Raw genomic sequence first — 57,671 nt, 5'->3', positions numbered from 1 at the left:
GATGTCCTCGGCCTCGATCCCGGCGTCCTCCAGGGCCCGTACGACACCGGCCAGGGCGGCCATGCGGTCGGTGACGGGGGCGCTGAGGCGGCGGCGGTCGGCGTCCACCGCGACGTCGCCCCTGGGCACCGGCAGCAGGGCCGCCGCGGCGCCGAGCTGCCGGGCGTCGCGCAGGACGACGTCGACGCGGTCGCCGCCGGTCAGGCGTTTCAGTTCGTCGGGGGTGCCGTCGGCGACGACGCGGCCGCCGTCGACGACCGCGACGCGGTCGGCGAGCCGGTCGGCCTCTTCCAGGTACTGGGTGGTGAGCAGGACCGTCGTGCCGCCGCCGACGAGGGAGCGGACGGACGTCCACACCTCGGCCCGGCCGCGCGGGTCGAGACCGGTGGTCGGTTCGTCGAGGAAGAGCACCTCCGGCCGGGTGATCAGGGACGTGGCGAGGTCGAGGCGGCGCCGCATGCCGCCGCTGTACCGCTGCACGGGCTTGCGCCCGGTGTCGGTGAGGCCGAAGCGCTCCAGGAGTTCGTCGGCGCGCACGCGCGCGTGACGGGCGCCCAGATGGTGGAGGCGGCCGAACATCTCCAGGTTCTGCCGGCCGTCGAGTTCCTCGTCGAGTGCCGCGTGCTGGCCGAGCAGGCCGATGCGCAGCCGCACCTCACGCGCGTGTGCCACCACGTCGTGCCCGGCCACCCGGATACGGCCCGCGTCGGGGCGCAGCAGGGTGGACAGGATCCGGACCAGGGTGGTCTTGCCCGCGCCGTTGGGCCCGAGCACGCCCTGCACCGTGCCGGACGCGACCGTGAGGTCGAGCCCGTCCAGCGCCTTCTTGTCGCCGTACTTCTTCTGCGCGCCCTCGACGGTGATCGCCGTGTCGGCCACTGTCCCCACTCCCTCACTAGTCAAGTTTGACTACACGATCACGGTACGGCAGTGCGATGCATTGGTCAAACTTGATTAGCGGTCGTCCTCGGGATGCCGCCGTCCCGTCGCGTACGGGTTCTCCTGGCCCTCGGTCAGCACACCGACGAACGGTTCACCCTCACCGGCGAAGGTGTAGGCGCCGCCGCGGATCCGCTCGATGAGGCCCTGGGTCCACTCGGCGCCGGTGTCGGCGGAGTGGACCCAGAAGTTCATGATCTCGCCGATGTGGCCGAGCTGCGCGGGACCGTCCTCGGGGGTGTAGTGGTCGGTGACGGCGGCGCGCCACTGCCGGATCGTGCGCACCCGCTGCCGGAGGAGGTCGAGGACCTCCTCGCGGTCGAGGTCGACCATGAAGCCGAGCGCCGCGGAGAGCACGTCCGGCTTCTGGTCGTGGGCGACGAGGGACTCCCGCAGCAGGCTCAGGTACGCGGCGGTGCCCTTCTCCGTGATCTCGTACTCGGTGCGCGGCGGGCCGCCGGCGGTGGAGGGGGCGATCTCGTGCGCGTGCAGCAGTCCCTGTTTCGCCATCTGCTTCAGGGCGTGGTAGATCGAGCCGGGCTTGGCGTTGGACCACTCGTGCGCGCCCCAGTACTCCAGGTCGTTGCGCACCTGGTAGCCGTGGGCCCGCCCGTGCTGGCGCACCGCGCCCAGCACGAGAAGACGGATCGCTGACATGGGGCCCAGCGTAGGACCCCGCCGGATCAGCCCCGGCTGCCGCCCTGTTCCCTCGCCACCAGCTCGAAGGCGGTCGCGCCGTCCAGCGACTCCCGGATGATGTCGGCGTGCCCGGCGTGCCGGGCCGTCTCGCGGATCAGGTGAAGGCACAGCCAGCGCATCGAGAGCGTCTCGTCCTGCGGGTGCCAGGGCGCCGCCGGCAGTTCGAAGGTGTCGTCGAGGCTCGGCACCGCGCGGATGAACGCCTCCGTCGCGGCGGCGACCTCCTCGTAGTACGCGAGCTGCTGCTCCACCGTCTCGTCGCCGACGAGGGTGAAGCACTCGTGCCAGTTCGACTCGTCCCGCCGCACCGCCGCGGGTTCGCCCTTGGCGCGGGCGATCCAGCCCTGCTCGACCTCGGCGACGTGTTTGACCAGCCCGGCCAGGGAGAGTGCGCTGACGCTCGGCCGGCTGGTGGCCTGCTCCTCGGTCAGGCCGAGCAGCGCGCGCCGCAGACCGCCGCGCTGCTCCGCCAGGAAGGCGAGCAGCGCCCCCCGCTCGTCGCCCTTCGCCTCTGCCTGCACGTGCGTGACCATGACCGTCCGCCTTCCGTCGGGTCCGGGCTCCGGTGAGCCCCTCTGACCCCTCCGAAGCTACGGACCCTTGCGGACAGATACGGTCCGCAAGGGCGCGGGGCGGGGGAAACCCGGTGGACGATCAGCCGGACGGCGTCAGAACGGGAAGCGGCTGCGGCCGTGCTGGATCGAGATCCACTTCTGGGTGGTGAACGCCTCCACCGTGGTCTCGCCGCCGAGGCGCCCGAGGCCGGAGTGCTTCTCGCCGCCGAACGGGACGATCGGCTCGTCGTGGACGGTGCCGTCGTTGACGTGGAACATCCCGGTGTCGATCCGCCGGGCGAAGCGCACGCCCCGCTCGACGTCCGCGGTGTGGACGGCGCCGCTGAGGCCGTACGGGGTGTCGTTGACGAGGCGGACGGCCTCCTCCTCCCCGTCGAAGGGGATGAGGAAGGCGATGGGACCGAAGATCTCCTGCTGGAGGAGGGGAGAGCCGGCCGGGAGGCCGGTGAGGACGCTCGGCTCGACCAGGTTGTCGGTGGTGGCGCCGCGCAGCAGCGCCGTGGCGCCCTGGGCGATGGCCTGGTCGACGACGGACCTGAGGGAGTCTGCCTGCGACGAGTTGATGACCGGGCCGATGACCGTCCCCGGGTCGCGCGGGTCGCCGGTCTTCAGCGCCTTCACCTTCGCCACGAACTTCTCGGTGAACTCGGCCTGCACCGAGCGGTCCACCAGGACGCGGTTCGCGGCCATGCAGACCTGACCCTGGTGGACGTACCGCGAGAAGACCGCCGCGTCGACCGCGTAGTCGATGTCCGCGTCGTCCAGCACCACCAGCGCGCTGTTGCCGCCCAGTTCGAGGACCACCCGCTTGAAGTGCGAGGCGGCGACGGTGGCGACGTGGCGGCCGACCTTGTCGGAGCCGGTGAAGGAGATGACCTTGGGGATCGGGTGCTCGATGAAAGCGTCGCCGATCTCGGCGATGTCGGTGACGACGACGTTCAGCAGACCGGCCGGCAGGCCCGCCTCCTCGAAGATCCTCGCGACCAGGGTGCCGCCGGTGACGGGGGTGTCCTGGTGCGGCTTCAGCACGACACCGTTGCCGAGGGCGAGGGCCGGGGCGACCGACTTGAGGGAGAGCAGGAACGGGAAGTTGAAGGGGCTGATCACCCCCACCACACCGACCGGCACGCGGTAGAGGCGGTTCTCCTTGCCCTCGACCGGCGAGGGGATGATCCGCCCCTCCGGGCGCAGCGCGAGCTGGATCGACTCGCGCAGGAACTCCTTGGCGAGGTGCAGTTCGAAGCCGGCCTTGAGGCGCGTACCGCCCAGCTCGGCGGTGATCACCTCGGCGATCTCCTGCTCGCGGTCCTCGACGACCCGCAGCGCCTTCTCGAACACGGCGCGACGGGCGTGGGCGGTGACCTCGGCCCAGGCCCGCTGGGCGTCCCGCGCGGCCCGGAACGCCTCGTCCACCTCGTCGACCGTGGCGATCGTGATCGACGCGAGCTTCTCGCCGTCATAGGGGTTGAAGTCGATGATGTCCCAGGAGCCGGTACCCGGGCGCCATTCACCGCCGATGTACTGCTGCGCCAGATCGGTGAAGTAGGACGACATGTGGACCCTCAATCCCTCGCGGCCGGGGCGGACACCCGTACGCACACGACAGTGCATGACGATGTGATCACGCGTCATCGTACGTCTGCGCCACGCGAGTTGAGAGGCAATGGCGCAGACTCACGGGGTACTCACCGGGGAATCACAGAGGGCCCGCCGGTCTCAGGACAGCTGGAGCAGTCCCCGCAGCAGGTCGCGGCTCTCGGCCGGGGAAGGGCTGTCGTTCTGGAGCTGTTTCATCGCCCGCTCGTACTGGGCGACGTCCTCGCGCTTGTCCAGGTACAGGGCGCTGGTGAGCTGTTCGAGGTAGACGACGTCCGAGAGGTCGGACTCGGGGAAGCTGAGCACCGTGAAGGCGCCGCTCTCGCCGGAGTGCCCGCCGAAGCCGAACGGCATCACCTGGAGGCAGACGTTCGGGCGCTCGGAGATCTCGATGAGGTGCTGGAGCTGACCGCGCATCACCTCGCGGTCTCCGTACGGGCGGCGCAGGGCGGCCTCGTCGAGAACGCAGTGGAACTCGGGGGCCCGCTCGGACACCAGGTACTTCTGGCGCTCCATGCGGACGGCGACCCGCTTGTCGATCTCGGCGTCGCTCGCGTCCTTCATGCCGCGGGCGACGACCGCGTGGGCGTACGCCTCGGTCTGCAACAGGCCGTGGACGAACTGCACTTCGTAGGAGCGGATGAGGTGGGCGGCGGACTCGAGTCCGACGTAGGTGGGGAACCAGCTGGGCAGGACGTCGGAGTAGCTGTGCCACCAGCCGGCGACGTTCGCCTCCTTGGCGAGGGAGAGCAGGGAGGTGCGCTCCGCCTCGTCGGTGACGCCGTAGAGCGTCAACAGGTCCTCCACGTCACGGGTCTTGAAGCTCACCCGGCCGAGCTCCATCCGACTTATCTTCGACTCGGAGGCGCGGATCGAGTACCCGGCCTTCTCCCGGGTGATCCCCTGTGCCTCGCGCAGCCGCCTGAGGTGCGAGCCCAGCAGCATCCGCCTCACCACCGACCCGCTCGATTCACCGGCGCCCACGTTCGTCCAGCCTCCCCAACTTCTTCAAGGGCCGCAGTCTGCCACTAAACCACTCCGATCCGCACTCGTCCGGTTACAGAAATGGAAAGTCTTCAACACCCGGGACGGGTGGGGCGACGAAGGACGAGGGGCACCAGGAACTCGACGGACGGGCGAAGGTGACGTGGAGAGTCGGTGGAGGTCGCCGAGAACCAGCGGTGAGCCGTCGGCCGACACCCCGTTTCCGGTAACAGGGTGACAGAAGAAATGTCCAGGAACCGGTACCGCAGGGCCCATTCCGGGCGCGTGCACGTGCATCTGCCCTTGCATCTGCTGTACGCATCCGAAACCATGGTCCCGCGCCACCGCTGCATCGCCACGACCGCGAACACTCGGGAGTGCCTCGCATGGGGACGAATGGATCGACCATGCTCGAACCCTTACGGCAGGGACTTCCGCCCCTCGATCCCGCGACCGTGTCCAACGCCGCGTCCTGCGCGCTCCCGCCGCGCTACGAAGCGGTGCGCGAGGCACGGCAGTTCACCCGGGTCACACTCGACCAGTGGCACATGGGCGAACGGTTCGACGACATCTGTCTCGTGGTCTCGGAACTCGTCACCAACGCACTGCGGCACGGCCTGCCCTCGCTCAACGGGCACTCCCCCGCCCAGGACCCTCCCGTACGGCTGCATCTGATGCGCTGGACCGAGCGGCTGGTGTGCGCGGTGCGCGACCCCAGCCACGACAGCCCCGTGGCGCGGGACTCGGACGACTTCTCGGCGGAGTCGGGGCGCGGGCTGTTCCTGGTCGACTCCTTCGCGGACAGCTGGGGCTGGCATCCGCTGGCCGGCACGCTCAGCGGCAAGGTGGTGTGGGCGCTGTTCCGCATACCGCCCGCGAGCGGCGGCACCTCGGACCACTGAGCACCGCGGCGCGCTTCCGCGCCGCGGTGCTACGCGTGTCACACCACCGGCCCGCCGCCCCCGAGCAGGCGTCAGTGGATCAGGTGGTCGAACTCCCCGTCCTTCACCCCCAGGAGCATCGCCTCGATCTCGGCGCGGGTGTAGACGAGCGCGGGCCCGTCCGGGAACCGGGAGTTCCGCACCGCCACGTCCCCGCCGGGCAGCCGCGCGAACTCCACGCAGTTCCCCTGCGAGTTGCTGTGCCGGCTCTTCTGCCAGGCCACCGCGTGGAGCTCGGTCAGCTCCGTCGCGGCCATGCCGTTGTACACGTCATCCACGCCGTACACGTCGTGGTCCACAGGTCGCTCCCCGGGGTGGTGCAGTGGTGCGCTCGATGCGCCTTGGCACTGGTGTGGCCAGAGTTGCAATAGTCAACTGCCCCGGATCATAGCTTCGTTCACGTGCCGCTGCATGAGCGGATGCATCTGCTTATGCACGGTCAGATGCACGTGCACGAGGGGTGGTGCCGCGGTTACAGCACCGGGGGCACTTGAGAGACGCGCCCTGGGGCGTTCCTGTTCCCTGGCGCACGTCACGTCTTCACTTCTCCGTACGTGGCGCGCACCCCGGCGGTTCACGGAGCCCGGCCGACGGCGGGATTCCGGATCGCACAGATTGGCGGAAAAGGAGCGGCCCCCGGCGAGGTGGTGGGTCCTCGCCGGGGGCCGGGTGGGGGGGTGGTCGGTCAGCGGGGCGCGCTCACCGTGCGGAGTACGGCAGGAGCGCCATCTCCCGGGCGTTCTTGATCGCGCGGGCCAGCTGCCGCTGCTGCTGGGCGGTGACCCGGGTGACCCGGCGACTGCGGATCTTGCCGCGGTCGGAGATGAACCGGCGCAGCAGGTCGGTGTCCTTGTAGTCGATGTACGTGATCCCGGCCTGGTCCAGAGGATTGGGGCGGGACTTGGCGGGCTTCCGCTCGGGCTTGCGGGCCATGGGTCAGACCTCCAGGAAGGTGTCGAAGGGGCGGGGCAGCCGTTCCCAGGACTCGCGCCCGGCGGCGTACTCGGCGTCGGTGAGCAGGCAGGACTCCAGCAGCCGTTCGAGGCCGTCGCGGTCCAGGCCCGGCGAGGTGAAGACCAGGTGCTGGCAGCGGTCGCCGTGCTCCGGGTGCCAGTCGAGCGCGGCGGCCGCCCGGCGGACCGGGGGGACCATGTCCCAGGCCGCGTCCGGCAGCGAGGCGAGCCAGGGACCGGCCGACTCCACGCACAGGGCGCCGCCGGCGGCGTCCCAGTGCAGCAGGGTGTCCGGGCGTTCGGCCAGCCAGAACCTGCCTCGGCTGCGGGCGGCCGCGCAGCACAGGTCCTCCAGGGCCGCGTACAGGCGCTCCGGGTGGAAGGGGCGGTGGCGGCGCCAGACGAAGGTGGTGACGCCGTGCTCGTCGGCGTCGGTGGGGAGCAGGGCGCAGGCGGGATGCTGGGCCGCGGCGGCGGCCTCGACGTCGAACCCGGCGAGCGCTGCCGCGACCAGGGAACCGGGGGGCGCCACGGGGGTGGTGGCGCGTTGCGGGGTGCGGGTGCGTGGTGACTGGTCGCGCAGTTCCCCGCGCCCCTCAGGAACCGAGGGCGCCCCCTGGCCCCGAAGGGGCACCCGCACCGCCGTCGGGTGGAGTTGGGCCAGCAGGGCCCGGTCCTCGTCGTCCGCCTCCTCGGAGTCGAGCACGGCGAGGACGGGGGCGTACTCCAGCTGGCGGGCGAAGGTGTCGGCGACGGTGCGTTCGTCGGTCGGGGCCGCGGCCAGGCCGGCCTCGGCGAGGTCGTCGCCGTTGCCGAGGCAGGGCAGCAGGAGGGCGGGGTCCACCGCCGTGATCACCGAGGTCAGCGGCAGTCCGCTCGCCGCGACGACCTCCGCCATGGCCTTGGGTTCGACCGAGTCCCAGAGCTCGACCACCGCGAGGCGGGTGAGGCCCGCCGCGGCGAGGCGCTCCAGTTCGGGGACGAGGTCCTCGCGCAGGGCGCAGCAGGCGCAGTCGTTGACGAGGGGGGCCTCGCCGGTGGAGACGACGCCCGCAGCGTCCCGGATCGTCCGCAGGACCGTGCCGTCGACGGCTGTGGACAGGTCGTGGTGCAGCGCGACGCTGCCCGGGACCCCGGCGAGCAGCGCCTCGACGGCGGCCCGCCGGGCATCGGCGTGGAGCCCGCCGACGATCGCGACAGACAGCTGGGTCACGTCGGTCAGCCCCGCTTCTTCCCGTACCGCTTCTCGAACTTCTCCACGCGGCCCGCCGTGTCCAGCACGCGCGCGGTGCCCGTGTAGAAGGGGTGGCTGACGTTCGAGATCTCGACGTCGACCACCGGGTACGTGTGGCCGTCCTCCCACTCGATCGTCTTCTCGCTCGTCATCGTGGAGCGGGTGAGGAAGGTGTGGTTCGCGGCACGGTCCCGGAAGACGACGGGCCCGTACGAGGGGTGGATGTCCTTCTTCATCGCGGTCAGCGCTCCTCTCGGAAGTCGACGTGACGGCCCGCCATCGGGTCGTACTTGCGCAGGGTCAGCCGGTCCGGGTCGTTCCGGCGGTTCTTGCGGGTGACGTACGTGTAGCCCGTGCCGGCCGTGGACCGGAGCTTGACGACCGGGCGGAGTTCGTTGCGTGCCATGCTGGTATCTTACTGAAAATGAATTCCATTTACATCACTGAGCAGAGAGAGGTGCGTCACCCTTGTCCGCCCACTGCATGCTGACCGGCGCCCAGCCCGGCTTCGGCAACCGCATCTCGCACTCCCACCGGCGCACGTCCCGCCGCTTCGACCCGAACATCCAGTCCAAGCGGTACTGGCTGCCGAGCGAGAACCGGTACGTGCGGCTCCGGCTGAGCGCGAAGGGGATCAAGACCGTGGACGTCATCGGCGTCGAGGCGGCCGTCGCACGGATCCGCGCCCGGGGGGTGCGGGTCTGATGGCGAAGAAGAGCAAGATCGCGAAGAACGACAAGCGGCGGGAGACCGTCGCCCGGTGCGCGGCGCGGCGCGCGGAGCTGAAGGAGATCATCCGGCGCCCGTCCTCCACGGACGACGAGCGGCTCGCGGCGCGGCGGGAGCTGGCCCGGCAGCCGCGCGACGCGAGCGCGACGCGCGTCCGCAACCGGGACGCCGTGGACGGCAGGCCGCGCGGCTACTTCCGGGCGTTCGGCCTGTCCCGGGTCGGCCTGCGGGAGCAGGCGCACGCCGGGTATCTGCCGGGGGTGCGCAAGTCGTCCTGGTGAGAGCGGGCGCGGGGCCGGTCGGGCGGGGCGTGTGCCGGGTGGGCTTCATCAACGGTTCGCCGGTTTCTCGCAGTTCCCGGCGAACCGGCGCCGGAGGGCTCCTGGTAGCTTGCCGCTGTCGCCGCGGCGACCGGATCCGGCCCTACCTCGGGGAGACCTCAGTGACTACGGCGATGACGGCAAGGACCGCGGCGAGGGGGACCTCGGCCCGCCGGCGCGTGCGAGCCGGTGCCGCGGCCGCCGGGCTGGCGGCGGCGCTCGTGCTGACCGGGTGCAGCGGCGACGACGGCGACGCGGCGAAGGAGCCGAAGGCCACGCCCTCCGCGACGGACAAGGCCGACGGCGGCACCGACTCCGGCGGCTCCACCGGCGGCGACGCGAAGCTCCAGGGCAACTGGCTCGCCACGACGGACGGCAAGCCGGTCGCCCTGTTCGTGAACGGCGAGGAGGCCGCGCTGTTCGTCGTGGGCGGCACGGTGTGCAGCGGCAAGGTGTCCGACGAGGCGGACATGCGGATGATCGAGCTGAAGTGCACCGACGGCACCAAGGACCGCACCTCGGGCATGGTCGACTCGGTGGACTCCACGTCCCTCACGGTCACCTGGGACGGCAAGGTCGGCGAGGAGACCTTCCAGAAGACCGAGGGCGCGCTCCCCTCGGGCCTCCCGACGGATCTGCCCACGGCGGCGTCGGGTTCCTAGCCCGGCACGGGCGAACCACGGCGGCAGCCCGGTGCGGGGGGGGGCCACCGCGCTGCGGAGCCGGGGCCGGGGCGTCCGATCATGGGGCGGGCCGTGGAACCACCGGGTTCCGCGGCCCGTTCGTACCTTCACACCAGCACCGGCTGCTTCAGCCACGAACTCTCGGGACATCCATGCGTACCGCTCCGACCGCCATCGCCGCCGCGCTCCTCGCGGCTCTCACCCTGACCGCCTGCGGCGGGAACGACGGGGGTGACTCCGGCGACGGGGGCAAGACCGCCGCCTCCCCCTCCGGCGACGGCAAGGGCTCGGGTTCCGCGTGCGCCACCGCAGGGACCGCGTTCGCGGTGGGGCCGAGCAGTGCCGCGCCTGCCGCCGGCGACGAGGGCGCCGTGCCGGTCACCGTCACCAACAAGAGCGGTGCCCCCTGCACCGTGACGGGCCTCGCCCGCGTCGAACTGCTCGCCGGCGGGAAGTCCTGGCCGCTCGCGGCGCAGGAGGGCGCGGCGAAGGACGGCGAACTGACCCTCGCGGAGGGCCAGTCGGTGACCTTCACCATCGCCTACGTGCGCGGGATCGCCGGGGACGCGCAGCAGAGCGCCGACGTGCAGAAGCTGAGCTTCAGCCTGCCGGGCGAGAAGAAGGCCCACACCTACGACTGGCCGGACGCCGAGGTCGCCCTCCAGTCCGGCGACACGCTGGAGGCGACGGTGGGCCCGTTCACGCCGGTGGGCGACTGAGCGGCGCCCCATGGGGTGACCGGCGGCGGCCGTCCGGCACCGGCGGGGCGGCCCGGCGCGCTCAGGACGGCAACCGGGGCCGGGCCCTGACCTGGGCGCGGTCGGCCGCCTCCGCGCCCTGTTGCCACCCGGCGGCGTCGCTGACGCCCCGGACGCGGGTGGTGACGGTGTCCGGGAACATCCGGGCGAACCGGTCGCGGACGGCGACGCCGCGTGCGGCGAGCACGGGCAGCAGGTCCGGTTCCGGGGTGCCACCGCCCTCGGTCCGCTCGGTCCGCTCGACCTCGGCCTCGGCGGCGGCCGCCAGCCGGTCGCCTATCCGGTGGGCGTAGGCGGCCAGGAACGACTGCCGGAAGGTCTTGGTGCGTTTGCGGCCGCCCTTGCGCTGGGCCGCCTCCGCCTTCGTCATCGCGGTGGTGGCCTGGACGAGGAGCGAGGTGTAGAGCAGTTCGACCGACTCCAGGTCCGTCTCGAACCCGACGACCGTGGAGAAGCCGAGGGCCTCGTTCCACACGGCCTCGCAGCGGTTCGCGCGGGCGACGGCGTCGAGCAGCACCGCCTTCGCCGTCTCGTACGGCGCGTCCACACCGATCCGGCAGGCGCCGGGCGCGTCCTTCGCGTGCGTACGGGCCGCCAGCAGCGCCTCGTCGATGCTGTGCCGGGCCATCAGCTGCTGCGCCTTCGCGCTGAGCGCCTCCGCCTCCTCGGGGAAGTCGGTGGCCTCCGCCTTGGCGAGGAGGGCGCGGATCCGGGTGAGCATCCGGGACTCCGGGTGCGAGGACGGGTGCGCGCCGGTGTCCATAAGGCGGTCCAGGGGTTCCAGGGTGGGCAGACGCAGGAGCAGCCGGTACAGCTCCAGCGCGGTGGTGGCCCGGGAGAAGCGGTCGCCGCGGGGCCCGCTCTCGGCCGCGGGCCGGCCTTCGGCTAGGGCCCGCGCCTCGTCCAGCTGGGCGCCCCAGCGGGGGCTCGGTGGCTGCCGTCGTCCACCGCCGGGTGGCCGTCCGCTCCCGAGGTCGCCCTCCCGCCCCTCCTCGTGCTCGTCGACGACGAGGCGCGCGACCAGGCGTACGTGGGCGTCGTCCAGCTCGCGCCGGACCAGGCGTACGACGTCGGCGGGCTGCCAGCCGCGTCGCCAGGCGCCGGCGACGAACTCCCGGCCCCGCCGGGCGACCTCCGCGTCGGTCGTGGGGTCGGCGGCGAGGAGGGAGGCGCCGGTGTCGAGGGCGGCGTCGGTGTCGGCGTAGAGGGCCGCCTCGAAGGCGCGGTCCACCGTGCTGGTCGTACTCACGTGTTCGATCGTGTCATGGCGTGGGCGGGGCGCGGCCGGGCGCGGGCGGGGCGTGTGCCGGGCGGAGGTAGGGCCGGCCCTACCTCGGGACGCCCACCAGTGGTCGTGTGCGGGCGGACCGCGGACGGTTCGCTGGGAGTCATGACCAGGACAGAGGAAACGGGCACGTCGGCAAAGCGGCGGCGGGGACAGCCGGGGTGGACGCGCCCGCCGCGGACGTACGGGCCGTCGTCGGTGACCGGGCGCGGGTGCTGACCGGGGACGACCGGCGGCGGGTCGACCCGTCGTACGAGCGGGACGCGGAGGCGCTGGTCGCCGTCAACGCGCTGCTGCGCGGGGATCGCGCTCGCCGGGACGCTGCTCATGGCCACGTCGGCACGCGGGGCGGAGCTGCGGTCGCTGCGGCTCGCGGGGGCCACGCGGGGGCAGGTCCGGGTGGTGGTCGCGGGCGAGGCGCTGGTCGCGACGGCAGTGGGGGCCGCGCTCGGGGCGGCGGTCTCCGCGGTCTATCTGGCGGGCCTGGCGGGGGCGCTGGGACTGCTGGGGGCACCGGTGGGCATCTGGCCGGGCGCCGTCTAGGCCGACGGGGAGCGGACGCCGGAAGAGAGCGAGGAGCGGGCGGTGGAAAGGAGCGGGGAACGGACGCCGGAAGAGAGCGAGGAACGGGCGGTGGAAGAGAGCGAGGAACGGACGCCGGAAGAGAGCGGGGAACGGGCGGTGGAAGGGAGCGGGGAACGGACGCCGGAAGAGAGCGGGGAACGGGCGGTGGAAGGGAGCGGGGAGCGGGCGGTGGAGAGGGGTGGCCGGGAGCCGACCCCACCAGGTGTCAACTTCGGGTTGACACCCCCTGGCTGTCAACTTACGGTTGACACATGACGACGAACCCGCGAGTCACGGCCTCCGTGCGTCTCGACGACCTCATCGAGGCCATCAAGAAGATCCACCCGGAACCGCTCGACCAGCTCCAGGACGCGGTGATCGCCGCGGACCACCTCGGTGACGTGGCCGACCACCTGATCGGCCACTTCGTGGACCAGGCACGGCGCTCCGGCGCGTCCTGGACGGAGATCGGCAAGAGCATGGGGGTGACCCGGCAGGCGGCGCAGAAGCGGTTCGTGCCGAAGGCCGAGGCCGACCTCGACCCCCAGCAGGGCTTCGCCCGCTACACCCCGCGGGCCCGCAACGCGGTCATGGTCGCGCACGGCGAGGCCAAGTCCGCCGGGAACCCCGAGGGCCTGCCCGCCCACCTCGTCCTCGGCCTCCTCGCCGAGCCGGAGGGGCTCGCGGCCAAGGCGATCGCCGCGCAGGGGGTCTCGCCGGAGGCGGTGCGGGAGGCGGCGACGGCCGTGTTGCCGCCGGCCGTGGACGAGGTGCCCGAGCTGATCCCGTACGGCTCCGACGCCAAGAAGGTCCTCGAACTCACCTTCCGCGAGGCGCTGCGGCTGGGGCACAACTACGTCGGGACCGAGCACATCCTGCTCGCGCTCCTGGAGTTCGAGAACGGGAAGGGCGTCCTCAGCGGACTGGGGATCACCAAGGCGGCGACGGAGGAGGACGTGGCACGGGCCCTGCGGGCGGTGACGGAGGGGCAGGGTTAAGGGGGCCGTTCTCGGGCGCGGACGGGTGGAGAGCTGGTCACGCCCGCGCGGCGGAGCCGCCTGTGTCACCGCCCGGCGCCCCTGCTTCTCCCGGGCCGCGGGGAACTGCGCGAGCAACCACAGCGCGCCCGCACCCGAGCCTGAAGCCGTGCCTGAGCCTGAACCCGCACCCGCACCCGCACCCGCACGGACTGTCGGCGCGTGCCCCGAGCTGCCGGACGGTCACTGTCAGACCCCCCTGCGACACTCACCCTCATGACCGACCGGTGGGCTCTCGCTCCGACCGAGGACGGCGGCGTCGAGATCGCCCCCCTCGGCCCGGACGGGCTGCCCGCCGCACCCGTGACACGGGAGCCGGACCTCGCGGAGGCGGTGCGGCGGCGGGAGCCGGACGTCGGGCGGTGGGTGTGGCGGGCCACCGCCGAGATCTACCCCCGGCTGCTCGCCGACGGCGTCCGCGTCGAGCGGTGCTACGACATCGAGGACGCCGAGAACCTGCTCCTCGGGCACGAGGGCCGTCTCGGCGAGCCCCGCTCCGCGGCAGCCGCCCTCGCCCGCCTCCGCCGCGCCCCGGTCCCCCCGGACCCGCCCCTCCGCTCGGCGCAACCCGGCGTCCAGCCCTCCCTCTTCGAACCGCGCCCCGTCCACGTCCCCCTCACCGACCTCATCGAGGTCTACGCGGACCAGCAGCGACGGCACGACACCACCGCCCACCCGGACCGGATGCGGCTGCTGACCGCCGCGGAGTCGGCCGGGATGCTCGTCGCCGCCGAGCTGAACCGCGCCGGCATGCCCTGGCGGGCGGACGTCCACCGCCAGGTGCTGCACGAGATGCTCGGCGAGCGGTACGCGGGCGGCGGCGAGCCGCGCAGGCTGGCCGAGCTGGCCGACGAGGTGTCGCAGGCGTTCGGCCGCCGCGTGCGGCCCGATCTGCCGGCCGACGTCGTCAGGGCGTTCGGGCAGGCGGGGCTCCGGATCCGCTCCACCCGGCGCTGGGAGATCGAGTCCCTCGACCACCCCGCCGTGAAGCCGCTCCTGGAGTACAAGCGGCTGTACCGCGTCTGGGTCGCGCACGGCTGGTCCTGGCTCCAGGACTGGGTGCGGGACGGCCGCTTCCGGCCCGAGTTCCTCGCCCACGGCACCGTCACCGGCCGGTGGGTCACCAACGGCGGAGGCGCGCTGCAGATCCCGAAGGTGATCCGCCGTGCCTGTGTCGCCGACCCCGGCTGGCGCCTCGTCGTCGCCGACGCCGACCAGATGGAGCCCCGGGTCCTCGCCGCGATCTCCCGCGATCCGGGGCTGATGGAGATCGCCGGACGCGGCACCGACCTCTACCAGGCCGTCTCCGACCGGGCCTTCTCCGGCGACCGCGACCAGGCCAAGCTGGCCGTCCTCGGCGCCGTGTACGGGCAGACGTCCGGAGACGGCCTCAAGAACCTCGCCGCGCTGCGCCGCCGCTTCCCCAGGGCGGTGCGGTACGTCGACGACGCGGCCCGCGCGGGCGAGGAGGGCCGGCTGGTGCGGACCTGGCTGGGGCGGACGTGCCCGCCGCCGGTCGGGGACTCCGACGCGGCGGGCGAGGAGGCGGGCATCCCCCAGGCCGACGCCGTGCCGGACGGCGGCGGTGATCAGGAGCGGACGACCGAGTGGGTGCCCGGGTACGCCTCCGCCGACTCCCGCGCCCGCGGCCGGTTCACCCGTAACTTCGTCGTCCAGGGCAGCGCCGCCGACTGGACCCTGCTCCTCCTCGCCGCACTGCGCCGTTCCCTCGCCGGGATGGCCGCCGAGCTGGTCTTCTTCCAGCACGACGAGGTGATCGTGCACTGTCCGGCCGAGGAGGCGGACGCGGTGGTGGCCGCCATCCGGGAGGCGTCGGAGCTGTCGGGGCGGCTGACGTTCGGGGAGACGCCGGTGCGGTTCCCGTTCACCACGGCGGTGGTGGAGTGCTACGCCGACGCGAAATAGCCGGGGGCGGGGAGATGCCGTCCTCAGGCACCGCCTTCACTCCTCCCCCAGCAGGCGGCGCAGTTCACCCGTCACCGTCGACTCCGTGCCGTCCAGCACGGCCAGGGCGCGCCGCCATTCGTCGCGGGCCTCCTCGCCACGCCCGCCGGCCCGCAGCAGCAGGCCCCGCTGGTGGCGGGCGAGGCCGACGGCGTACTGGTCGGCGCGGCGGACGGCGAAGTCGAGGAGGAGGGCGCACTCCCGGTCCGCCCGGTCGGCCTGCCCCAGTTCGCGCAGGGCCCGGACCAGACCGAGCCGCGTCTTGGACTCGCCCTGCCAGTCCTCGTCGTCGCCGAGGACGCGCAGGCTCTGCTCGAAGCTGCGGACGGCGGCGGCCGGTTCGCCGAGCCGGAGGTGGGCATAGCCGATGTTGCAGTGCGCGGTGTGCCGTACGACGACGCTGTCGGCGATCTCGCCGAGGGCGAGACTCCGCTCGTGGTGGGCGATGGCGGCGCGCGCGTCGGTGTGTTTGACCAGGTTGCCGAGATGGCTGAAGGTGACGGCCTCGCCGTAGGGGTCGCCGAGCTGCCGGGACAGCTCCAGGCTCTCCCGCAGCGCCTCCTCGCTCTCCTCGTACCGGCCGAGGCTCTCCAGCACCAGCCCCCGGTTGTTGAGGCACCGCCGTACGCACGACACGACGCCGAGCTTCCGCCACAGTGTCAGGCCCTGGTCGTTGAGGTCGAGCGCGTCCGAGGCACGGCCGGACATGAAGTGCAGCCCGGCCCGGTCGGTCAGCGCGAACGCCTCCGCCTCGTCGTCGCCCAGCGACCGCGCCACGTCCAGGGCGTACCCGCCGAGCACGTCCAGCTCGGCGAGCCGGCCGCCGCGGTGCAGATACGGGAAGAGGTGCCGGACCAGGACGGGTGTGTACGCCGCCGTCCCGCCGCCGGGCTCGCGCGAGCAGCGCTCCACGAGGGCGACGATGTTGGGGAGTTCGCGGTCGCCCCAGGCGAAGGCCTCCTCGGCGGAGGCGAAGGGTTCCGTGGTGGCCGCCGCCGGTTGCGTCGGGGTCGTACGGAGCCGTTCGTCGCGTTCGTGGCCGGGCGGGAGCAGTACCAGCAGGCTCTCCCGGGCGCGGGCGGCGTACCAGCGGAGGGCTTCGGTGGTCTCGCCCCCGGCGGTGGGGCCGGTCGGGTCGGCCGGGGTGGACCTCCCCTCGACCGCGCCGGTCCGGGTCGCGGCGATACCCGCCGTGCCGGCCCGGACCGTGCCGGTACCCGCCGTATCGGTCCGGGCCGCGCCGGTACCCGCCGGGCCGGTGCGGGCCCCATCGGGGCGGGCCGCGCCTGTCCGGCTGATGCCTGCCCGGACGATGGCCGTCCGAACGGTGGTTGTCCGAGCGGTGGTTGTCCGAGCGGTGGTCGTCCGGGCCGCGGCGGCTGTCCGGGACGTGTCGGCGAGTTCGCGGGCGAAGTGGCGGACGAGGTCGTGCGGGACGTAGCGGCCGTACGTCGTCTCCTCCAGCAGCGCGACGTCGACGAGGCGGTCGAGGGCGGCCTCGGCGCGGCGTTCGTCGGTGCCGGCCAGGCGGGCGAGGAGGGGGGCGCCGTACGCGGGCAGGTCGAGGGCGCCGATGAGGCGGAGGACGTGGGCGGCGTCGCCGTCGGCCTCGCGGTCGGAGGCGCGCAGGGCCTCGTGGGCGACGGCGAGGGAGCGCCGGACGCTCAGGTCGTCGTATTCGAGGTGGTGCAAACGGCTCTCGGTGGCGGCCAGTTGGCCCGCGAGCGCGTCCGGGGTGAGCGCGCGGCGGGCGGCGAGCCGGGCCGCGACGACCCGGAGGGCGAGTGGGAGCCGCCCGGTGAGTTCGACGAGGGGGTGCGCGGCGTCGAGCCCGGCCGCCCGTCCGGACGCGGCGCGCAGCAGCTCGGCGCTCTCGTCGTCCGACAGCGGGGCGAGCGGGAAGCGGTGCGCGCCGTCCAGCGCGGTGAGCGGCGAACGGCTCGTCACGATCACCGCGCACCCGGCGCCGGCCGGCAGCAGCGGGCGTACCTGCGCGGCGTGCGCGGCGTCGTCCAGCACCATCAGCGTGCGGGTCGGCGCGAGGGTCGACCGGAGCAACGCTGCGGCGGCGTCCGGGTGTTCGGGGATGCGGCGCGGGTCGGCGCCCAGGTCGCGGAGGAGGGAGGCGAGGGCCTGGGCCGGCGTGAGAGGGGTCATGCCCGGGGTCGCGCCGTGCAGGTTGACGTACAGCTGGCCGTCCGGGAAGCGGTCGGCCAGCTCGTGGGCGAGGTGGAGGGCGAGGGCGCTCTTGCCGACACCGGCCATGCCGCTGATCACGACGGGTTCCGCGGACGCGGGGCGCCCCGGGGCGCGGGTGGGGGCGTGACCGCTCCGGTCGTGGGCGCCCGGCGGGCCCGCTTCGCGGGCGCTGGGCCGCAGGGCGGCGTCCGGTGCGCCAGGGCCGCGGGACGGGGTGGTCACGGCGAGCGCCGCGCGCAGCTCGGCCAGGACCCGGCGGCGTCCCGTGAAGTAGGCGGGCGGAGGCGGAAGTTGAGCGGGGACCGGCGGCTCGGGGGCGGCCGGCCCGGCGGTCGGCGGCCCGGGGTGCGGGTCCTCGCCCTCCCGGAGGATCTCCAGATGGGCCTCGCGTACGGCGGGGCCGGGGTCCACACCGAGTTCGTCGCGGAGCCGGTCCCGGAGGTCACGGTGCACGGCGAGGGCCTCGGCCTGGCGGCCGGTGCGGTGCAGGACGAGCATGAGGAGACGGTGGAAGGCCTCCCGCAGGGGGTGCTCGGCGACCAGGGCGGCGAGTTCGGGGGCGAGGGCGGTGAGGGCGTGCGCCTCCCCGAGGGCCGCGGGGTGCCCGGGTTCCGTGGGGCCGTCGGTGGCGGCGCGCGCGAGGTGGAGTTCGGCGTCGTAGCGGCGTTCGAGGAGGAGCAGCCGGGCCTCCTCCAGGCGTTGCGCGAAGGCGTGTGCGCCGAAGTCCCCTGCGGGCAGGCCGCCGAGCGGGGTGCCGCGCCAGAGGGCTAGCGCGGCGGTGGCCTCGTGGACGGTGCGCGCCCAGTCGTGGGCGGCGTGCGCGGCACGCGCGGCGGCGGCGCGCGCCTCGAAGACCTGGACGTCCAGCTCGCCCTCGTCGACCCGCAGGAGATAGCCCGGCGGTACGGCGCGCAGCCGGTCGGGGTCGTCGAGGAGCCTGCGCAGCCGGGTCACATGGTTCTGGAGGGACGCCTGCGCGGACGGCGGCGGCGCCCCGTCCCACAGCACGTCCTTCAACGCGTCGACGGACACGACACGACCGGGTTCGAGGAGCAGCGCGACGAGGAGAGCACGCACCTTGCCGCTGCCGACGGGGCGTACGGCGCGAGTGGCCGGGTGGGGGAGGGTGACCGGGGGGCGGGGGCGGGTGTCCCGGTGGTCGGGGTGGGCGTCCCGGTGTCCGGCACGGGCGTCGTGGGCGCCGGCGGGTGCGCCATCGTTGTCGGGGCGCTGGTCGGGGCCGGGGTGGGGACCGGAGTCGGAACCCGGGGGACCGGATTCGGGGGCGAGGTGGGGTGTGAGGCCGGGGTCGCCGTCGGGTGAGTCGGAGGCGTCGTACAGCACGGGCGGACCCAGCAGTCCGAACCGCAGCCCGTCCCGCATGGCGTCCGTCCGCTGCCTTCCCGTGCCGTCGTACCGGACCGCGCCCCCCGGCGACTCGCGTCGGCACGCGCCGACTCTTCCACGGCTTCCGTACGGTCCCGGAGGGACCGTTGGGCACATGTTAGCGATCCGTTGGCGGGACCTGATGTGATCACTTCATCGGATCCGGCGCCGACGGCGCACGCGGACGACGCGTAGCTCGGGGGAGCGCCGCCGCCGCTGCCGGATCCGGGAACGCGCAGTGCCCCGGTCGGTGGAGGTGAACGACCGGGGCATGCGTGTGACCGGCGGGTGCCTGCGCCGGCCCGGACTACAGAACGGGCGGGCGGCCCAGCCGGGTGAGGCGCCACACCGTGCGCCAGCGCATGGGCCGGCGTTCGCCGCCCGACACCCGCCAGCCTTCCAGGAACCCGCCGAACCACGCGCGCAGTCCGCCCCCGGAACGGGTCCGCAGCAGGGTGATGAGCACCCACACCCCCAGATGGACGGGGATGAGGAGCAGCGGGAGCCGGCGGCGGGCCAGCCAGACGCGGTTGCGGGCGTTGACCCGGTAGTAGATCGCGTGCCGGGCGGGCGACGTCTTCGGGTGCTGGAGGAGCAGTTCGGGGGCGTAGAGCACGGTCCAGCCGGCGTCGATCGCCCGCCACGCCAGGTCCGTCTCCTCATGCGCGAAGAAGAACTCGGCGGCCCAGTCGCCCGTCTCGTGGAGCATGGCCATGGACAGGGCGTGCCCGCCACCGAGGAAGCCGGTGACCGGGCCGCCCCGCAGGGGGTCCTTGGCCCCGACCCTCGGCACGTGCCGCCGCTGGGTCTCGCCGGTCTCGTCGGCGATGCGGAAACCGACGATGCCGAGGCGGGGTTCGGCGACGTACAGGTCCCGGACGCGGCGCAGGACGTCGGCGTCGACGAGCAGTCCGTCGTCGTCCAGTTCGACGACGATGTCGACGTCCCCGAAGGCGCGCAGCCGCTCGATGGCCACGTTGCGGCCGCCGGGGCAGCCGAGGTTCTCGTCCACCTCGATCGGCGTGACCTCGCCGGGGAGGCCGAGGCGCTCGGCGAACTCCGGCAGCGGGCACCCGTTGCCCACGATGACGATGCGCGCGGGCGCCAGGTCCTGCTTGGCCACGGACGCGAGCAGCGCGTCCACCTCGGCGGGCCTGTTGCCCATCGTCACCACGGCGACGGCGACCCGAGGCCCCTCCTCCGCGTCCGTCACGACACCAACCCCATCCCGTCGACCGACATCCGAGACAGCCGACGAGCCCCCGCGACCGACCGGCTGATTACCCGCCGGATGCTAGCCGTTCACGCCGACGACTTCTCAGGGACGCCCCAAGTACGCGCTTGTTGCGGCCCGGTCGGCGAGATCCGCGCCCCCACCCGGACCCTCGGCGGCGAGATCACCGTGAGCTGGGGAGAAGGCGGCGACGACATCGGCGCACCGCCCCGAGGCCCGCCCCCGGATGTCGCCGGTACCGCCGATGACACCGGCGACCGGACCGGTGGCCTCGCGGAAGCCGCTGGCCTCACGGGCTCCGGCGGCCTCACGGGCTCCGGCGGCCTCACGGGCTCCGGCGGCCTCACGGGAACCGGCGGAGCCGACCGGCTATCTCCTCGCGTCCGGCCTCCAGTCCTGGACGAGGAGGCCGAGGAGCACCTCGTCGAGGAACTCGCCCATCACCCAGGCCGAGGAACGCAGGACGCCCTCGCGGACGAAGCCGTTGCGCTCGGCGGCGCGGAGCATCGCCGTGTTGTCCGACAGCGTCTCGATCTGGAGCCGGTGCAGGCCGCGCACGACGAACCCGTAGTGGCACAGCACGGCGACGACGTCGGTGCCGTAGCCCTTGCCGCGGCAGGACGGCAGGAGCCCCAGCCCGATGTGGGCGCACCGGTTGTGGTTGTCGATGCCCCAGAGGGTCGCGGTGCCGACCAGGCTGTCGCCCTCCAGTTCGACCACGGAGAACTTGACGACGGCGTCGTTCTCGTCGTCCCCCACCAGCCGTCGGTCCTTCGAACCGGGCGTGATCGGCCGCCACGGGCCCGCCTCGGCTCGCGCCGCGTTGGCCACGTCGTCGTAGAGCTCGCTCCGCAGGACCGGGATGTCGTCCTCGTACCGGGCCCTGAGCCCGACCTTGGTCCCCTTCAGCATGCGAGCTTCCTATCCGACGGCCCTGACCGGCGGCAAACCAATAAACGACGAGCGTGTCCGTGGGCACAGCGCGGCCCCTCCGCGCGACGGCATCGCGCGCAGGGGCCGCTCACCGGTCGTTCAAGGACGCCCGCTCCGGGGGCAGTTCACGCCCGCAGCGGGTTCGCCCGTACCGCCGCCATCAGGTACCAGGCCGTCGCCCCGGTGTGCCGGTACGGGTAGTAGCCGAAGCCGAAGCCCGTGTCGAGGGGGCTGCTCGCGGAGACGACGCCGGCGCGCTCGGGGAGGGCACGGCCGCCGACGGTCTGGGCGGTGCCGAGGTGGTCCTGGGCGCGTTCGAGGGAGTCGAGCAGGCGCCGTGCGCGGTACTCGTCGCCGCGCGCCCCCCGGTCGCGGAAGGCGAGCGCCAGATGGGCGGTTCCCTCGAACCACACGCCGTTGCGGTCCGGCTTCGGCTGGAACTCGGCGATCGGCTTGTCCTCGTCGGCGACGAGGCTCGCGGAGCTGAACGTGACCCCCTCGTACGACTGCCCCGCGGGCACCGTGCTGTTGGGGCGCCCGGAGTGGTCGAGGACGGCCAGTTCGGTGGCCGCCCAGTCCAGGGACCGGGCGTGGCGGCGCGAGTCGAGCGCGAGGTGGGTCCAGGTCTGCGTGTCCTCGGGGAGGGGCGACTTGTTGACGGTGACCCCGTCGTTGGTGCCCGTGTAGAAGAACCCGCCCGCCGGCTCCCACATCCGCAGCACGAACGCCTCCGCCCGCGCCGCGCGCTCCCGCCACACCCGGTCCCCGGTGAGCCGGGCGAGCCGTCCGAACAGGCAGATCAGGTCCGTGTTGTGCTCGGTCGACGTGAAGGGCAGCTTCTCGTTCGCCCCGTTCACGCCGAACTTGTAGCCGCCCAGGGGCTCGTCGGTGCGGCCGGTCAGCTCGATCCACTCCCCGATCCGCACCGCCGCCGCGAGGAACCGCCGGGCGCGTGTCCGCCTGGCCAGCGCGCTCAGCGCGATACCGGCCCACGCCATGTCCCCGACGGCCGTCCCCGTGAAGCCGAACTGCGTGCCGACGTTCGCGGTGCCGTCCGGCCGGACGAACCCGTGCGGCTGCGGCACGCCGTCGAAGAAGACGTACGGCCCGACGTTGTACGCCTGCCGCAACCGCCCGTCGTCGTACGCCGGGTCGTGCTCCTGGGCGTAGACCAGGGCGTCCCCGAGGGCGACGGCCCGGACCTCGCCGTCCCGCGTGCGCACCGCCAGATGGGCGAGGATCGCGAGGGCGTTGTCGTACGTGAACGCCGTGCTGAACAGGTTCGCCTGGTCGGTGTAGCTCTGCGTCAGCCGGACGGGGCCGTGGTCCGGGTAGGCGTCCATGGCGGCGGCGAGGAAGGACTGCGCCCGCCGCCGGGCCGACGCGCCGGGGGTCCTGGCGGCCCCGGCCCGCTGCCCGGCCGAGACCCCGGGCGCCGCGTGGGCCGTGCCGGAGAGGCCGGTCGCGGTGAACGCCGCCACGCCGAAGCCGAGCAGCGCGCGACGGCTGGGTGTCGGACCTGGTCTGCCGGTCATGTTTCTCCCTCGGAGTGCGGGACATCAGGCGACACCTGACGCTTGAGAGCGCTCTCAGAGCGCGCGCCGCTCATTGTGCTGGCGCTCGTGAGGCGGGTCAACGCCTGTGACGTGTCGGGCGGTTGCGGGGACCGGTTGGGAGGGAGAGGTGGGAGGCGTCAGGGGCGGGGCCCGCGTGGGGGTGGGCACACGGGTGGGCGGGGGCACGCGGGCGGGGCACGCGTGGGCAGGGCACGCGTGGGCAGGGCACGCGTCGGGGGCACACGGATGGGCGGGGCCGGCGCTGGGCGGGGCCGGCGTCCCGCGCGCCGGACGTGGTGCGCGGGACGCCCTCCGGGGCCGGCAGGCCGGTGCGCGGACTCCGCGACGCGCACCCCGGAGCCTCGGCTCCGGCCCCCGCACCGGCCCTCGCCGAGGCCGCCCGGCCCGCCGACCGGACCTCCCCCTTCGCCCTTCGCCCTTTGCCCTTTGCCCTGGGAAGGGAAGCCCGCCCGCGGTTCGAGGCGGCCTTGGCGCAGCCCTCAGCGTCGGCGCCCCGTCTCCTCGCCATCTCCACGGTCCGGCGCGTCCAGGGCGAGCCGCACGCTGTCGCGGGCGGACGCCCCCTCGGACCACGCCGCCTCGTACGCCTGGGCGCCGAGGGCCTGGCGAACCCGGTGTTCCGTGGTGGTGTGGGCGTCGTGGAACGGACGCAGTCCGATGAGCGCGACTCCGGTGTCCTGTCGCAGGCGATGGGCGGCTCCCAGCAGCCGGGCCGACTGCGCGGGGTGGCCGGTGGCCGCCATGGCCCACGCCAGTGTCTCGACACCCCAGACCGGGCCCCAGCTGTCGCCGATGGCCCGTTGCCGGCCCAGCGCTTCGCGCAGGTGAGCCGGGGAGCGGGCCGCCGTGCCGTGCCGCAGCTCGAACAGGCCCGCGCACCACTGGACCCAGGTGCGGGCCCACTCGGCGCCGCTGTCCGCGGCATCCGCCGCGTAGGCGTCGAGAGCCGTACGGGCCGAGGGCCGGTCGCCGAGGAACGCCTCGGCCATGGCCCAGAGCATCGTGGCCATGTGAGCGTCCCCCTTCTGGCCCGCCGCGAGGAACTGGTCCCTCGCCTCGGTCAGGAGGGCGGCGGAGCACGGGTCGCCCCGCACCAGCATGGCGTGAGCGCCTTCGATGAAGGTCAGCGGCGGGGCCACGCCTGCGCCGGCGTCCGCGCCGCCGGGGAGTTCGCCCGCCATGGTGCGGCACGCGGTCAGGAACGCCTCGGCGGAGGGGTTGTCCCCCTGGCAGAGCGCGACCCAGGCCCGCATCGCCAGCCCTCCCGCGGTCAGGGCCCGCGGTGCGTCGGTGTTCAGACCGACAAGGCGCTCCAGCCAGTGGCGGCCCTCGCCCAACGTACTGTTGAAGAACCAGAACCGGGTGCGGGCGAGACTGACCGCGATCTCCGTGCCCGCCTCCACCCGGTCGCGTCGCGTGGCGCAGAAGCCGAGCGCGGTACGGAAGTTGGGGAGTTCGGTCCGTAGCCGGATCAGCCAGTCGACCTCCCCCGGTCCGCACCACTCGTCGCCGGCGCGCGCCGCCACCCTCCGGTAGTGGTCGGCGTGCCGGAGGCGGAGCTTCGTCGCGCCGTCCTGTTCCCGGAGCCGCTGCAGGCCGTACTGGCGAATGGTCTCGAGCAGGCTGTACCGGGCCCGGTCGCCCGAACTGTTCACCGTCACGATCGACTTGTTCACCAGCCCGGCCAGCAGGTTCAGCACGTCCTCCCGGGCGATGCCCTCGCCACCGCACACCGCCTCGGCGGCCTCCAGGTCGAAGCCGCCGGAGAACACCGACAGGCGGCTCCACAGCAGTCGCTCCCGCTGGGTGCACAGGTCGTGGCTCCAGTCGACGACGCCGCGCAGAGTGAGCTGGTAGCGGGTGACGGGATGCCCGTACGGCACGGACAGCAGGCGGAACCTGTCGTCCAGGCGTTCCAGGATCTCGTCGACCGTCATCGTGCTCAGCCGGACCGCCGCCAGTTCGATGGCGAGCGGGATCCCGTCCAGCCGTCGGCACAGTTGGGCGATCGCACCGCGGTTGCGGGAGCCGATCCGGAACGCCGGCGCGGCGGCGACGGCACGGTCGACGAACAGCCGTACGGCCTCGGAGCGGTCCGCGGTGCCGTCCTCGGCACCGCGGGTGGTGTCGGTCCGCTGAAGCGGTACGGGGCGGTCGGCGCCGGGGACGGTGAGGGAGGGCACCGTCAGGACGTGCTCGCCGGGGATCCCCAGCCGCTGTCTGCTGGTGGCCAGGACACGGAGCCCGGGGGCGGCCCGAGCCATCCTCAGGACCAGGGCCGCGAGGTCGTCGACGAGATGCTCGCAGTTGTCGAGGACGACCAGCAGCCGCTGGTCGCGCAGATGGTCCACGATGGTGTCGACGACGGGCCGCGCGGAATGGTCGCGCACCCCGAGGGCCTCGGCGACCGCCCGGTCGAGGAGTTCGGGTCCGGTCAGGGGCGCCAGGTCCGCGAGGCGGACACCGTCCGGGAACGCCGGTTCCAGCTCCGCGGCCGCCCGCAGCGCGAGCCGGGTCTTGCCGACGCCGCCCACGCCGGTGAGCGTGACCACCCGGGCGGACGCCAGAACGGCCCGCACCTCGGCGAGTTGTGCTTCCCGGCCGATGAACGTGGTCATCTCGACCGGCAGGTTCCCCGTGGCCCGAGGACGCGCGGCCGCCGCCCCGCCTGACGCTTCACCCAGGTCCGGCGCGGCGGCCAGCAGCCGCTGGTGCAGCCTCCTCAGCTCGGTCCCCGGGGTGACCCCCAGTTCGTCGGCCAGCACCCGGGCGACCTCGCGATAGCACTCCAGCGCTTCGCCCTGCCGCTCGCAGCGGGCGAGCGCCAGCATCCGCTGGGCCCAGAAACGTTCGCGCAGCGGGTGGGCCCCGATGAGCGCGCGCAGTTCCGGCAGGACGTCGAAGGCCCGGCCCAGCATGAGTTCGGCGTCGATCCGCAGTTCCAGGGCGTCCAGACGCTGTTCGTCCAACGCCGGCACGACGTCGCGGAGGAGGTCCGCGGGGAGATCGGAGAGCGGCTCGCCGCGCCACAGTGCCAGCGCCTCACGCAGCAGTTGCGCCGCGCTCGCCGCCCTGCCCTCCTGGAGCGCGGTGCGGCCCTGGAGGGCGAGGGCGGTGAAACGGTGCAGGTCCAGTGCGTCCGCGTCGACCGTGATCACATAACCGCGGGGGTGCGTGAGCACGGGGGTGCCGTCCGCGGCGCAGTCGAGAGTGCGTCGCAGGCGCAGCACGTAGTTCTGCAGGGTGTTGCGGGCCCCTCGGGGAGGCTGGTCGCCCCACAGCCGGGCCATCAGCCGTTCCACGGTGACTGCTTGGTTGGCCTCGGTCAGCAACGCCACCAGCAGCAGGCGGAGTTTGGCCGCGCCGATGGCCACGGGGCGCCCGTCACGCCGGACTTCCAGTGGCCCCAGGATCCTGAATTCGTACCGTGCGCTCACTGATTCCTCGGTGATCCGATCCCCGGGTTCCACCAGCATACGACGGCGCGTGACCGCCGTGCGACTGCACGTAACCGTCGCGCGACCGGGAGGTGACCGCGGTGACGGCGGCCACTGACACGGTGAGGCCGTCCCCCAGGTGCGCGCCCGCCGCGCACGCTGCTGCGCCTCTCGGGAGTTCCCCATGGCCTCGACCGGACCCTCAGAGCTGAACTCGCCGTCCCGGGCGGCGGCCGTGCTGCACCGGCCGACGGTCACGTTGGGCGAGCACCTCGGCCGCCAGCTGTCGGGGGTGTGCGACGCCGTGGGTGTCGGCCTGCCCGACGGTGGTTCGACGCGCTCACTGCTCGATCTGCTGGGCCCCTCCGCGGGGCGCCCGCCGACCGCCGGCCCGCCGTCGCCGTCGTTCGTCTCCGACGACCACTGCCCGGCCGAGTTCTCCGTGTCGTTCCCCACCGCGGACGCCCCGACCGTGCGGGTCGTGGTCGAACCCGGGTGCGCCGCGCGCTCCTTCGCGGAGAGCGGGCGCGTGGGCCGACGCGCTCTCGAGGTGCTGGCCGAACGCTGGGGTTTCCCGACCGGGCCGGTGGACCGGGTGGCAGACCTGTTCTTCCCCGCCACCGCCCAGGGGCCGTTCGCCCTGTGGTGCGCGATGGATCTGCGCAGGAACCGGCCCCCCGGCGTCAAGGTCTACGTCAACCCGGCGTGCCACGGCCGCGGTCTGTCCCCGGAGGTCACCGAGGAGGCTTTGGCCCGGTTCGGCTTCGGCCGGGCGTGGCCGGCGCTGCTGGAACACGCCGCGTCGCGCGGGCCGGACCACGACGAGTTCCTGTTCTTCGCCATGGACGTGGGGGACTGGCAGACGCGGCGGGTGAAGGTCTACGTCGCCCACCGCGACTTCTCCGCGTCCGGGGTTCAGGCGGTTTCCCGCCTGCTGCCGGGTGGCCGCGCCCGACGGCTGGGGGAGTTCTGCCGCACCGTCGGCGGCACCGAGTCCTTCGGCCGCCGCCCCCTCGTCTCCTGCCTGTCCTTCACGGAGGGGGACAGGGAACGTCCCAGCGGCTACACCGTGCACGTGCCGGTGCGTGACTACGCCCGGGACGACCAGGTGACCCGGAACCGCGCCGCGACCATCCTGCGGCGCTACGGCATGGACACCGACGCGCTCGACCGCGCACTGGCCGCCATGACGCGCCGCGACGCGAGCGAGGGGGTGGGACTGATCTCGTACGTCTCACTCGTCCAGAGCACCCGGCTGCCGCCTCGGCTGACGGTCTATCTCGCACCGGAGTTCTACGAAGTCCGGCCACCACGGGAGCCGGCAGCTCCGCGCACCGACGGCGACGGGCAGTGACCGACCCGCCGCCGGGCCGACGGGCGGCGGACGCCCGGAATCCACCACTCGCCCCCGCGCCGAACGGAAGACCGACCCCCATGGAGCCGTACAGGATCAAGGCCGTCGAGCCCCTCCCGATGACCACACGCGCACAGCGGGAAGCAGCGTTGCGGCGCGTGCGCTACAACCTCTTCGCCCTGCGCGCCGACGAGGTCACGATCGACTTGCTCACCGACTCGGGGACAGGCGCTCTGTCGGCCGCGCAGTGGGCCGCGGGCGCGGCCGGTGACGAGTCGTACGCGGGCTCACGGTCCTTCCACCGCTTCCAGGAGGTGGTGAGCGAGCTGACGTCCTGTCCTTACGTCCTCCCGGTCCACCAGGGCCGGGCGGCGGAACGCATCCTCTTCTCCGCGCTGCTGTCCCCCGGATCGATCACGCTCGGCAACACCCACTTCGACACCACGCGCGCGAACGTGGAACTGAGCGGCGGCCAGGCCGTGGACCTGCCCTGCCGTGAGGCGCAGGACCTCGACAGCGACGAGCCGTTCAAGGGCAACATCGACCTGCGGCGACTCAGGGACGCCCTGTGCGGCCCGGACGCCTCCCGTGTCGCCGCGGTGATCATGACGCTGACGAACAACGGCGGTGGCGGCCAGCCCGTCTCCATGGACAACCTCGCCCGCGCCGCGACGCTGTGCCGGGAACACGGAGTCCCTCTCTTCCTGGACGCCGCGCGCTTCGCCGAGAACGCCTGGCTGGTCACCCGGCATGAGCCCGCCTACCACGGGGTCAGCCCGCGCGAGGTCGCCGAGGAGGCCTTCAGTCTGGCCGACGGCTGCCTGATGAGCGCCAAGAAGGACGGAATCGCGCACATCGGCGGGTTCCTGGGCCTGCGCGACCCCGCCCTCGCCGAACGATGCCGGCTGCTGCTCGTCGCCACGGAGGGGTTCCCCACCTACGGCGGGCTGGCCGGACGGGACCTGGACATGATCGCCCAGGGCCTGACCGAGGTGACCGACCCCCACTACCTCCGCTCTCGGGCGGAGGCGGCCCGTCACCTCGCCCAGCTGGCCCGCGACGCGGGCATCAGCATCCTCGAACCACCCGGCCTGCACGCGATCTACCTCAACGCCGGCCGTCTCCTGCCCCACATCCCGCCCCACCGCTTCCCCGGCCACGCCCTCGCCTGCCAGCTGTACGTGGAGGGCGGCATCCGCTCCGTAGAACTGGGCTCCCTCTACCTGGGCAAGGAGGACGAGAACGGAGACCCGGTCACCACAGCCCCGTTCGAGCTCCTGCGCCTGGCCCTCCCCCGCAGGACGTACACACTCAGCCACTTGAACCACGTAGGCGAAACCCTGGCGAGGACCGCGGAGAACAGGGACAGGATCCCCGGCTACCGCCTGATCCACGCAAGCCCGGTCCTCCGCCACTTCCACTCCGAACTCGAACCGACACCTCTGTGACGGCGTACCGGAAGCAGGACCGCAGCGGTCCGGGCGTGAGGAGACGCACCACACGTGGGCGTCGGCCCTGTTGCCCGGGACCCCCGGACGGGCGGTGGCCACGACCCGCCGGGCGTCGGCATCGACGGTGACCTGGACGCGGCACGGGCTGTCCGGCGCCGGCACCCCGTGGCATGGGCCGGGAGCCGGAGACAGTCCGGCCGCTGCGGGCGGTGCGGGTCGGGCGGTGCGGGTCGGGTGGTCAGTCCGCGCGGCAGAACGTGTCCTTCGCGGGCATCTCGCCCTCGACGAGGTAGCGCGTGGTGGTGTTCAACGCGCAGGAGTTCTTGCCCAGAACGTAGACGCCGTGCCCGCTGTCGTCGACGCTGACCAGCCGGGCGCGGTCACCGAACTTCTCGCGCAGCATCTTCCCTCCCACGTGCGGGGTCGACGCGTCCCTGCGGTTCTGCAGGAGCAGCACGTTGCGCGGGCCTTCGGTGTCGACCTCCACGGGCGGTTCGGCGGGGGTGTACGGCCAGAAGGCGCAGGGTGTGATGTTGGCGGTGGCAGCGCCGTACAGCGGGTAGCGCTCACGGTCCTCGGCGACGCCCCGCCGGTAGGTGTCGACGTCCTCGGGCCACTCGACGTCGTTGCAGGTGGCGGCGAGGAACACGGTCAGGGCGTTGTCGGTCGGCGACACCGGCCCGTCCGTCCCTTCCTGCTGGTCGGCCCGAAGGCGGCGGACCGCGGCCGCGTCGCCTTCGAGCAGCGTCTGCCAGGTCTGCGCCAGCGTGGGGTACTGCGTCTGCTTGAACAGGTGGCCGAAGGTCAGGAGCCGGAAGAGACCGCCGTCGATCCCTGCGACGGGAGCCTTGTCGAGTCTGGCGGCGATGGTGAGGTAGGACGCCCGGACCTGCCCGGGTGTGCGGCCCAGTCCGTAGCTGTCGTGGCGGTCGGCGGCCCACTTCGCGAAGTCCGGCAGGGTCTGCTCCATGCCGAGCGCGTAGCGGCGCATGCCGTCGCGGTCGAGGTGGGTGTCCCCGATGTTGCTGTCGAGCACGATTCGGTCGGAGCGCTCGGGGAACATCGACGCGTAGGCAGCACCGAGTGCCGTGCCGTAGGAATAGCCCAGGTAGCTGGTCTTCTCCACGCCGAGTGCGGCCCGGATCCGGTCCAGGTCGCGCGCGGTGTTCGCGGTGGTGAGGTGACGGAGTCGGCCGTCGTCGTCGTTGTCCGCGCACTGCTGGGCTACCTGCTCGGCGACCTTCGCCTGTGCGGTGACCGCGGCGTCGTCCACCGCGTAGGGCGGGATGTTGGAGTAGTAGGGGCTGTCCGTGGTGAAGCCGCAGCCGACCGGTGTGGAATGACCGATCCCGCGGGTGTCCATGCCGATCAGGTCGTAGCGGTCGGTGACGCTGCTGGGCAGGCCCTGGGCCACCAGGAGCGCGGAGAGCGCCAGCCCGGATCCGCCGGGGCCGCCCGGGTTGAGCATGAGAACACCGCGCCTCTTGTCCGGGTCGGTGGCGGCCAGCCGGGAGACGGTGAGGTCGATCTGCTCGCCCTCCGGACGGGCGTAGTCCAGCGGCACGGACACGGTGGCGCACTGCAGCACGGTCGGAGTGGCTTCCGCCACGACGTCGTCGGGGCACCGACCCCAGTTCGCCCGGGGTGCTTTCGCCTCCTCGGCGGCGGCGGGCACGGTGGTCAGCGACGCGCCCAGGCCGAGGACCGCCAAGAGGGCCAGGCTCTGGGCGACACTGCCTTGTCGATTCATGTCCAGTCTCCGCATACGGGTTCGTGGTGGTGGTCGCGACCAGCCCACTCCCTGCCCCTGGGGCACGGTCAATGGCTGCCGGGTCGGAAACGGCCGGAGTTGACCGTGCCCCAGGGGCAGGGTTTTCAATGGCCGCCGGGCACGATCCTGGAGAGGGGGCTCCTGGTGGCGTGGAGTACCCGTCAACTGGCGGAACTCGCGGGCACGACGGCAAAGGCCGTCCGGCACTACCACGAGATCGGTCTGCTGGACGAGCCGGAACGGGCGTCCAACGGCTACAAGCTGTACGGCGTCAGTCATCTGGTGCGCCTCCTGCGTATCCGCAGACTGACCGACCTCGGCGTGGCCCTCGCGGACGTCCCCTCGGTCGAGAGCGGCGACGAGAGGGCGCGGCAGATCCTCCGGGACCTGGACGCCGAACTCGCGGCGGACATCGAGCGGCGGCAGCGGATGCGGCGGGAACTGGCGGCCGTCATGGAGCACCGGGCCGCGCTCGACATGCCCCCGGACTTCAGGACGCTCGCCGACGACCTGCCCGAGAATCAGCGGTCCCTGCTGATGGCCCTGTCCAGCATCCTCACACCCGTGGCGATGGCCGCCCTCCAGGAACAGCTCGCGGGACCCCGCGGGGATGTCGAAGCGGAGTTCGTGGCGCTCGACGAGGACGCTCCCGACGACGTACGGCAGCGGCTGGCTGCTCGCATGGCAGTCGAAGTCCGCCGGCAGCACCGGGAACACCCTGGTCTGGCCGACCTCGGGCTGGCCTCGCACCGGGAAAGGGCTGTTGCGGAGTCGGTCGCCGTGCACGCACTGGTCGAGTTCCACAACCGCGCCCACCTCGACGTGCTGCGGCGGGTCCACACCCTCCTCGTCGAGAACGACACGGCGGGAAGCGAGAGAGACGACGCCCAGCGGTGAGGGCGGCGCCGGGCAGGCCCAGGCCGCGTCCGTGCCGCCCGCGCAGCGTTGTACCGGCCTACTGGAACGAGGCCCGTGCGGCAGCGGACCGCGCCGCGGCCCCTGATGGGGCAGGTCGGCAGCCGACCAGCCCGCTCCGCACAAGGGGGCATGCATCACTCTGGCGCTCGCGCCCCTCCGTCGCGGGGAACGCGCCTCTGCCTGTCGGGGGGAACGCGCCCCTACCCGTCGGGGAGAAGCGGTGCGGAGGGGTGGCTGGTTCGGTTCACGGCCGAGTCGGCCCGGCGGTCGGTGCGGGGCCGACGGAGAGGACGTGGTCGACGGCGGCGTTGAGGGTCTCGGTCTCGGCGATCAGGACGGATGCGCCGGTGGGCAAGGCCCGTTCTACCGAGAGACCGTTGAGAACGGTGAGAAGGAACCTGACGTTGCGGGTGTGGTCCCCCGGGGGCAGTGCGCCTTCCTCGGCGAGCACGGTCAGCCAGTGTTCGACCAGACGCTCCGCCTCCCGCTCATGAGCGAGGTATGCGGCGCGTACGGGTTCGGTCGGCTCGGGTTCGATGAAGCTCCGGTAGATCGTGCCCCATGCGGTTCGCGCGTCCTGGTCGGTGCCGAGCGGTGCGAGGACCTGCCGCAGGCAGTTCAGCAGCCGTTCGCGGGGCGGCAGTGTCCGGTCCCGGATCGGGTCGCCGGGCAGGAGGTGCTCGTAGATCCGCGCGAGCACGCTGTCCTGCAGGCCGCGCTGGGTGGGGAAGTGGAACCTCAGCGAGCCGGTGCTCACTCCCGCACGCGCGGCGACCGCCCGCACGCTCAGCTTCGCCGTCATGTCCTCGGCGAGCATCTGCGCGGCGGCCTGGAGGATCTTCTCGCGTGTGTCCATGTCCCGCTCTCCTTGGCTTCTCCCAACCCCCTTCACTGTACTAGCACACCGTACTAGTACAGCGTGCTAGCGTTTCTCTAACACGCTGTACTAGTGAGGGTGCGGCCGACGTGCGCAGAAGGGGCGGAGCATGACCTGGAAGCAGTGGGCGGCATCAAGGCGCCTCAAGCCGGGAGACGGCAGGGAACTGCAGCGGTTCCGCTGGTGGCAGCTCCCCTTTCGCTCCCTGTTCTGGCTACGGCTTCCCGCCGCCGACGGGCCCGCCCGCCTGCACGCGGTCGACGTACGGCACTGGGCGCGGGTGGACGACAGCAGGATCCGGGCGCATCTGTTCCTGGACGGCAGGCACGTGGCCGAGTCGAAGCTGCCCGCGGTCTTCCCCGTCGACGGGGGCGTCATCGAGGTGGCGATGAGCGGCTACGGCATCAGGCGCTGCCACTACCGCCCCTCGGGCGGGCAGCCGCAGCAGCTCACGCCCGACCCGGCCTCGGCGGAGGGACGGCGGGCGCGCTTCGGTGCCCGCCATCCGGGACTGAGCCGGGCGATCGCCATCGGATCGGTGTTGCTGCTGGTCACAGGCGTGGGCCTGAACCTGTTGCAGCTCGCCGAACCCGTCTCTCAGATTCCTCCCGTCGCGCAGCGGATCGGAACGTTCGCATCGCCGATACACCTGCCGATCTGGCTGAACCTCGCGCTGGGGGTCGGGGCCGTCCTGGCGAGTACGGAGCGCGCGCTCCGCCTGCGGTACTCCGCTCTGCTCGACGCGGCCGGTCGCTGACCCCTCGGAGCGAGGAAGTCAACGCGGTTCGACGCGTTCGTCCCCGGACTGCGCGAGGCGCCGCGCGCCTCCTGTCCTGCGCGCCGGGCCGTGGGCGGCGGCTGGAACGCCTGAACCTCAGTACGACCGCGACGAGGAACGTCGGAGGCGCTGGCCCGACAGCCGCCGGCCACCCCCGAGGAGGCCGAGGCGATGATGACCGTGGCGACCGCCGCCGACATCCACATCACCAACCTCGGGGTGGTGCAGCCGCCGGCACACGACCGCACCTGCCTCACCGCTCTGTGGGGACCGGCGCAGACCACCCAACTGGCCGGTGAGCACGTCCTCGGTGTCGCCACTCTCGGGGGGGGCGCCTGCGCCTGACGGAACTGACCCACGACGCCGTGGCCGTGCTGCTGCCCGACATGGCCACCGTTCTCGCCCAGCAGTGCGTCGAGCCCGACCTGCCCTCCTCCTGATGCGTTCAGGACCGAGCACCCTCCCGACACACGGCCGGCCCCCCGGCGGTTCGCGACGCCCTCGCCGCACCGGCAGAGCGCTACCGGACCGGTCCCGCCACCGGACCCGCACTGCTCCCTCGACAGCCGCACCCGATGAGCACACAGGAGTGACCATGCGACCCCCCAACGACGCCGACGCCCACGAAGCGCTCGGCACCGCCTTCCTGGCCGAGCTGCGGTCCCCCATCCAGCCGGGCCGTGTGCTCACCAACGGACCGGAGTACGCACGAACCGCGGTGTTGTTCAACGCAGCCGTCGACGTCCGCCCTTCTGTCGTCGTCCGGTGCGCGAGCACCGCTGACGTGCAGGCCGCCGTGCGCGCGGCTCGTCACCACGGGGTGCCGCTCTCCGTGCGTGGCGGGGGTCACGACTTCTGGGGCCGGGCGTTCCGTCCCGGTGGGCTGGTTCTCGATCTGACCGGCATGAGGGAAGTGCGGGTCGACGTCAACCACCGTCACGCGACGGTGGGGGGCGGGGCGCTCTCGTCCGACGTCGTCACGGCCGCCGAGCGGGCGGGCCTGACAGCCGCCACCGGAACGGCGGGCTCCGTCGGAATGGTCGGCCTCACGCTCGGCGGCGGGTACGGTCCCCTCCTCGGGCGGTTCGGGCTCGCAGCCGACAACCTGCTCGGCGCCGAGGTCGTCCTGGCCGACGGTTCACGGGTGAACACCGACGCCGAACACCATCCGGACCTCTTCTGGGCCCTGCGCGGCGGCGGTGGCAACTTCGGCGTCGTGACCTCGGCACGGATCCGTCTCCACCCCGTACCGACAGTGGTCTCGGGAACCATCCTGTACCCGATCGACCAGAGCGCCGGCATCCTGGCCGACCTCGCGGGAATCCTTCAGGACAGTCCCGACGAGCTGACCGTGGACGTGGGGTTCCTTCCCGGCCCGGACGGCAAGCCGACGGTGTACGTCGCGCCCACCTGGTCAGGGGATCCGGAGGTGGGGAACGCCGAGAACGGGCCGGTACGTGCCCTGGCCGGACTCGGTACACCCGTGCTCGCCGAGGTGGGACCGGTCGCCCGTTCCGCGACGCTGGCAGCGACGGACGCCATGTTCCCACCCGGACGCAGGGGCGCGATCCGCACGCGGACCGTCCAGACGGTCACGGGCTCCATCGCGACCGTCCTCACCCGGGCTGCCCGGGAGTTCACCTCACCGTTCTCCGCGATCGTGTGGCACCAGTTCCACGGTGCCGCCACCCGCCCACCTGTCGGCTCCACGGCTTTCGGCCGACGCGAACCGCACCTCATGGTCGAGCTGATCTCCCTGTGGGAGAACGGCGAGAACAAGCAACACACAGGCAGCGGCGACGGCGGGTCCTCGCACCTGCGCTGGCTGGAAGAGACTCACACAGCCCTCCAGCCGTTCTCCCTGCCGGGCGGCTACGTGAACTTCCTGGGGCCGGAGACGCCCGACCAGGTAGCGAACTCCTACGGGCCGAACACCGAACGCCTGCTCGCCGTGAAGTCCGCAGTCGACCCGGACTCCGTCTTCACCGCCACACCGCTGCCGACGGACACCGCCGACGCATGACCCCCGCGCGTGTGAGGCGAAGGAGACATCGCCGCCCCGGTCAGCGACAGCGACTCTCGCCCCCGCCTCCTGCCGGCCGAGGGGAGGAAGCCCGCGGGTGTTCCGAGACATCGCCCTGACCCGCTCCTTCTGAACTCGGCCGTCGCCGCCCCACCTGCCGGGGCGCCGACGGCCGAACGCCCGCTCATGCCGAGGCCAGCGCCTCTGTCGGGGGGAGTCGGGCCGCACGGACCGAGGGGTAGACCCCGGCCACCATGCCGACCGTCACGGCACCGAGGCAGCCGGCCCCGACCGAGGCCAGGGGGATGACGGACGGCCAGCCCTGATACGCCGCGTACCCGACAGCGGCGAGCACACCGAGCGCTGTTCCGGCGACGGCGCCGAGCAGCGAGAGCGCCACCGACTCGGTGAAGAACTGGACCCGTATCTGGCCCCGGGTCGCACCCAGCGCTCGACGGAGCCCGATCTCTCTGCGGCGCTCCAGCACCGAGATGACCATGGTGTTGGCCACACCTGTCCCGCCGACCAGCAGGGCGACACCGGCCAGCCCGAGGAAGAGCGCGGAGAAGGAGTTCTGCGTGGCACGCTTGGCGGCCAGCGCATCGGACGGACGGCTGACCTGAACCTGCCCCGGCTGTCCCGGGAACACGGTGGCGGGCAGCACCTTCCGTACGTCTTCGAGGTGCTCCTCCCCCGCCTTGACGTAGATCACCGTGGGGTTTCCCTCGAACCGCAGTGTCTTCTTGGCGGCGGTCCATCCCGTCAGTACGGCAACGTCGAGTTCCTGGGCCAGGGGTACGGAACGGAGGATGCCGACGACGGTGAACCACGATCGGCCGATCCGTATCTCCGGAGCCGGCTCGTCCGCGGGAATCTCCCCGATACCGAGACGGCCTGCCGCCTCGTAGCCCAGGACCGCGGTGGGGAACTGTTCGTCGGCTTTGCTGAAGAACCTTCCCGACAGGACCCTGCCCCCCACGACATCCAGTAGATCCCGGCGGGCCGCCAGAACACTCAGCCCCGCACTGGAGAAGTCCTGCCCGGAGGTGACATCGGAACGCTGCACCTCCGTGTTGGTGTTGGCCACCGCGCTCGCCCCGGTGACCGGCCCGATCCGGCGCACCATGTCGACCGACCCCTCGGGCAGCGGGACCGGCTCGGCCTGCCCGGCGACCGGCTGTACCCGCAGCATGTTGGGACCCAACGCCGATATCTCTTCGATCAACGCGCGGTGGCTGGAGGCCGGGATCCCCGTCACCACCACCATCGTGGCGACACCGATGGAGATACCGAGCGCCGACAACACGGCACGCATCTTGCGGGTCCGCAGGCCCAGCATGCCCAGACTCAACAGATCCAGAAAGGCCAGCCGTACGGGCTTCGCGCTGTTCGTGACGGAGCTGCGCGAGCGCAGGGACACGGCAACCGACTGCCTGGGGGAGAACGGCTCAGAGCCGGAGCGCTTGGAGCGGGAGTGTTCGGAGGGGGTGGCTGTCATGTGAGGCTCTCGGTCGGTGCGGTGTCCGCGACCTTGTGGCCGTCGCGCATATGGACCCTGCGCGGCAACTGGTCGGCGATGTCCCGGTCGTGGGTGATGAGCGCGATCGTGGTGCCTGCCGCGTTGAGTTCGGTCAGCAGGGCGAGCGCCGCCTCGCCGTTCGCCGTGTCGAGCGCACCGGTCGGCTCGTCGGCGAGGACGAGGGCAGGCTCGTGGACGACCGCGCGGGCTATGGCAACCCGCTGGCGTTCGCCCCCGGAGAGCTGGTGCGGGAGATGGTCGGCGCGGTGTGCGAGACCGACACGGGCCAGGGCCTCCGCGGCCATCCGCTTCCGGTACCTGCGAGGCACGCCGGCGTACAGCAGACCGGTCGCCACGTTCTCCGCCGCCGTGAGTCCGTCCGTCAGATGGAAATGCTGGAAGACGAAACCCAGGCGGCGCCCGCGCAGGGCGGACAGTTCACGGTCGGACAGCTCCGCCACGTTGTGTCCCTCGAGGATCACACTGCCACTGGTCGGCGGGGCCAGTGTGCCCATGATGTTGAGCAGGGTGGACTTGGCCGAGCCGGAAGGGCCGAGAATCGCCAGCAACTCGCCCTGCGCGACGGACAGGGAGACACAGTCGAGGGCCCGTACCTCGGGTGGGTAGATGACGCTCGCCTCCAGGACGCTGATGACCTCGGTCATGCCGTGGCTTCCACCTTCATGCCCTCGGCGACGCCCTCGCCGCTGATCTCGACCAGTCCCCTGGCGAACATGCCAGTGTCGACCGGAACGAGCCGGCCCCCGGCGGAGCGCTCCTCACCGGAACGGCCTTCGGCCAGACGCACCGCATAGCCTCCCTCGCGCAGGGCGAGCAGAGCCCCGACGGGGACGGCGAGTACGCCCTTCCTGGCCTCGCCCTCGAACCTGACCTGCACGGGCGCGGCGTCGATGCCTTTGACGGCCTCGGCATCGTCGACCGAAACAGTTACGTTGATCTTGGTTACGCCCGCACCGCTCTCTCCTTGCTGGTCCGCCTTGATGGTCGTACCGATCGTGGCGACCTCGCCCGCGGTCTCGGTCCCGCCCGGAAGGACCACGGTGACCTTCTGACCCGCCTTGATGGTCCCGAGGTCGAGCGTCTCCACCGGAACACGCACGGACTTGGTGGTGGCGGTGACCGACAACAACTCGTTCGCCGCCGCGTCCCCCGTCTGGGCGGACACCTCCGAGACACGGACCGCCGACCGTGTCACCACCACATCAGTGCTCTCCAGAACACCGGTCGGCTCGATGCCGACGGACTTCTGCCAGCGCTTGATCGCGGACATCAGGCCCTCGGTGAGCACACCGTCCCCCTCCTTGACCGTGACCTGCCGGGAGGGCTCACTCGACCGGCCCTCACCCGTCTGCTCCTCCGCCGACTCGCCGGCCCCGGCCCCCTGGCCGGCATCGTCACCCTGAGCCGACGGGGACGGGCCGGAGCCGGGCTCGGTGGTGGTCTGATCCGTGCCGGCCGCAGTCAGGGAACCGGCGTCCGCCGACGTCTGCTGATCCACCGGTGTCCGCTGCTGAACGACCGTGCCCGGAGCCGGCTGTTGCCCGATGTCGTAGCCGGCGGCCCTCAGGTTGTCGGCCACGACCCGTACGTCACGGCCGACGGTGCCGGGAGTGTCGAGCCTGCGGTACAGGGGGGTACTGCCGTAGAAGACCACGGTGGCACGCTCGTCGACGCGGTACAGCTGCTCACCGCGTTCGACCGTCGCACCCTGTTTCGGGAGCCAGGTCACCACTCCTTCGCCGGCGCCCCGGATGGTGCGCACGGAGTCGTAGCCGAGTGCGCCCTCCATCTCCCTGACCCCGGACATATCCGTCTTGGCCACCGCGACCTGCCGTATCTTCGGACCGGCCTCGGGTTCGAGGGTCTTTCCGCCACCGCCCGCCCACACCAACCCGGCTCCCGCTCCTCCCGCCAGGAGCATGGCGACGGTACTGAGAAGCACCGCCTTCTTCCGGCCGCGTGCCGTCGCCCCGGGGAGGTCCTCCGCATGACGGGCCTCCCCGTTTTCCTCCTGGACGGCCACACGCAGAGGCATCGTCTCGGCAGGATCCCGGCCGCTATCCACTGAACGCCTCGATCATGCATTCCTGACTGATCTGCTCAGAATTACTGGGCGGCGTCGTGCCCGCTTCGTAGTTCCAGCCCTCACCATTGGGAAGGGGGTCCACCTTGAGCCCCTTGCCGTTCATGCACTCGATCCAGTCGGCATAGTCACTCATGTAATGAGGATTGCTCTTCGGATCCGTCTCCGGGGGCTGGAGAGGCTTCTTCCCCAGACATTTCTTCTCCGCGTCAGGATGGTCCACCGATACGTTCCCGCCGGGCCATCCCAGAAGATCAGGGTCCACTCCCTCCAATTTCGACCCGATCTTCCCGATTTTCACACCCTGACTCTTCAGGCACTGGAAGTAGCCCTGGCTCATCCGCACCTCTTCGACAGCCGAGGTGTCCAGCCGGAGCTGGGGGCGACCGGACTCGGAGTCATCCACCTTCCCGTCCCCGCCACCTCCCCTCCGCGATTCCGTCTTCTCTGCCGTTCCGGTGGATCCATCGACGGAATCGACGCCGGGTTCCCCGTCCCCACCGGCGCCGGAGCAGCCGGCGAGTAGCATCACCGCCATCACGGCGCCGGAAACGAGCAGGAACTTCTCACGCGAAAGACTCAGCGAACGGAAGCCGGTACTGCCGGTATTTACTCTCATGCCACACAGCCTGACATGGCATTGTCAGGAAAGTATTAACGCTTCCATGCGACCCGACCTAGCAGATAATTGTCAAGAAGTTGTCAAGGAAAACAATCCGATGTTCCACTTCCACCCCTGCCACACAGGCTTATGATCTGGCCATGTCCACATACGTACTGGTGGCAGAGGACGATCGGAAACAGGCGGAGCTGATCCGCCGCTACCTCGTGCACGACGGCTATGAGGTAACCGTCGTGCACGACGGCGGCACAGCACTCGGGGAAGCCACCCGCCGACCACCGGACCTGCTCGTTCTCGACTGGATGCTCCCCGGCCTGGACGGGCTGGAGATATGCCGCCGACTACGGGGTGAGAGCGAGTTGCCCATCCTCATGCTCACCGCCCGCTCGACCGAGGACGACCTTCTTCGCGGCCTGGATCTCGGAGCGGATGACTACATGACAAAACCATTCAGACCGCGCGAACTGGTGGCACGCGTCCGCACACTGCTGCGCCGCGGCCGCCACACGGCCCGTCCGGCGTCCCAAGACCCCATGTGCCCTACCGCCCCTGCGGCGCCGACGGGGCCCGTCGACCGAGCGGTTCTCACGGTCGGCCGCCTGACCGTGCATACGGACCAGCACCAGGTATTCGTCCACGATCGCCCGGTGAACTGCACCCCTGGCGAATTCCGCATACTCTGCGCGATGGCCTCCTCACCCGATCGGGTCTTCACCAGATCCCAACTGCTGGACTGCCTGGCGGACCATGGCAGAACCGTCTCCGAACGCACCGTGGACGTGCACATACTGAACCTGCGGAAGAAGATCGAGACCTCCCCCCGCACACCCCAGCGCCTCCGGACGGTCCACGGCATCGGGTACAAACTGACCAGAGGCGACGATGGCGCCTGAAGTGCCCCTGCGCAACAGCCTGCTGCTCCGCCTCCTGATCACCTCCGTGGCGATCTCCCTCGTCTCCATCGCCGCCACGGCCTGGCTCACGGCACGCAGCACCACACTCGCCATCAAGCAGGAACGGGGCCAGATCCTCGCGGACGACGCCACCATCCAGCACACACTCGAAGGCTTCGCGGCCCTGCACCCGAGCTGGGACGGAGCCGAACACACCGTCCGGGATCTCGCCCGCAGAACCGGGCGCGGCATCGTCATCACCACGCGGGCACGCCAGGTCATCGCCGCCTCGGACCGGTCGGCCGTCGACCGGCTGCCCCTCAACGCGAGCGCCGTCATCGACCCTCTGCACCTCAGCCCGTCCCCGGACCAGGGCACCGGCACGTCGGAGCAGGTCTCCCGGATCGACGCACGGGCGGTCGGCCCCTACCTGCTGCCCACCGCGGAAAGGAAGAAGCTGAGGCAGCTCGCACGCCGGGAGGTCTCCTGCCTCTACGACACACAGGGGCTGCGCACGCACATCGTCGAGGAACCCAGCGGCAGGCCCGCCGTCCGCGCCCTCCGGTCCGAAGCGGTCACCCCGCAGCCCTGTGCGACCAAGGAACTGCTCGCTCCCACCCCTACCGAGACCAAGGCACTCACCGAACTCACCGCGCTCGTCCGCACCTGCGCGGAACGCAACCGCATACGCGTGGAAGAACCCCTGACGATCGACACGCAGTTCCGGTTGGGACAGGTCAACTTCGAGCAGGGCTCCTCCGCCCTCGACGATTGCGTCGAGGAAGGCCGGCGCGAACAGCTGGCGCCCCATGTCGCCCCGGCAGCACTGCTGTTCGTCACCAGCCCTTCCCAGACGGCCACTGCTGTTTTCGATCTGTCCAGGGCCGGAACACTGCGCGTGCTGGGGACCACCGGCCTGGTCCTCACCGTGACCATCACCATCACCGCGATGGTCGCGATTCGGCTCGTACGTCCGTTGCGGGCGCTGGCCAACGCGGCCCGCGACCCCTCGGGCCGGCACCTGCGGGTCCCCATCACCACCAAGGACGAAATCAGCTATCTGGCCGCTGCCCTCAACGAGTTGTCGGAACGACGCGAACGCACCGACGAACAGCGCAGGGTCATGGTCAGCGACATCGCGCACGAGCTGCGGACCCCGCTCAGCAACATACGCGGCTGGCTGGACGCAGCCGAGGACGGTCTGGCGGACCCGGACTCGTCGCTCGTGGCCTCGCTCCAGGAGGAAGCGGACCTCTTGCAGCACATCATCGACGATCTTCAGGTGCTCGCCGCGGCCGACGCCGGCTCGCTGCGCCTCAACCCCCGCAGGCTGAGCCTGCGGGAGCTGGCCGAACAGTCGCTGAGCGCCCACCAGACAGCCGCGCAGGCAGGCCGAGTCACACTGACCGGCCACTTCACAGACGACCTCACCATCGAGGGCGACCCCGTCCGCCTGCGCCAGGTACTGGGCAACCTCCTGTCGAACGCGATACGCCACACACCGCCACATGGCTCGGTCACCGTCAGCGCCCATCGGGTGGAAGGCGGTGTCGACCTCCACGTCACCGACACCGGCAGCGGCATCCAACCGGACGATCTCCCCCGGGTGTTCGACCGCTTCTGGCGAGCCGAACAGTCACGCAGCAGGAACACCGGGGGCAGCGGTCTCGGACTGCCCATCGTCAGACACCTCGTGCACGCGCACGGCGGAGAGGTATCCGTGACGAGCAGACCGGGCAGGGACACCGTGTTCACAGTCCGACTGCCGACCTGATCCCCCGCAGGGGGCCTTGTCCCCGCATGTGTGAGGCAGGGCTCAAGTGCACCGGAACAGCAGTTCAGAGCTTTGCCGCAGCCCACAGGCGACAGCGAAACGAACCTGCGGCCTACACCTTGGGGGCGAACAGACGACAAGTGACCGATCTACCGCGACAACACGGCCACCAAGAGAGAAACCCAGGTCGGAGGCTAAGTGACCTGGGGTTCTTCTGAGCCGCCTTCGGGATTCGAACCCGAGACCTACGCATTACGAGACCGTGAGCGTTCGTGTTGCGTGGTGCTTGGTCGTGCCGCCGAGTGACGTTTCACCTGATCAGAGCACATGCGGCTGGTTGCTCTGTGCTACCTCGCATTATGTCGTCCGCAGGCGTCCGGCCACCGTCTGGCCACCGAGACAGGTGCTGCGGGTGGCAATGAACCGGATCACTCGGGTTGTCGACCTCCCACAGACTCTCCTGTCGACATCACCGAGACAGCATTATCGTCGCGCGAGGGTATCGATAGCCTCAAGGGAGACGCCAGGCTTCAAGCGGGGCATCGGCGTCATCCTCTGTTGGTTGACGCATCCCTTGCCCACCACTGGGCACAGTTGAACGAGATTCCTGCGTTGCTGCCCGAGCGGTGATCCTATAGCTCAATCTCTCCGCGCCGACCCAGCCGATCACGGGACAGCAGGGATTATTTGGGGGGACTGAACTACGGGGGTGCCGCACGAGCCCGCTCTCGGCTCAATATTCAATTCAGTCCGAAAAATCTCCGATGGCCACACTCCAGCGAATTTCGTACCAGAATCCACCCTCGAAATACGCCTCCGGGTCGATACGTCGCACGTCGCCTTCAATTTCACGAGCGATCGCATTATCCCTCTCCTCCCTCTCATCCTCATCTTCCATGTCACCCAGCGGGAATCTCTCCACAAACGCCTTAGTGCATTCACTGAAGGCATCGAGGGATGTGTTAACAAGACTCACTTCCGAGGAATCGTGAATCCACTCCACGACATGGCCTGAATCCGGATCAAAGAGCGCGCTACCGAAAGCCCCAATACTACCGAAGCGCAAAAAATCCTTTCCACTAACAGAAATGCGATCAAGGGACCCCGCATGCCTATAGGCATCCCCAATCGAATTCCTAGGAACCCTTAGGTGGGCGCCAACCCGAAGCGGATCTCCCACCTCCTCTGCCAGATCAACGAACTCGAAGCCAAGACCTGAATCACCAGATGCCACTACGCCCTCACAAAGAAATCCGGGGCGCCCAGCATACACCGAGCGCCCCACCCCATCTCGACTTCACGGCCCGCTGAAGAGATCATCGATAGCCCGCTTTAGTGCCGCATTGCTCGCATCCCTATCCACTCCATTCCAGCGATAACTATAGGTCACATTGATATCCTTGACCAGCCCTGCGCACTTATTTGCGCAGGGTTCACGCTCAGTGTAAAGATCTACTACCTTACGATCTCCAGCCTGCTGAATCAGATCTTCTTCGGCATGTATACCTTTCGCCGAACGGCCGACAAGAATTGTTCCGTCATCCAGTCGCGCAGCTCCATAATTTCCGGTCTTCTTCTTATCTATAAGACGCTGAAGTTGCACTGACTTACTCAGATCGCTACCACCATAAGCGACCTCACCTACATTGCCGCCGCCTCCAGATTCTGCGGCCCCATCAGCTTCCCTGAAGGCTTTACCAAGTTTGTCGGAACCAGACGAAGCCATTGCAGCTCCGCTGACGGTCATACCGCCACCGACAACTACCTGCCCCGCTCCCACTGGGCAGAGGACTCCTGTGCCGCACTCCACGACGCCAGATGCGGTGACTGCGAGGCCCGCCCCGCCCCATAGAGAACCTCCCACTGTTTCCAGGAGGCCGGACCAAAAGTCGCCGTTGCTGAGCAAACTCCCCAGGTAGTTTCCAACGTGAACCTCTGTGTCAGTAGGTCCAACGTTGCTCCCCCAGCAGCGACCATACGCACACGACAACACTTCGCCGTTGCCACTGACCATCGTCTGTCCGGTGCTGTTGGTACTCGCGGTACCACTATTCTTCTTGGTCGTTCCACCGCCGCCGCGCAGGACGCCGTCAGGGTTGTTCTTGATGTGCTTGGGCTCGCCGCCGACATTGCAGGTTCCTGTGAGGCCGCAGTCGGCGCCGCCCGGGTCCATGAGTCCTGTGGGGTCGGAGGACGTGGCGGGGTTGTTTCTGACGTACGAGTAGCCGTTGAGGGACTGGTGCTGGTCCAGCGCCATGATCGGGTCGACGCTGATGAATTGGCCCGTCTTCGGGTCGTACTCGCGTGCACCGATGTGCGTCAGTCCCGTGCCCGAGTCCGTCGGCTTGCCGAGGAAGGTCTTGTCGTCCGGCCAGGGACCGGTCGCCGTACCACGTGAGGCGCCGAACGGCGACGTGTACCGCTTGGTGACCGCGTAGGTCGTCGCGTCGAGGGTGAGACTGGACGTGCTGTGGTGGTCGGAGGCGAGGAAGCTCAGCTTCGCGCCCGTGGTGCCCACGGTCGCCGTGCGGACCGCGATCGTCTGGCCGTTGGCCGTGTAGTAGCGCGTTCCGGAGAGAGTCTTCGTCGTGCCCTTGACCGTCAGGCGGACCTCCGTGCCGCCCAGGTACAGGATCGTGTCGCCGTCCCCCTTGGCACGGCGGATCAGCAGCTCCCCGTCGGCGTCGTAGAGGTAGCTGGTCTCCGCCGTGCCCTCGGTGGTCTTGGCCAGCTTGCCCTCACCGTTCCAGAGGAGGGACTGCGTGGACTTCGGACCCGGACGGGATGTGGTGTTGCCGTTCGCGTCGTAGTCGTAGACGGCCGCCTTGGCGCCCGTGGTGTTGTCCAGGGTGTGGGGCTTGTTGTCGCCGGCCGCGCTGGTGTCGTCGTACGTGTACGTCGTCGTGCTGTCGCCCGTACCGGTGTGCTGGGTCTCCGTCTTGCGTTGTCCGGCTGCCGTGTACGTGTACGACGTCCAGTACGGGGCCGCGCCGTCGATGTTCGATGTCGTACGGCCTGAAGCCGTGCAGTCGGCCGTCTTCGGGGTCCAGGACTCCGTCAGGCGGCGGTGGCCGTCGTAGGTGAAGCACTGGTAGTCGGGCTTGGCGGTGCCGCCCTGGGTTGCGGCGTCGAAGATCGACGTGACGTTGCCCGCGTCGTCCTGGGTGAACTGCAATTCCTGGGGCATGTAGCCGTGTACGTCGTCGGTGACGAAGGAGTGGGTCAGGCGGCGCGTGCCCTTCTCGTACTCCCAGTTCAGGTACACCTTCTCCGCCGTGTCCGCCCCGTCCTTGCCCAGGGCCAGCTGACGCAGATCGCCCTGCGGAGAGAACGTCGCGCCCTGCAGATAGCCGGTCGTGCCGGTCGACTCGATCTGCTGCCCGGTCGCGTTGTACTCGTAGCCGACCTGCTCCGCGGGCAAACCGCCCGCCGCAGGATGGGACGTCATGCTGATCGTCCCGTCCAGGCGGTAACCCGTCGCGAACGACAAGGTCTTCGGCACACCCGCCGCGACCAGGTCGTCGTTCTCAGGGAGCAGGAGCTGGCTCTCCTTCACCTGGTACAGGGGGTCGTACGACGTGATCTTCTTCGTGTATGCCTTGCCGGGCGCGACCGAACCGCCGTCGTAGCGGACCGCCGTGTCCAGCTGTCCCTTGGCCAGCGTGTCGAAGGTCCAGGCGGCGAGCTTGTTCGCGTCCGTCTTCGTGCCCTGCCACAGGCCCGTCTTGCGGTTCAGTTCGTCGTAGCCGTAGAGGAGCTTCTTGCTCTCTTCTTCTATGTTGAAGGATGCCTCGACCCGGTCGAGGCTGTCGTAGACCGATTTCGCCGTGCCCTTGTCGGGGTCGGTCGCGGTGACCTGGCGTCCGAACAGGTCGTAGGTGTACGACCACACCGTCTTGTCCGGGCCGGTGATGGTCTCCTGCTGGCCCGCGTCCGTGTACGTGTAGGTGGTCGTCGTGTAGTCCGTGCCCGTCGGGTTCGGGCCCGCGTACTCGCGGCGCTCGGTCATCTGGCCGAGGGCGTTGGTGATCACGGCGGTTGCCTGGCCGCCGGGCGGGGCGGACGTGGTCACCGTGTCACCCGTGTACGTGGACTCCGTGGTCCAGCGGGTCACGCCGTGCGTCTTCGTGACCGTCTTGGTGGCGCGGCCTGCACCGTCGTACGTCGTGTCGGTCTGGATCGGGGCCTGGCTTCCCTCCGTCTGCACCGGAGTGCCGGACGGGGCGGAGGTGTTGTCCCAGATGTCGCCCTGCGCGCTGATCGCCAGCCCACGGCTGTCGTAGCGCGTCAGCGAGACCAGGCGTCCCCCAACCGGGGTCGGGGTCTGGACCTGGCGGGTGCGCAGCAGGTTGTCGTAGAACTCATACGTGGTGTTGTAACCCGATCCGTCACCCTTCATCGCGCCGGTCGACACCCAGGACAGGCCCGCGTTGGTGATGTTGTAGGCGTAGACGTAGTTCGGCTTCTGGCTGAGGGCCTTGAGGCGGTTGGGCAGCCAGACGCTGGTGACACGGCCGAGGCTGTCGTACTCGGACTCGGTGATCTTGTTGTTCGCGTCGGTCACCTTGAGCGGCGCTCCGGTCGCGAACGACACGGCGGTCGTCGCCTTGTGGCCCTTGATGTTGGTGACGCTGCTGGAGGTCAGCGGGCTTGCGTCCGTCGGGACATAGGTCGTGTCCGTGACCAGTGCGTTGTTGGTGTCCTTGATCAGACGCGGGCGGCCGAGCGCGTCGTACGTCGTGGTCGCGAACTTCTGCCAGGCCGGTGCGTCGTCGCTGCCGTAGGACTTGGCACGGCCTGCCCAGACCGCCTCACCCTTCGTCGGCTTCTGCGATGCCGACCAGCCTGTGGCGGTGGCGTCGTCGTAGACCGTGGCCGTGTCGGAGATGACGTCACCAGGACGGGTCGCATCCGCAGGCAGGTCGAGGGCCGAGTCCGCCGTGGCGCACGTCTTGGCGACCGTACGATTCCGGGAGACCAGGGAGTTGATGCCGTAGTCGGCGTTGCGGGCGTACCAGGTGCGGGTGCACTTCTCGTCGCCGGTAACGGCCGCGTCACCCTCGTCCTCGGTAGTGCTGACCATGCCGAAGTCGTCGTAGGTGTACGAGATCCGATGCGCTCGGTTGACGGCGGTGCCGGTGGTCGTCACCCGGGTGCGGTCCGTCTTGCTGGCGACCCGCACCATGTAGGCCTCGGTGTCGGCGTAGGACTTGTGCTGGGTGGCGGTCTTCTGCGACCAGATGCTGTTGATGGTTCCGGAGACCTCGGCGGAACCGCTGTAGGTGACGGATTCGCGCACGAATCCGGCGTACTGGTCACGGTCCGTGGCCGCGTCGGCGAGGATGCCCGTCACCGATGCCGACTTACGGTTGTCCGGGTGTGGTGTCCTGCCGTCCGTGCCGAGGACCCGGTCACCGTTCATGCCCTGCATGTAGACGGTGACCGTCTTCAGCTGTGCGGTGTCGCTCGTACCCGTCAGGTGCGTGACACGCTGGAAGCCCCGCCAGAGCGACCAGGTGCGCTCCTTCGCCGGGACGAAGGGGTCCTCGTTGTAGTGCCAGGCGGGCGTCGAGTACTGGTAGGTGTGCTGGACGGCCTCCGTGCCGCCGTCCGGGGCCGAGGTGAGCACGGAGGTGACCGGGTACTTCTGGAACCAGTCGAGGATCGGCGTCTGCTCCCCGTTGGGTGACCAGTACACCGGGTAGCAGCGCTTGGTGTTCTCGTCGACCTTGGGCATCGTCTGCCCATAGACGCAGTCGCCCTCCATGTACGACACGATCATCTCGGCGCCCGCCTCAGAGGTGATCTTCTTCAGGCGCGGCTTGTCGAAGGAGAGGATGTTGTCGCTCTGGCCGTCGACGCGGTTGGGGAGCAGGGTGTGCTCGAACGTCACCGGGGGCAGGGCGAGGTCGGTGCCGCGCTTGCCGGTGTGCTTGATCTCCTTCAGCCACAGGGACTGGTCGGCGGAGTCCCCCGTGTCGCCCGGGTCGGGGTAGCTGTGCTGAAGCGCCCAGTTGTCGACGGCCGCGTACGCGGGGGTCGCCGCGGCCGCGTTCCACGCGTACGTGGTGAGGCCGGTCAGCCGCTTGCGGGTGAAGAAGGAGGGTCCGGTGTTGCCGGTGCACTTGTCGCCGCTCTTGCAGACGGCGTCGAACGGTACGTCAGGCCAGTCGTCCCGCGTGTCCTCGGTCAGCGAGTCACAGCCGGTGCCGGAGGCGACGCAGCGCTCGGCGTAGTCGAGGACGACCTTGTTCGAGGCCGCGGGGGTGGCGGAGAACAGGGCCCCCTTGCGCTGGCCGTAGCGGATCTCCTTGAGGTATCCGCCGCGGACGTACTCGGTGCCGGTGGTGTCGTCGCCGAGCATGTCGTAGTGGTTGGTCTCGGCCTGGTACCAGTAGCTCATCGCGTTGCCGTGCGTGTCCTCGACGTAGTCGAGGTTCCACCGCCAGGCCTGCTTCTTCTCCCGGCCTGACAAGCCGCTGCCACTGCTGTAGCCGGGTTCACCCGAGTCGTCACCGAAGACGGGGACGGTCCAGACCGACTCCGTACGGTCGCTCGCGCCCGCACCCTCCAGCTTGTTCAGGCCGAAGACGTACTTGGTTCCGTCGCCCGTGACAACCGTCCAGTACTCACCCTTGTCACCCGCCGAGGTGTCGGTCTTCGCGTCACCGTCGTCGCCGTTCTCGGCACCGACGGAGTGCGTGACCGTGGAGGCGTCGTCGTTCTTCAGGCGCCACCGCTTGGTGGTGTCGTCCTTGACGAGCTCGGTCGCCTTGCCGTTCAGCACGAGGGAGGCGTTCTCGTACTTCCAGCACAGGTCGAACTTGTCGTCCTGCCCGTCGTCGTCACAGGAGCCGTACTTGCGCTCGACATAGGAGGACGTGAGGTCGAAACCCTCACCGACCTGGCTGCTCTGGTTGTTCGTGTTCGCGGTACGGCCGTCCACAGCGCCGGAGTCGTACGAGATCGACAGCCCCGGAGCGGGCCCGGCCGCGGCCGGCGGCGTGCGCAGCGGGTAGGACCAGGTGAACGTGCCGGACGAACCGCCCGCCTCCCAGGTCGAGGAGGACGACAGGGGAGTCGCCTTGTAGTCGCCGCCGCCGGACTGGGTACCGGCGGCCAGAGCGAGGACCATCGTCTCGGCGCGGGACGCAGCCGGCTTGAACGCCAGCGTCGACGAAAGGTGCTCATCGGCACGGTCGTTGACCGAAACCAGTGGCTTGGGAGCACGGCACTTACCCGTACCGCTGTCGCTGAGCAGACACGCAGGGAACTTCAACAGATTGAGACGACCGCCCCAGTCACCGCCATAGGCAGAGGCGAACGCCGAATAGTCGACGCCCAGCCGGGCCTGCCCGCCCGTCTTGGGCCCGGTGACCTTGAGCACCACACCCTTGATGCCGAGCTTCTCGGCGGTCTTCTGGTCGAGGACCTCGACCTTGACCGAATCGGCGATGCGCGGCTGCTTCTTGCCCTTGACGGCCTTCGGTTCGGCGAGAGAGACCGGCAGCGAACCGGGGGTGCCCTTGGCTCTGCCCGATCCGGAGAACGAGAGCGTTGCCGAGCCCCTGCCCGGCCATGTGACCTTCCGTGCTCTGTCCTGACCGGCGCGCTTGGCCGCGACCCGGTTGGCGGACTCGATCTTCTCCCCCTGCGCCGCGACCTTCTTGTTGGTCTTCACCGTCCATGGGGAGACCTTGGTCGCCTTCGGGGCTTGCAAATCGGGCCTGCCGAGCGGGTCGGTTTCAGCCGCGAACACGACCGGTGTCAGTAGGCCGGGCAACATGGCGAAGCCCACCACCGAGGCGATGCGCCTTGTCCACACGCGTCTGCCGGAGATGGCTGTCCCCGCTCCGGACGAGCCTGGGGCGATCTGGGTCATGACAAGTCTCCTTGCGGCGGCGGCTCCGCTGAAACGGCCGCGCGCCGTTGAAGGTCAATGGGAGAGAGCAGGGAAGCTCGCTGGGGCAGGCCGTGCGATCTACGTGGACGGCTCGGCGATCTGGCTCTGTACCCGTTCCTTCGGCATGGCCCCTGACCACACACGGAACTTCGCCAAGTCACCCGGCAGGTAGTGGCCGGTGGTACCGAGCAGCGAACCCCGACCGACCGAGAGCGCGCCCGAACCCTGCTGAGCTGCTTCCAGGCCGTCGTCTTCCTCGCTCTGCTGGGGGAATTGACCGACATACAGCTTGGTCACCCCGAAACGCTCCAACCCGTCACCGGCGCTGAAAGGCTGCACCGCATCGAAGACTCCGGTGACATCGACCCACGTGCCGAACTCGTGATCGCCGACCGGTTCCTGGGCCACGGCGAGAGCGCTGTCGACCATCTTTCCGGTGGAGTCGACCGCTGTGCGGCCGAACTTCCACTGGTAGACGCCGTCCGCCACCTTCTCCACCCACAGGGCCCAGGAGGACTCCTTGCCCGCCGGGGTCGCCTGTGCCGCGACCAGTCCTCGATAGCCGTCCGGCTTCGACTGCAGCAGAGCCCTGTTGAGTCGTACGCGGGCGGACACCGTGAACGATCCGGTCTCGTCGACCACCAGGCCCGACCGCGAGGCGTAACCCGAAGTACCGTCGAGCACGAGCGCCGTGGCGTCCTCGCCGGTCACTCCGGCGCCACCGGCCAGTGTCAGACCACCCCGTTGGTATGGGAACGATGTGCTGGCCGGGTCGTCCGGGTCTTCCGAACTCTCCGCGACCTTCGTACCGGACGAGATGGTGGCGTCCCAGTGCGCGACCAGCTCATTGGTCGGCACATCGTCCATCTTCAGCTGGTACTCCTCGCGGATCTGCTCAGGCTGCTGCGCCTCCTGCCACACCGCGACCTCGTCCACCCGACCCCGGAAGTACTCGCCGTACGCACCGCCGACCTTCGAGACCCCGAACATCAGGTTCCGGTCCGCCGCCCAGGGCGTGTACGTCGATGCGGCGTCGGACAGCACGACCGGATCGCCCTGCGGCTTTCCGTTGACGTACAGCTGGATCGTGTCGTTGGTCTTGTCGGCGTCCTTCTTCGCGTCGAAGACCGCGGCCAGGTGGGTCCAGACCCGCAACGGAGGACTGGCCTCATCGGCCACCGAGCGGATGTAGACCGGGCCGTCCTTGTCCTGGTCGGTCCGGTTGAACACCCACTTCTTGTACGTGGACGAGTAGTAGAGCGTGAACGCCGATCCCCGGTCGCCTGGCGCGGACAGTACCGTCCTGTTCGCGGAGGCGTCCGTGAGGTACGTCCACGCCGACACGGTGAAGGAGTCCTGGGTGTTGACGGCCGGTCCGTCGGTCGACGCGTAGCCGCTCTGCTTGGCCGGGTCCGTGCTGTCGTTGAGCCAGAGCGAGTAGTCACCGGCGCCACGGCGTGCCATCGTCGACCAACCGGTCCCGGCCGTGTCACGCAGCACAGCCTTGTGACGTGTTCCGACCTCGCCGGTGTCCTGGGCATCCGTCACACCGGAGCCCGGCCTACCGTCGTCGAAGCGCCAGCGGCCCGTGGGGCCTGCCGGCAGTCCCACCTTGAGGACGAACTCCGCCGGCGGTCCCCAGCGCACACGCCCATCCTTGTCCAGCTTGAGATCACTGGCTTCCACCGACAGGGTCTGTGTGCCTTGACAGACCGGGAGTGATGTCCTTTCGTGTCACCGGCGCGTTGGTCGTGGCGGCATTGACCTGCTTGGTGGCGCCCGCGCCCGTGGAGAGGAACCGCCAGCGGTAGGCCTTCACATCGTTGTCGGCGGCGTTCGGCTGGAAAGTGAACGTACCCGCCACTCCGGGAGCACCATGGGGAGCACAGTCATCGACCGTGCACTCGGTGTACGGCTGTCCGGACACGATGGTCGGCACCTTGGGTGCGGTCGAGTCGATCCTCAGGTAGCACCAGGAGGAGTACGGCGAGAACAGGTCTCCGGACCGACCGTCATAGCTCCAATGGGACTGGGTGCGAGCACGGAACCGATGGAGGCCTCCGTCCGCCCGGTTGGTCGTCGTGATCGACAGCAGGTCACCGTCCGTGGCCCACCCCTCAGCCGGTCTGTACCCACTCCACACCTGCGACCAGGTGCCCTTGGACGTGTCAGTGCTGGAACGCTGCATGACGAACTCCGCCTGCAGGGCGGGCGTCGTCTCGTCCGCACCCGGCTGCACCAGGGTCTGCACCCTTGCGTGGACGGTCGGCGTCGTCACCGTCACGGTCAGCGGGTCCGACAAGGGGCGGCATGGCCCGGACTTGTTCCCCGTACCCGGGATCGCGCCCACAGTGGTCGGCACACCCGGCTTGTGCACGTACCAGACTTTGAGTTCCGCGTTGTTGTCGAACCGCTTCCACGCACGCGGCTCGGTCTCGTCCTTGGCCCGCAGCATTAGCGTCAGCCGGGGGAACTTGCCCGCCGCGAACGCACGCACGGTGGAGGCGAGATTCTCGTCCGCCTCAGCAGGGTTGTCGTTGAACTCGACCCATGCGTTCGGCTGCTCAGGACTGCACAGGTCACCGCGGCCCGCCGAGACGTACCTGTCGCCCATCTGATCCAGCTGCTTCGGGCCCGGCCAGCGGGTGCCCTCCGAGATGTTGTCCGTACGCTCCAAGTCCACCCAGTACGGCGTGCAGTTGAACGACCAGGTCTCCTTCGCCCGGAACGTCGCGTCCAAGATGTGCTTGCCAGCCAGCTTGCCGGGGCCGAACTCGAAGTACATCCGGTCCGTGTAACCGGAACCGCAGGCGTAGCCGTCGGCTATACCACACCGACCGACACCCTTGGGCTCGGTGAACTTCCAGAACTTGTCGCCGTCCGACGAGAGTTTCGTCCACTCGGACACGCCCAGTCCGACGGGCGGGTCGATGAAGACCGGGTAGACCGTCTCCTGGCCCCGGAGTAACCCCAGGTCCGGTTTCACGGAAACAGTGCCGTCTCCCACGGCCACCGGCAACTCCGCCTTGGCGTCCCCCTCGCCGGGGTGCGACACATCATCGGCGACGCCCTCGGCCCCGGATTCCTCCGCAGCGGCCGTGGACAGGAGTTGGGTCTGCGGCCCGGCCTCCGCGTCGTCTCCAGCCGAGTCCCACATCTGTCCCGCAGGCCCTCGGAACACCACGTTGCCGTCGGCGTCGACAGCCCGCAGTCCACCGCCCTCGCCGGGTACGAGGCTCAGGCCGGACCCCGTGGCAGTGAGACTGATGTGCTCCAACTCCGAGCTGGCAGCTGCCTAGGCGGACCTGACCACGAGCACCTCGCGGTAGCCCTCGGCGGTCGCCGTCATCTGCAAGTCCACACCGTCGACGGGCACGTTCGCGTACGTCGCCGTGGCACCGTCGAGCGTGGGCTCGGGGAGCGAAGTGGGCCAGCCCATCCTCAGCTCCTGGCCGTCACGCCCGAGACTCAGCAGTCCTGATCCGTCACCGCCGCCCGAGAAGGCCATGTCCACCACGGCGGCCTTCGGCCCGACCGTCCCGTCGGAACGTTCCTCCAGGGTGACATCGACGTCCTGCCACGAACCGTCCTCAGCACGCGCACGCTGCGGTTGCGTGGACTGGGTGAGGGTGAACGTGCCGTCGGGGTTCGCCACAGTCGTCGTGTACTCGGTCCGCTCGGACGGTACTTCGACCGGTTCGCCGGTCAACGCCGCCCGCTCCGAAGCCGACTGCTCGGTCAGCGCGGCCTTCGGAGCGGCGGCCACTGCCTCACCAACGCTCGCCAGCGACACGACAGGTAACAGCGACAACAGTGTCGCCGCTGCCGAGATCCCACCGACTACACGACGCGAACGACCTCTTCGCATCTGAACATGGCGATGCCCCCGCCTCAACCCCACGACCCCACCCCGTAGTCACAAAACCTTCATAGATCCGCGATCTAACGCGGCCTCAGTTCCCGACGTCAATGTGAGGCGCATCACAAGTATGACTGTCGGGCCATCTCTGAACTGGGACGACAGCAGGCGATCATCGGCCATTCAGGCAAATCTCTGAACGCCGCACATCTTCACGCTCCGCACGCGAACGAAGGTCAAACGCACAGAACATGCCACTCTTCAACGACTGCTTGAGCAAACTCCCCTACAGCCACAGCAGGGCCGCACCGCCTCGATGAGCTCCTTAACCTTCAACTACGCTCACGAGAGACAGGCAACACGGCACAGCAAGAACAGGCCAAGCGTCAGCCCACATGCCGTAACGCATGGTTACGGGTGGCGATGGTCAACCCACCCTTGAGTCGAATGCCATCAGGTGCAGATCTTGGGACGGTGCCTGATTGGGGGAGCAGGGCCACAACGGTGCCGCACGAGAGGTAACGCGACCTGAGATCGGGCCACTTCACACCGGCACCGAGGACTCCAAGGCACGCCTCTCCACTGTGCAGACCACACAAATGAGGGAGCACCTGGGACAGCATCCGCAGGGCCGAGATCGAGCGCCCCCTGCACGCACGCTGCACAAATGGCCACCGGATGGCCACCGGCGATCACTCCGAAACTCGATACAGGAGCCCTCAGGACCATGAAATCGCAGGTCACAGCGGCGCACCGAAAATCGGACACAACCAGTGAACCGGCGACCTACGCATTTCGATGCGCAGACCAACAGTGCCCGATTCGCCGGATATCCAAGGTCAACGAAAACAGAAAACCCCAGGTCAAAGGATTGACCCGGGGTTCCCCATGGAGCCGCCTTCGGGATTCGAACCCGAGACCTACGCATTACGAGACCGTGAGTGATCGTGTTGCCTGGTGCCGGGTCGTGCTTCTGGGTGACGTCTTGCCTGATCACAACACGTCCGGCTGGTTGGTCTGTGCTACCTCGTATTACGTCGTCCGAAGGCGTCCGGCCACCAGCTGGCCACCGAGAAGGGCACCTCGGGTGGCAAATAGCCGGAGCACCGGGGTTGTCGCCTTCTCACAGACGGCGCAAATCCCGCAGCCAATCGTATGCCACCCCGTGATTGGCTCCACTCGTCATCCCGATCGCGTCCCATGAAGCCCCCGGGATCGAACGGGCTTTCTTCGCGATCGCGCGCCCGCCACACAGTAGGTGTTTGCGCCTACCGACGCTCGCGGGCACTGGCCAGCACCGGCTCGCTGTGTTCGATCGCGAGGTACGTTTCGGCAGTCACTCCCTCCAGGAGCCCGCTCTCCTCCGAGTCCTCCAGGGACACCTCAACCTGATGCCCCGAGAGAAGATCGCTCCAGGACCATGCCTCAGCCTGCGCGAATCCGCGGCGGACATCTGCGCGCAGGCGGGGGCCGCGCTCTGCCTCCTGCTCGTAGTAGGCACGGCGGGTGGCCCGGCTGTACTCCTCGCGCTCCTCGTCATCGACGCTGTGATGCGGCCTGACAAGGTCGGGCAGGAACAGGGGCTCATTCACGGGCATCTCGGACTGCGCCTGGTGCAGGGCGGCGCACGCGGCGAAGAGTCGTCGGGACATGCCCAGATGGAGGCCAGTCCCAGGAAGACGGGCCGCGATAAAGTCGCTGGCATCCCCGTGTGATCGCAGCGCGGCCTCGCCGGTCACGGATTCCGAGCGCAGTCGGGACCGAATCTGCCGGGTTGGCTCGTCATGCTCCACGGGAGTTAGCGAACCCGTGCGATGCCGCAGCCGTGCGGAGCGCGCCTTGCTGACGGGGATGAGGCGGAGATCTTCCACCGCTCCGAAGGCGATTGCCTGGTAGGCCATCAACTGTGACCGGGCCACTGCCAGCAGCGCCTCCACATCTTCCGCAATGTGGTCCTCAGCCCCGTCCGGCGGCGGTCCGAGCGGGGGGAGCACGCTGCCGCCATCAGGAGGCGGCGGTGTGATCGACGTGGTGTCTATCGTCATGAACAGGTAGTCGTCCTCCCACCTCTTCCGGGCTGGCAAGGAGGTGCCGCACAGTACCTGCCGGTGGGGGACGGTCATGAGGTCACTGCCGCCGTTCAGCTGCACCTTGCCGTCCTTCAGACGCCCCTTGCCGAGGTGGCGGCCGGCTTTGGCTTCGACGAGCCAGGGAAGCCGCGGACTCGGATGCGTGCCCCATAGATCCGGCAGCCGGAGACTCGCGTCCAGGAACCCCTGGTTCCCGTTGGGGCCGCCGGCCTCGATGTGCCGCGTACTTCCCAGACCAGACATGCCGACACACGCCCACTGAGCCATGGTCATCCCCAGGTGGTAGCCGAACGCCGAGTGAGCGCTGCGCTCGGTCCCGTGCTGATAGACGGCGCTGACGAACAGCCGACGCCCGGCCGCGTAATCCGGACCCGACACGTCTTTCATGTACAGGTAGGCCTGCAACGGTGCCACCCGCGCGATGAATTCGTTCACCGCTAGTACTGCAACGGTGTTTGCCGTGACTGTTGGCCAGCTTGTTCGTTGGTGTGGTCATGGGTGGGGACCTTGCTGATGTCAGGCTGTGGGCGGGTGAACTGAGCACTCTGCATGAGCGGTTCGTGCACCGGTTCAACCGGGAGGAGCCACGGCAATCCGCTTTGGCGTACATGCGAGGGCTGATCGCGCCGCTGGAGCGGAAGAACGGCTGGACGCTTGCGGAAGAGGCCGGGCATGCGGGTCCCGACCGCATTCAGCGGCTGCTGAACCGGATCGAGTGGGACGCCGACGAGGTCCTGGAGGACGTGCGCGACTACATCGTGGAACACCTCGGAGACCCGGATGCCGTCCTGATCGTCGATGACACCGGGTTCCTGAAGAAGGGCATCCGCTCGGCCGGCGTCCAGCGGCAGTACTCCGGCACCGCCGGACGCACCGAGAACAGCCAGATCGGCGTGTTCCTCGCCTACGCCACGAGCCGCGGACGCACCCTGATCGACCGCAGGTTGTATCTGCCCACCTCCTGGACGGACGACCGGGACCGCTGCCGTCGGGCGGGCATCGACGACACGGTCGGCTTCGCCACGAAGGTGGCCATGGCCAAGGCGATGGTCCGCCGCGCGATCGCCGAGAAGATCCCGTTCGGCTGGGTGACAGCGGACGCCGCCTACGGCTTCAGCAAGGGCTGGCGCTACGAACTCGAGCAGGCGGACGTCTTCCACGTCATGGCCACCACCCGGCACGACACCGTCGTCACCCGATGGGCACTCGACCACCCCGTCCACGACCTGTTTCCCGGCCTGCCGAGGCAGAAGTGGAAACGCCGTTCCTGCGGTGAAGGGGCCCACGGCCGGCGGATCTACGACTGGGCCCGCGTCGAGGTGCGGCCCTGGCACCGCGCCGACCGCCGGCACTGGGTGCTGGCCCGCCGCAGCGTGAGCAGGCCCGAGGAGATCTCCTACTACATCGCCTACTGCCCCGCCGGCACCACCCTGGATCAGCTGATCCGCATCGCGGGCAGCCGCTGGGCGGTCGAGGAATGCTTCCAGGCCGCGAAGCAGGAATGCGGCCTGGACGACTACCAGGTCCGCCGCTATCCCGGCTGGCACCGCCACATGACCCTGGCCATGGCCGCCCACGCCTGCCTGACCGTCCTGCGGGCCCGCCAGCTGGACGCGGAGAAAGCAGAAACGGATCCTCCCAGCTCATCCACCTCAGCCTCGCCGAGATCAGACGCCTGATCACCCGACTCACCAACCGCCGGCCCAC

The 57,671-nt window shown here is 70.3% G+C and carries 45 protein-coding genes (1 of these 45 cut by a window edge); 17 read left to right on the top strand and 28 right to left on the bottom strand.

Annotated elements, in window-relative coordinates; translation table 11 throughout:
* The 5 genes from GSY65_RS21025 to GSY65_RS21005 all read right to left on the bottom strand — a co-directional run.
* Positions 1 to 879 carry the 5' portion of an ATP-binding cassette domain-containing protein gene (locus GSY65_RS21025; RefSeq protein ID WP_201452612.1) on the bottom strand. 90 nt of this gene lie to the left of the window's left edge, so only the first 879 of its 969 coding nucleotides appear in the window; its start codon is at positions 877 to 879; its stop codon lies off the left edge, out of view.
* A gap of 75 nt (positions 880 to 954) precedes the next feature.
* Positions 955 to 1,596, bottom strand: a complete 642-nt coding sequence (locus tag GSY65_RS21020; RefSeq protein WP_159771098.1) for a PadR family transcriptional regulator — start codon at positions 1,594 to 1,596, stop codon at positions 955 to 957.
* 26 nt (positions 1,597 to 1,622) lie between these two features.
* The gene (locus tag GSY65_RS21015; RefSeq protein ID WP_159771095.1) at positions 1,623 to 2,171 is read right to left on the bottom strand and encodes a DinB family protein; all 549 of its coding nucleotides are present in this window, start codon (positions 2,169 to 2,171) and stop codon (positions 1,623 to 1,625) included.
* 135 nt (positions 2,172 to 2,306) lie between these two features.
* Positions 2,307 to 3,767 carry an aldehyde dehydrogenase family protein gene (locus tag GSY65_RS21010; RefSeq protein ID WP_159771092.1) on the bottom strand — a complete coding sequence of 487 codons (1,461 nt, stop codon included), beginning with the start codon at positions 3,765 to 3,767 and terminating at the stop codon, positions 2,307 to 2,309.
* A gap of 162 nt (positions 3,768 to 3,929) precedes the next feature.
* The gene (locus GSY65_RS21005; protein ID WP_159771089.1) at positions 3,930 to 4,754 is read right to left on the bottom strand and encodes a helix-turn-helix domain-containing protein; all 825 of its coding nucleotides are present in this window, start codon (positions 4,752 to 4,754) and stop codon (positions 3,930 to 3,932) included.
* Positions 4,755 to 5,200: 446 nt separating this feature from the next.
* On the opposite strand from GSY65_RS21005, the gene GSY65_RS21000 reads away from it, so the two are divergent.
* Positions 5,201 to 5,695, top strand: a complete 495-nt coding sequence (locus GSY65_RS21000; protein WP_236579948.1) for an ATP-binding protein — start codon at positions 5,201 to 5,203, stop codon at positions 5,693 to 5,695.
* 71 nt (positions 5,696 to 5,766) lie between these two features.
* Here GSY65_RS21000 and GSY65_RS20995 read toward each other — a convergent pair whose 3' ends face one another.
* The 5 genes from GSY65_RS20995 to rpmG all read right to left on the bottom strand — a co-directional run bounded on the left by GSY65_RS20995 (position 5,767) and on the right by rpmG (position 8,327).
* Entirely contained in the window at positions 5,767 to 6,033 is a 267-nt protein-coding gene (locus GSY65_RS20995) for a DUF397 domain-containing protein (RefSeq protein WP_055520971.1), read from the bottom strand.
* 400 nt (positions 6,034 to 6,433) lie between these two features.
* Positions 6,434 to 6,667 carry a 30S ribosomal protein S18 gene (gene rpsR, locus GSY65_RS20990; protein WP_159771083.1) on the bottom strand — a complete coding sequence of 78 codons (234 nt, stop codon included), beginning with the start codon at positions 6,665 to 6,667 and terminating at the stop codon, positions 6,434 to 6,436.
* A gap of 3 nt (positions 6,668 to 6,670) precedes the next feature.
* A complete protein-coding gene (locus GSY65_RS20985) occupies positions 6,671 to 7,900 on the bottom strand; it encodes a CobW family GTP-binding protein (RefSeq protein ID WP_159771080.1) in 1,230 nt (409 codons plus the stop codon).
* A gap of 5 nt (positions 7,901 to 7,905) precedes the next feature.
* Positions 7,906 to 8,157 carry a type B 50S ribosomal protein L31 gene (locus GSY65_RS20980; protein WP_055542189.1) on the bottom strand — a complete coding sequence of 84 codons (252 nt, stop codon included), beginning with the start codon at positions 8,155 to 8,157 and terminating at the stop codon, positions 7,906 to 7,908.
* A 5-nt stretch (positions 8,158 to 8,162) separates the two neighbouring features.
* The gene (rpmG, locus tag GSY65_RS20975; protein WP_055520975.1) at positions 8,163 to 8,327 is read right to left on the bottom strand and encodes a 50S ribosomal protein L33; all 165 of its coding nucleotides are present in this window, start codon (positions 8,325 to 8,327) and stop codon (positions 8,163 to 8,165) included.
* A 62-nt stretch (positions 8,328 to 8,389) separates the two neighbouring features.
* Here rpmG and rpmB point away from each other — a divergent pair, with 62 nt between their 5' ends.
* The 4 genes from rpmB to GSY65_RS20955 all read left to right on the top strand — a co-directional run bounded on the left by rpmB (position 8,390) and on the right by GSY65_RS20955 (position 10,372).
* A complete protein-coding gene (rpmB, locus tag GSY65_RS20970) occupies positions 8,390 to 8,626 on the top strand; it encodes a 50S ribosomal protein L28 (protein ID WP_123541876.1) in 237 nt (78 codons plus the stop codon).
* Complete coding sequence (gene rpsN, locus GSY65_RS20965; RefSeq protein ID WP_159771077.1) at positions 8,626 to 8,931, top strand: 30S ribosomal protein S14; 306 nt, start codon at positions 8,626 to 8,628, stop codon at positions 8,929 to 8,931. Before rpmB ends, rpsN begins: the two co-directional genes overlap by 1 nt.
* Before the next feature lie 173 nt (positions 8,932 to 9,104).
* On the top strand, positions 9,105 to 9,632 hold the full coding sequence (locus GSY65_RS20960; RefSeq protein ID WP_159771074.1) for a hypothetical protein: 528 nt from the start codon (positions 9,105 to 9,107) through the stop codon (positions 9,630 to 9,632).
* Positions 9,633 to 9,805: 173 nt separating this feature from the next.
* Positions 9,806 to 10,372, top strand: coding sequence for a DUF4232 domain-containing protein (locus GSY65_RS20955; RefSeq protein ID WP_159771071.1), 567 nt, complete (start codon positions 9,806 to 9,808; stop codon positions 10,370 to 10,372).
* A gap of 61 nt (positions 10,373 to 10,433) precedes the next feature.
* Here the strand turns inward: GSY65_RS20955 and GSY65_RS20950 are convergent, their stop codons facing one another.
* Positions 10,434 to 11,660: a DUF2786 domain-containing protein gene (locus GSY65_RS20950; protein WP_159771068.1), complete on the bottom strand. Its 1,227-nt coding sequence runs from the start codon at positions 11,658 to 11,660 to the stop codon at positions 10,434 to 10,436.
* Positions 11,661 to 11,999: 339 nt separating this feature from the next.
* Between GSY65_RS20950 and GSY65_RS20945 the strand changes: the two genes are divergently transcribed.
* The 3 genes from GSY65_RS20945 (at position 12,000) to GSY65_RS20935 (ending at position 15,223) form a co-directional block, all read left to right on the top strand.
* Complete coding sequence (locus tag GSY65_RS20945) at positions 12,000 to 12,239, top strand: FtsX-like permease family protein (RefSeq protein ID WP_443043299.1); 240 nt, start codon at positions 12,000 to 12,002, stop codon at positions 12,237 to 12,239.
* A gap of 293 nt (positions 12,240 to 12,532) precedes the next feature.
* Positions 12,533 to 13,258, top strand: a complete 726-nt coding sequence (locus GSY65_RS20940) for a Clp protease N-terminal domain-containing protein (RefSeq protein ID WP_159771065.1) — start codon at positions 12,533 to 12,535, stop codon at positions 13,256 to 13,258.
* Between the two features lie 255 nt (positions 13,259 to 13,513).
* Positions 13,514 to 15,223, top strand: coding sequence for a bifunctional 3'-5' exonuclease/DNA polymerase (locus tag GSY65_RS20935; protein ID WP_159771062.1), 1,710 nt, complete (start codon positions 13,514 to 13,516; stop codon positions 15,221 to 15,223).
* 36 nt (positions 15,224 to 15,259) lie between these two features.
* On the opposite strand, the gene GSY65_RS20930 is transcribed toward GSY65_RS20935, so the two are convergent.
* From GSY65_RS20930 to GSY65_RS20910, 5 genes are all read right to left on the bottom strand, one after another.
* Positions 15,260 to 18,844, bottom strand: coding sequence for an AfsR/SARP family transcriptional regulator (locus GSY65_RS20930; RefSeq protein ID WP_236579945.1), 3,585 nt, complete (start codon positions 18,842 to 18,844; stop codon positions 15,260 to 15,262).
* Positions 18,845 to 19,154: 310 nt separating this feature from the next.
* On the bottom strand, positions 19,155 to 20,060 hold the full coding sequence (locus tag GSY65_RS20925) for a glycosyltransferase family 2 protein (protein WP_159771059.1): 906 nt from the start codon (positions 20,058 to 20,060) through the stop codon (positions 19,155 to 19,157).
* A gap of 390 nt (positions 20,061 to 20,450) precedes the next feature.
* On the bottom strand, positions 20,451 to 20,993 hold the full coding sequence (locus GSY65_RS20920) for a GNAT family N-acetyltransferase (RefSeq protein WP_159771056.1): 543 nt from the start codon (positions 20,991 to 20,993) through the stop codon (positions 20,451 to 20,453).
* A 146-nt stretch (positions 20,994 to 21,139) separates the two neighbouring features.
* On the bottom strand, positions 21,140 to 22,549 hold the full coding sequence (locus tag GSY65_RS20915; protein WP_159771053.1) for a Tat pathway signal sequence domain protein: 1,410 nt from the start codon (positions 22,547 to 22,549) through the stop codon (positions 21,140 to 21,142).
* Between the two features lie 521 nt (positions 22,550 to 23,070).
* A complete protein-coding gene (locus GSY65_RS20910; RefSeq protein ID WP_236579943.1) occupies positions 23,071 to 25,965 on the bottom strand; it encodes a BTAD domain-containing putative transcriptional regulator in 2,895 nt (964 codons plus the stop codon).
* 247 nt (positions 25,966 to 26,212) lie between these two features.
* On the opposite strand from GSY65_RS20910, the gene GSY65_RS20905 reads away from it, so the two are divergent.
* Complete coding sequence (locus tag GSY65_RS20905) at positions 26,213 to 27,382, top strand: tryptophan dimethylallyltransferase family protein (protein WP_159771049.1); 1,170 nt, start codon at positions 26,213 to 26,215, stop codon at positions 27,380 to 27,382.
* 80 nt (positions 27,383 to 27,462) lie between these two features.
* Positions 27,463 to 28,830: a tryptophanase gene (locus tag GSY65_RS20900; RefSeq protein ID WP_159771047.1), complete on the top strand. Its 1,368-nt coding sequence runs from the start codon at positions 27,463 to 27,465 to the stop codon at positions 28,828 to 28,830.
* Between the two features lie 241 nt (positions 28,831 to 29,071).
* Here GSY65_RS20900 and GSY65_RS20895 read toward each other — a convergent pair whose 3' ends face one another.
* A complete protein-coding gene (locus tag GSY65_RS20895) occupies positions 29,072 to 30,583 on the bottom strand; it encodes an alpha/beta hydrolase (RefSeq protein ID WP_159771045.1) in 1,512 nt (503 codons plus the stop codon).
* 165 nt (positions 30,584 to 30,748) lie between these two features.
* On the opposite strand from GSY65_RS20895, the gene GSY65_RS20890 reads away from it, so the two are divergent.
* Positions 30,749 to 31,501: a helix-turn-helix domain-containing protein gene (locus tag GSY65_RS20890; protein ID WP_159771043.1), complete on the top strand. Its 753-nt coding sequence runs from the start codon at positions 30,749 to 30,751 to the stop codon at positions 31,499 to 31,501.
* 265 nt (positions 31,502 to 31,766) lie between these two features.
* Here the strand turns inward: GSY65_RS20890 and GSY65_RS20885 are convergent, their stop codons facing one another.
* Positions 31,767 to 32,378: a TetR/AcrR family transcriptional regulator gene (locus tag GSY65_RS20885; RefSeq protein WP_159771041.1), complete on the bottom strand. Its 612-nt coding sequence runs from the start codon at positions 32,376 to 32,378 to the stop codon at positions 31,767 to 31,769.
* Positions 32,379 to 32,508: 130 nt separating this feature from the next.
* Here GSY65_RS20885 and GSY65_RS20880 point away from each other — a divergent pair, with 130 nt between their 5' ends.
* From GSY65_RS20880 to GSY65_RS20870, 3 genes are all read left to right on the top strand, one after another.
* Complete coding sequence (locus GSY65_RS20880; protein ID WP_159771039.1) at positions 32,509 to 33,156, top strand: hypothetical protein; 648 nt, start codon at positions 32,509 to 32,511, stop codon at positions 33,154 to 33,156.
* 192 nt (positions 33,157 to 33,348) lie between these two features.
* A complete protein-coding gene (locus GSY65_RS33925; protein WP_236579941.1) occupies positions 33,349 to 33,522 on the top strand; it encodes a hypothetical protein in 174 nt (57 codons plus the stop codon).
* A gap of 250 nt (positions 33,523 to 33,772) precedes the next feature.
* Positions 33,773 to 35,200, top strand: a complete 1,428-nt coding sequence (locus tag GSY65_RS20870; RefSeq protein WP_159771037.1) for an FAD-dependent oxidoreductase — start codon at positions 33,773 to 33,775, stop codon at positions 35,198 to 35,200.
* 184 nt (positions 35,201 to 35,384) lie between these two features.
* Here the strand turns inward: GSY65_RS20870 and GSY65_RS20865 are convergent, their stop codons facing one another.
* From GSY65_RS20865 to GSY65_RS33920, 4 genes are all read right to left on the bottom strand, one after another.
* Positions 35,385 to 36,698, bottom strand: a complete 1,314-nt coding sequence (locus tag GSY65_RS20865; RefSeq protein ID WP_159771035.1) for an ABC transporter permease — start codon at positions 36,696 to 36,698, stop codon at positions 35,385 to 35,387.
* Positions 36,695 to 37,384: an ABC transporter ATP-binding protein gene (locus GSY65_RS20860; protein WP_159771032.1), complete on the bottom strand. Its 690-nt coding sequence runs from the start codon at positions 37,382 to 37,384 to the stop codon at positions 36,695 to 36,697. Before GSY65_RS20860 ends, GSY65_RS20865 begins: the two co-directional genes overlap by 4 nt.
* Positions 37,381 to 38,682: an HlyD family secretion protein gene (locus GSY65_RS20855; protein WP_236579940.1), complete on the bottom strand. Its 1,302-nt coding sequence runs from the start codon at positions 38,680 to 38,682 to the stop codon at positions 37,381 to 37,383. The genes GSY65_RS20860 and GSY65_RS20855 overlap by 4 nt, the downstream gene beginning before the upstream one ends.
* A gap of 115 nt (positions 38,683 to 38,797) precedes the next feature.
* Complete coding sequence (locus GSY65_RS33920) at positions 38,798 to 39,442, bottom strand: hypothetical protein (RefSeq protein WP_236579938.1); 645 nt, start codon at positions 39,440 to 39,442, stop codon at positions 38,798 to 38,800.
* A 143-nt stretch (positions 39,443 to 39,585) separates the two neighbouring features.
* On the opposite strand from GSY65_RS33920, the gene GSY65_RS20845 reads away from it, so the two are divergent.
* Entirely contained in the window at positions 39,586 to 40,338 is a 753-nt protein-coding gene (locus GSY65_RS20845) for a response regulator transcription factor (protein ID WP_159771026.1), read from the top strand.
* Positions 40,328 to 42,112 carry a sensor histidine kinase gene (locus GSY65_RS20840; RefSeq protein WP_159771023.1) on the top strand — a complete coding sequence of 595 codons (1,785 nt, stop codon included), beginning with the start codon at positions 40,328 to 40,330 and terminating at the stop codon, positions 42,110 to 42,112. Before GSY65_RS20845 ends, GSY65_RS20840 begins: the two co-directional genes overlap by 11 nt.
* A gap of 745 nt (positions 42,113 to 42,857) precedes the next feature.
* Here GSY65_RS20840 and GSY65_RS20835 read toward each other — a convergent pair.
* The 6 genes from GSY65_RS20835 to GSY65_RS33915 form a co-directional block, all read right to left on the bottom strand.
* The gene (locus tag GSY65_RS20835) at positions 42,858 to 43,346 is read right to left on the bottom strand and encodes an SUKH-4 family immunity protein (protein WP_159771020.1); all 489 of its coding nucleotides are present in this window, start codon (positions 43,344 to 43,346) and stop codon (positions 42,858 to 42,860) included.
* 63 nt (positions 43,347 to 43,409) lie between these two features.
* Positions 43,410 to 49,994, bottom strand: coding sequence for an RHS repeat-associated core domain-containing protein (locus GSY65_RS20830; RefSeq protein WP_159771017.1), 6,585 nt, complete (start codon positions 49,992 to 49,994; stop codon positions 43,410 to 43,412).
* A gap of 99 nt (positions 49,995 to 50,093) precedes the next feature.
* A complete protein-coding gene (locus GSY65_RS34540) occupies positions 50,094 to 51,662 on the bottom strand; it encodes a LamG domain-containing protein (RefSeq protein ID WP_328707507.1) in 1,569 nt (522 codons plus the stop codon).
* A 25-nt stretch (positions 51,663 to 51,687) separates the two neighbouring features.
* Positions 51,688 to 53,292 carry a hypothetical protein gene (locus GSY65_RS34535; RefSeq protein WP_328707506.1) on the bottom strand — a complete coding sequence of 535 codons (1,605 nt, stop codon included), beginning with the start codon at positions 53,290 to 53,292 and terminating at the stop codon, positions 51,688 to 51,690.
* Between the two features lie 18 nt (positions 53,293 to 53,310).
* Positions 53,311 to 53,781: a hypothetical protein gene (locus GSY65_RS34530; RefSeq protein ID WP_328707505.1), complete on the bottom strand. Its 471-nt coding sequence runs from the start codon at positions 53,779 to 53,781 to the stop codon at positions 53,311 to 53,313.
* Between the two features lie 1,361 nt (positions 53,782 to 55,142).
* Positions 55,143 to 56,399, bottom strand: coding sequence for a gamma-glutamyltransferase (locus GSY65_RS33915; RefSeq protein WP_236579937.1), 1,257 nt, complete (start codon positions 56,397 to 56,399; stop codon positions 55,143 to 55,145).
* A 59-nt stretch (positions 56,400 to 56,458) separates the two neighbouring features.
* On the opposite strand from GSY65_RS33915, the gene GSY65_RS20810 reads away from it, so the two are divergent.
* On the top strand, positions 56,459 to 57,643 hold the full coding sequence (locus GSY65_RS20810) for an IS701 family transposase (RefSeq protein WP_159768082.1): 1,185 nt from the start codon (positions 56,459 to 56,461) through the stop codon (positions 57,641 to 57,643).
* The last annotated feature ends 28 nt before the right edge of the window (positions 57,644 to 57,671 follow it).

It is taken from the genome of Streptomyces sp. HM190 (genome assembly GCF_009857135.1).
In the GTDB taxonomy this organism is placed as follows: Bacteria; Actinomycetota; Actinomycetes; order Streptomycetales; family Streptomycetaceae; genus Streptomyces; species Streptomyces heilongjiangensis.
Note: the sequence above shows the minus strand (reverse complement) of the source record. Positions and strands in the feature narration are given on the sequence as shown.

Coding starts and splice junctions, on each gene's coding strand:
- GSY65_RS20880 (WP_159771039.1), top strand. CDS start 32,509: ATGACCTGGAAGCAGTGGGCGGCATCAAGGCGCCTCAAGCCGGGAGAC.
- GSY65_RS20930 (WP_236579945.1), bottom strand. CDS start 18,844: ATGCGGGACGGGCTGCGGTTCGGACTGCTGGGTCCGCCCGTGCTGTAC.
- GSY65_RS20840 (WP_159771023.1), top strand. CDS start 40,328: ATGGCGCCTGAAGTGCCCCTGCGCAACAGCCTGCTGCTCCGCCTCCTG.
- GSY65_RS21000 (WP_236579948.1), top strand. CDS start 5,201: ATGCTCGAACCCTTACGGCAGGGACTTCCGCCCCTCGATCCCGCGACC.
- rpmG (WP_055520975.1), bottom strand. CDS start 8,327: ATGGCACGCAACGAACTCCGCCCGGTCGTCAAGCTCCGGTCCACGGCC.
- GSY65_RS20860 (WP_159771032.1), bottom strand. CDS start 37,384: ATGACCGAGGTCATCAGCGTCCTGGAGGCGAGCGTCATCTACCCACCC.
- rpsR (WP_159771083.1), bottom strand. CDS start 6,667: ATGGCCCGCAAGCCCGAGCGGAAGCCCGCCAAGTCCCGCCCCAATCCT.
- GSY65_RS20885 (WP_159771041.1), bottom strand. CDS start 32,378: ATGGACACACGCGAGAAGATCCTCCAGGCCGCCGCGCAGATGCTCGCC.
- GSY65_RS20935 (WP_159771062.1), top strand. CDS start 13,514: ATGACCGACCGGTGGGCTCTCGCTCCGACCGAGGACGGCGGCGTCGAG.
- GSY65_RS20980 (WP_055542189.1), bottom strand. CDS start 8,157: ATGAAGAAGGACATCCACCCCTCGTACGGGCCCGTCGTCTTCCGGGAC.
- GSY65_RS20955 (WP_159771071.1), top strand. CDS start 9,806: ATGCGTACCGCTCCGACCGCCATCGCCGCCGCGCTCCTCGCGGCTCTC.
- GSY65_RS21010 (WP_159771092.1), bottom strand. CDS start 3,767: ATGTCGTCCTACTTCACCGATCTGGCGCAGCAGTACATCGGCGGTGAA.
- GSY65_RS20895 (WP_159771045.1), bottom strand. CDS start 30,583: ATGAATCGACAAGGCAGTGTCGCCCAGAGCCTGGCCCTCTTGGCGGTC.
- GSY65_RS20870 (WP_159771037.1), top strand. CDS start 33,773: ATGCGACCCCCCAACGACGCCGACGCCCACGAAGCGCTCGGCACCGCC.
- GSY65_RS20915 (WP_159771053.1), bottom strand. CDS start 22,549: ATGACCGGCAGACCAGGTCCGACACCCAGCCGTCGCGCGCTGCTCGGC.
- GSY65_RS20960 (WP_159771074.1), top strand. CDS start 9,105: ATGACGGCAAGGACCGCGGCGAGGGGGACCTCGGCCCGCCGGCGCGTG.
- GSY65_RS20940 (WP_159771065.1), top strand. CDS start 12,533: ATGACGACGAACCCGCGAGTCACGGCCTCCGTGCGTCTCGACGACCTC.
- GSY65_RS21005 (WP_159771089.1), bottom strand. CDS start 4,754: ATGCTGCTGGGCTCGCACCTCAGGCGGCTGCGCGAGGCACAGGGGATC.
- GSY65_RS20845 (WP_159771026.1), top strand. CDS start 39,586: ATGTCCACATACGTACTGGTGGCAGAGGACGATCGGAAACAGGCGGAG.
- GSY65_RS20810 (WP_159768082.1), top strand. CDS start 56,459: ATGGGTGGGGACCTTGCTGATGTCAGGCTGTGGGCGGGTGAACTGAGC.
- GSY65_RS20865 (WP_159771035.1), bottom strand. CDS start 36,698: ATGACAGCCACCCCCTCCGAACACTCCCGCTCCAAGCGCTCCGGCTCT.
- GSY65_RS20900 (WP_159771047.1), top strand. CDS start 27,463: ATGGAGCCGTACAGGATCAAGGCCGTCGAGCCCCTCCCGATGACCACA.
- rpsN (WP_159771077.1), top strand. CDS start 8,626: ATGGCGAAGAAGAGCAAGATCGCGAAGAACGACAAGCGGCGGGAGACC.
- GSY65_RS20905 (WP_159771049.1), top strand. CDS start 26,213: ATGGCCTCGACCGGACCCTCAGAGCTGAACTCGCCGTCCCGGGCGGCG.
- GSY65_RS21020 (WP_159771098.1), bottom strand. CDS start 1,596: ATGTCAGCGATCCGTCTTCTCGTGCTGGGCGCGGTGCGCCAGCACGGG.
- GSY65_RS33925 (WP_236579941.1), top strand. CDS start 33,349: ATGATGACCGTGGCGACCGCCGCCGACATCCACATCACCAACCTCGGG.
- GSY65_RS20830 (WP_159771017.1), bottom strand. CDS start 49,994: ATGACCCAGATCGCCCCAGGCTCGTCCGGAGCGGGGACAGCCATCTCC.
- GSY65_RS33920 (WP_236579938.1), bottom strand. CDS start 39,442: ATGAGAGTAAATACCGGCAGTACCGGCTTCCGTTCGCTGAGTCTTTCG.
- GSY65_RS21015 (WP_159771095.1), bottom strand. CDS start 2,171: ATGGTCACGCACGTGCAGGCAGAGGCGAAGGGCGACGAGCGGGGGGCG.
- GSY65_RS20920 (WP_159771056.1), bottom strand. CDS start 20,993: ATGCTGAAGGGGACCAAGGTCGGGCTCAGGGCCCGGTACGAGGACGAC.